The organism is Pseudomonas sp. YNh (assembly GCF_037993085.1).
Classification (GTDB): Bacteria; Pseudomonadota; Gammaproteobacteria; order Pseudomonadales; family Pseudomonadaceae; genus Aquipseudomonas; species Aquipseudomonas putida.
This window is the reverse complement of sequence record NZ_JBBMRJ010000020.1, coordinates 57,672-106,225: the sequence shown is the minus strand read 5'-3', so window position 1 is coordinate 106,225 and position 48,554 is coordinate 57,672. Positions and strand designations below refer to the sequence as shown.

Annotated in this window: 43 protein-coding genes and 1 pseudogene; 31 read left to right on the top strand and 13 right to left on the bottom strand. The window is 59.1% G+C overall.

The features are described from left to right. Positions 1–379 precede the first annotated feature (379 nt). Positions 380–982 (bottom strand): tyrosine-type recombinase/integrase, encoded by a 603-nt coding sequence (locus tag WF331_RS20005; RefSeq protein ID WP_256207027.1) that lies wholly within the window; start codon positions 980–982, stop codon positions 380–382. Here WF331_RS20005 and WF331_RS20000 point away from each other — a divergent pair. From WF331_RS20000 to WF331_RS19990, 3 genes are all read left to right on the top strand, one after another. Then, a complete protein-coding gene (locus tag WF331_RS20000) occupies positions 938–1,234 on the top strand; it encodes a hypothetical protein (RefSeq protein WP_177342411.1) in 297 nt (98 codons plus the stop codon). The genes WF331_RS20005 and WF331_RS20000 overlap by 45 nt on opposite strands. A gap of 69 nt (positions 1,235–1,303) precedes the next feature. Further along, a complete protein-coding gene (locus WF331_RS19995; protein ID WP_009683504.1) occupies positions 1,304–1,534 on the top strand; it encodes a helix-turn-helix transcriptional regulator in 231 nt (76 codons plus the stop codon). Positions 1,535–1,871: 337 nt separating this feature from the next. Further along, positions 1,872–2,039: a hypothetical protein gene (locus tag WF331_RS19990; RefSeq protein ID WP_340623233.1), complete on the top strand. Its 168-nt coding sequence runs from the start codon at positions 1,872–1,874 to the stop codon at positions 2,037–2,039. Between the two features lie 81 nt (positions 2,040–2,120). Here the strand turns inward: WF331_RS19990 and cadR are convergent, their stop codons facing one another. After that, positions 2,121–2,528 carry a Cd(II)/Pb(II)-responsive transcriptional regulator gene (gene cadR / locus WF331_RS19985; protein WP_009403731.1) on the bottom strand — a complete coding sequence of 136 codons (408 nt, stop codon included), beginning with the start codon at positions 2,526–2,528 and terminating at the stop codon, positions 2,121–2,123. Between the two features lie 95 nt (positions 2,529–2,623). On the opposite strand from cadR, the gene WF331_RS19980 reads away from it, so the two are divergent. The 13 genes from WF331_RS19980 (at position 2,624) to WF331_RS19920 (ending at position 19,555) form a co-directional block, all read left to right on the top strand. Next, on the top strand, positions 2,624–3,520 hold the full coding sequence (locus WF331_RS19980; RefSeq protein ID WP_004364974.1) for a cation transporter: 897 nt from the start codon (positions 2,624–2,626) through the stop codon (positions 3,518–3,520). 3 nt (positions 3,521–3,523) lie between these two features. Further along, a complete protein-coding gene (lspA, locus tag WF331_RS19975; RefSeq protein ID WP_003821921.1) occupies positions 3,524–4,036 on the top strand; it encodes a signal peptidase II in 513 nt (170 codons plus the stop codon). Positions 4,037–4,057: 21 nt separating this feature from the next. Beyond that, complete coding sequence (locus WF331_RS19970) at positions 4,058–5,347, top strand: ISL3-like element ISPpu12 family transposase (protein ID WP_004574636.1); 1,290 nt, start codon at positions 4,058–4,060, stop codon at positions 5,345–5,347. Positions 5,348–5,431: 84 nt separating this feature from the next. Continuing rightward, positions 5,432–6,259: a YagK/YfjJ domain-containing protein gene (locus WF331_RS19965; RefSeq protein WP_340623232.1), complete on the top strand. Its 828-nt coding sequence runs from the start codon at positions 5,432–5,434 to the stop codon at positions 6,257–6,259. Between the two features lie 67 nt (positions 6,260–6,326). Continuing rightward, positions 6,327–7,166 (top strand): DUF2950 family protein, encoded by an 840-nt coding sequence (locus WF331_RS19960; RefSeq protein ID WP_079279884.1) that lies wholly within the window; start codon positions 6,327–6,329, stop codon positions 7,164–7,166. Positions 7,167–7,307: 141 nt separating this feature from the next. Further along, complete coding sequence (codB, locus tag WF331_RS19955) at positions 7,308–8,573, top strand: cytosine permease (protein ID WP_023101490.1); 1,266 nt, start codon at positions 7,308–7,310, stop codon at positions 8,571–8,573. Further along, positions 8,570–9,787: a PucR family transcriptional regulator gene (locus WF331_RS19950; RefSeq protein ID WP_023101489.1), complete on the top strand. Its 1,218-nt coding sequence runs from the start codon at positions 8,570–8,572 to the stop codon at positions 9,785–9,787. Before codB ends, WF331_RS19950 begins: the two co-directional genes overlap by 4 nt. Before the next feature lie 4 nt (positions 9,788–9,791). Next, on the top strand, positions 9,792–11,033 hold the full coding sequence (gene codA / locus WF331_RS19945; RefSeq protein ID WP_023101488.1) for a cytosine deaminase: 1,242 nt from the start codon (positions 9,792–9,794) through the stop codon (positions 11,031–11,033). A 210-nt stretch (positions 11,034–11,243) separates the two neighbouring features. Next, the gene (locus WF331_RS19940; protein WP_009683511.1) at positions 11,244–12,500 is read left to right on the top strand and encodes a beta-ketoacyl synthase N-terminal-like domain-containing protein; all 1,257 of its coding nucleotides are present in this window, start codon (positions 11,244–11,246) and stop codon (positions 12,498–12,500) included. Positions 12,501–12,620: 120 nt separating this feature from the next. Further along, a complete protein-coding gene (locus WF331_RS19935; protein ID WP_009683512.1) occupies positions 12,621–13,946 on the top strand; it encodes an MFS transporter in 1,326 nt (441 codons plus the stop codon). A 116-nt stretch (positions 13,947–14,062) separates the two neighbouring features. Next, positions 14,063–16,153, top strand: a complete 2,091-nt coding sequence (locus WF331_RS19930; protein WP_023101487.1) for a hydantoinase/oxoprolinase family protein — start codon at positions 14,063–14,065, stop codon at positions 16,151–16,153. Positions 16,154–16,170: 17 nt separating this feature from the next. Next, entirely contained in the window at positions 16,171–17,931 is a 1,761-nt protein-coding gene (locus tag WF331_RS19925; protein ID WP_009683515.1) for a hydantoinase B/oxoprolinase family protein, read from the top strand. Positions 17,932–18,073: 142 nt separating this feature from the next. Then, positions 18,074–19,555 (top strand): NCS1 family transporter, encoded by a 1,482-nt coding sequence (locus WF331_RS19920; RefSeq protein ID WP_023101486.1) that lies wholly within the window; start codon positions 18,074–18,076, stop codon positions 19,553–19,555. Here WF331_RS19920 and WF331_RS19915 read toward each other — a convergent pair. Continuing rightward, the gene (locus WF331_RS19915) at positions 19,546–20,457 is read right to left on the bottom strand and encodes a LysR family transcriptional regulator (RefSeq protein ID WP_009683517.1); all 912 of its coding nucleotides are present in this window, start codon (positions 20,455–20,457) and stop codon (positions 19,546–19,548) included. The genes WF331_RS19920 and WF331_RS19915 overlap by 10 nt on opposite strands. 124 nt (positions 20,458–20,581) lie before the next feature. Between WF331_RS19915 and WF331_RS19910 the strand changes: the two genes are divergently transcribed. Both WF331_RS19910 and WF331_RS29365 read left to right on the top strand, forming a co-directional pair. Then, entirely contained in the window at positions 20,582–21,271 is a 690-nt protein-coding gene (locus tag WF331_RS19910) for an isochorismatase family protein (RefSeq protein WP_009683518.1), read from the top strand. 151 nt (positions 21,272–21,422) lie between these two features. Further along, positions 21,423–21,607 (top strand): annotated as a pseudogene (locus WF331_RS29365) (helix-turn-helix domain-containing protein); the annotation flags it as partial. Between the two features lie 329 nt (positions 21,608–21,936). On the opposite strand, the gene WF331_RS19905 reads toward WF331_RS29365, so the two are convergent. The 5 genes from WF331_RS19905 to WF331_RS19885 form a co-directional block, all read right to left on the bottom strand. Then, positions 21,937–22,125: a hypothetical protein gene (locus WF331_RS19905; RefSeq protein ID WP_009683519.1), complete on the bottom strand. Its 189-nt coding sequence runs from the start codon at positions 22,123–22,125 to the stop codon at positions 21,937–21,939. Between the two features lie 56 nt (positions 22,126–22,181). Beyond that, the gene (locus tag WF331_RS19900; protein WP_009683520.1) at positions 22,182–23,075 is read right to left on the bottom strand and encodes a recombination directionality factor; all 894 of its coding nucleotides are present in this window, start codon (positions 23,073–23,075) and stop codon (positions 22,182–22,184) included. 87 nt (positions 23,076–23,162) lie between these two features. Next, entirely contained in the window at positions 23,163–24,167 is a 1,005-nt protein-coding gene (locus WF331_RS19895) for a YqaJ viral recombinase family nuclease (RefSeq protein WP_034023887.1), read from the bottom strand. A 75-nt stretch (positions 24,168–24,242) separates the two neighbouring features. After that, complete coding sequence (locus WF331_RS19890) at positions 24,243–25,211, bottom strand: DUF932 domain-containing protein (RefSeq protein WP_279935439.1); 969 nt, start codon at positions 25,209–25,211, stop codon at positions 24,243–24,245. 94 nt (positions 25,212–25,305) lie between these two features. Continuing rightward, positions 25,306–25,635 (bottom strand): hypothetical protein, encoded by a 330-nt coding sequence (locus WF331_RS19885; protein ID WP_009681987.1) that lies wholly within the window; start codon positions 25,633–25,635, stop codon positions 25,306–25,308. Positions 25,636–25,890: 255 nt separating this feature from the next. On the opposite strand from WF331_RS19885, the gene WF331_RS19880 reads away from it, so the two are divergent. The 11 genes from WF331_RS19880 to WF331_RS19830 all read left to right on the top strand — a co-directional run bounded on the left by WF331_RS19880 (position 25,891) and on the right by WF331_RS19830 (position 36,695). After that, positions 25,891–27,041, top strand: a protein-coding gene (locus WF331_RS19880; protein WP_274119151.1) for an IS3 family transposase whose coding sequence is annotated in 2 segments (ribosomal slippage) — positions 25,891–26,125 and positions 26,125–27,041 — 1,152 coding nt in all. Because the reading frame shifts where the segments join, the coding sequence is not laid out codon by codon here. A gap of 73 nt (positions 27,042–27,114) precedes the next feature. Beyond that, positions 27,115–28,257: a hypothetical protein gene (locus tag WF331_RS19875; RefSeq protein WP_061552265.1), complete on the top strand. Its 1,143-nt coding sequence runs from the start codon at positions 27,115–27,117 to the stop codon at positions 28,255–28,257. A gap of 151 nt (positions 28,258–28,408) precedes the next feature. Beyond that, positions 28,409–29,326, top strand: coding sequence for a LysR substrate-binding domain-containing protein (locus WF331_RS19870; RefSeq protein WP_009681612.1), 918 nt, complete (start codon positions 28,409–28,411; stop codon positions 29,324–29,326). A 245-nt stretch (positions 29,327–29,571) separates the two neighbouring features. Further along, positions 29,572–30,603, top strand: coding sequence for an ABC transporter substrate-binding protein (locus WF331_RS19865; protein ID WP_009681611.1), 1,032 nt, complete (start codon positions 29,572–29,574; stop codon positions 30,601–30,603). Positions 30,604–30,643: 40 nt separating this feature from the next. Next, the gene (locus tag WF331_RS19860) at positions 30,644–31,714 is read left to right on the top strand and encodes an ABC transporter ATP-binding protein (protein ID WP_009681610.1); all 1,071 of its coding nucleotides are present in this window, start codon (positions 30,644–30,646) and stop codon (positions 31,712–31,714) included. Next, entirely contained in the window at positions 31,707–32,576 is an 870-nt protein-coding gene (locus tag WF331_RS19855; RefSeq protein ID WP_009681609.1) for an ABC transporter permease, read from the top strand. The genes WF331_RS19860 and WF331_RS19855 overlap by 8 nt, the downstream gene beginning before the upstream one ends. An 11-nt stretch (positions 32,577–32,587) precedes the next feature. Then, entirely contained in the window at positions 32,588–33,382 is a 795-nt protein-coding gene (locus tag WF331_RS19850; RefSeq protein WP_197844851.1) for an ABC transporter permease, read from the top strand. A 92-nt stretch (positions 33,383–33,474) separates the two neighbouring features. Then, positions 33,475–34,611: an NAD(P)/FAD-dependent oxidoreductase gene (locus tag WF331_RS19845; RefSeq protein ID WP_340623231.1), complete on the top strand. Its 1,137-nt coding sequence runs from the start codon at positions 33,475–33,477 to the stop codon at positions 34,609–34,611. Beyond that, the gene (locus tag WF331_RS19840) at positions 34,601–34,936 is read left to right on the top strand and encodes a (2Fe-2S)-binding protein (RefSeq protein ID WP_009681606.1); all 336 of its coding nucleotides are present in this window, start codon (positions 34,601–34,603) and stop codon (positions 34,934–34,936) included. The genes WF331_RS19845 and WF331_RS19840 overlap by 11 nt, the downstream gene beginning before the upstream one ends. Further along, on the top strand, positions 34,929–36,299 hold the full coding sequence (locus WF331_RS19835; RefSeq protein ID WP_009681605.1) for an FAD-dependent oxidoreductase: 1,371 nt from the start codon (positions 34,929–34,931) through the stop codon (positions 36,297–36,299). Before WF331_RS19840 ends, WF331_RS19835 begins: the two co-directional genes overlap by 8 nt. Positions 36,300–36,335: 36 nt before the next feature. Further along, positions 36,336–36,695 (top strand): RidA family protein, encoded by a 360-nt coding sequence (locus WF331_RS19830; protein WP_009681604.1) that lies wholly within the window; start codon positions 36,336–36,338, stop codon positions 36,693–36,695. Positions 36,696–37,499: 804 nt separating this feature from the next. Here the strand turns inward: WF331_RS19830 and WF331_RS19825 are convergent. Beyond that, positions 37,500–38,483 carry a hypothetical protein gene (locus WF331_RS19825; RefSeq protein ID WP_054904418.1) on the bottom strand — a complete coding sequence of 328 codons (984 nt, stop codon included), beginning with the start codon at positions 38,481–38,483 and terminating at the stop codon, positions 37,500–37,502. A 227-nt stretch (positions 38,484–38,710) separates the two neighbouring features. Between WF331_RS19825 and WF331_RS19820 the strand changes: the two genes are divergently transcribed. Together WF331_RS19820 and WF331_RS19815 are read left to right on the top strand one after the other, a co-directional pair. Next, a complete protein-coding gene (locus WF331_RS19820; protein ID WP_274119153.1) occupies positions 38,711–39,286 on the top strand; it encodes a recombinase family protein in 576 nt (191 codons plus the stop codon). 128 nt (positions 39,287–39,414) lie between these two features. Beyond that, positions 39,415–40,248: a hypothetical protein gene (locus WF331_RS19815; protein WP_340623230.1), complete on the top strand. Its 834-nt coding sequence runs from the start codon at positions 39,415–39,417 to the stop codon at positions 40,246–40,248. 144 nt (positions 40,249–40,392) lie between these two features. Here the strand turns inward: WF331_RS19815 and WF331_RS19810 are convergent, their stop codons facing one another. The 4 genes from WF331_RS19810 to WF331_RS19795 form a co-directional block, all read right to left on the bottom strand. Beyond that, a complete protein-coding gene (locus WF331_RS19810; protein ID WP_274119154.1) occupies positions 40,393–41,448 on the bottom strand; it encodes an AAA family ATPase in 1,056 nt (351 codons plus the stop codon). Beyond that, positions 41,448–41,657 (bottom strand): helix-turn-helix transcriptional regulator, encoded by a 210-nt coding sequence (locus tag WF331_RS19805; protein ID WP_256207019.1) that lies wholly within the window; start codon positions 41,655–41,657, stop codon positions 41,448–41,450. Before WF331_RS19805 ends, WF331_RS19810 begins: the two co-directional genes overlap by 1 nt. Before the next feature lie 487 nt (positions 41,658–42,144). Further along, entirely contained in the window at positions 42,145–47,046 is a 4,902-nt protein-coding gene (locus WF331_RS19800) for a DEAD/DEAH box helicase (protein ID WP_340623229.1), read from the bottom strand. Between the two features lie 140 nt (positions 47,047–47,186). Then, a complete protein-coding gene (locus WF331_RS19795) occupies positions 47,187–48,392 on the bottom strand; it encodes a tyrosine-type recombinase/integrase (RefSeq protein WP_340623228.1) in 1,206 nt (401 codons plus the stop codon). Between the last annotated feature and the right edge of the window lie 162 nt (positions 48,393–48,554).

Genomic DNA, 48,554 nt, shown 5'->3' with positions numbered 1-48,554 from the left:
AACCTCTTTCGCCCGCAGGGCGCCTTCGGCTGGTTCAGTTACACCACTTCCCGGGACACGATCGGCGGCAGCTGTGCTCATGACAGCTGAAGCTGTGTCTTTGGCGTGGGGGAGAGGAAAGACCCAGCTGGTACGGGATAGAGGCCCGTACGTTTTTTAAGCAGCCTTGATGCTGACGAGCAGGCGAAAAAGGCCTTGCGAGATGCTGGCGATACCCCGATGAGGTAGCCAGAAAGTCCATTTGCTAACAACAGATGGACTTCGGATTCTTAACGCCGTAACCGGGGCAGCGTGACGATCCCATTGCGTCCTATGAACGCCCTAGAGATGCATGATTTTTACCAACCGGGAGTCTGTATTGCAAGCCCAAGCAGTGAGCTCAAGCCTTGATTGCATCTAGGTAATCTGACCAGCGCTGCATCATATCGCGGCGCTCAGGCAGAAATGATGTTCGGTCGTATGCGCGCCCCAGTGGATTTTTTACCGTGTGTGCAAGCTGATGCTCCAAGAGATCGGGGCGAAACCCCAACACCTCAGCACCTATGGTTCTCGCGGTCGCACGAAAGCCGTGCCCAGTCATTTCGTCGCCGCTGATGTCCATGCGGCGTAACGCGCTGAGTACGGCATTGTTGGACATCGGTCGGTCGCCTCCTCGTGCCGAGGGGAAGGCGTACCGATGTCTGCCGGTGAGTGGTTTCAGCTCGCGTAGAACCGCGATTGCTTGCTGGCTTAGGGGAACCAAGTGATCCGGGCGATCCTGTTTGGTGGCAGTGAGCCCTTTCATCTTGTGGCCGGGAATCAGCCATTCGCCAGCATCCAGATTGACCTCCGACCACTCCATGTGGCGCAGGTCTCCGGGTCGGCAGAACAGCAACGGAGCCAGTTTTAACGCACAACAAAGCCGGGGCAGGACGAGGCTGGCTACTACTGGCCTGGAGTGCTCGATCACTTTTTTGAGGTGGCGTTTGAGTGGGCCGAGCATTTGAAGCAGAAGTTCAATGGCAAGGCATGGTCGGGGTACCAACCCCAGGTGATTAGGCTGATACCTGTGCCAAAGCCAGAAGGGCGCGATGATGCCTTGGAGGTCGTTTCTCTGATCGTCTATCCGGCTCCCGAGAATCAGAACTGCTGCATTGTGTACAAGGATGTCCGGGGCGGGTTTCTTCGTGAGTTCGACAGCGAGGCTGACCTGGATGTGTGGAACCGCTATGAGTTTGGCTTGCTAACCGAGTAGGTGACGGGGCTTCAGGTTATTTCTTACTGCTCCTGCAGATCCTCTGAACGAATATGAGGAGCCCCGTTCATGAGGATCATTCGCCTGAAAGAAGTCATCGATTCGACTGGTCTTGCCCGATCGACCATCTACAAACACATCTCGGAAGGTACCTTCCCGAAGCCGGTCTCGTTGGGCGACCGCTGTGTCGGCTGGGTCGATAGCGAGGTGCATGACTGGATCCTGGCAAGGATCGAGGAGCGGGACCTGGCAGAGGGGGCTGCGGTGCGCCCCACCGGCCACCTGAGTATGGCTAGCTAGAACTATCACCTACGCCATGACCGGCTAAGGCTGGTCATGGCGTTTATGCCGCTTGGAAAGTCCAGCGCTCTCAGCTAACTCTCCCAGGATGCGATTGGGTGAATCTCTCGGCAGGCTCGGTAATGTTGCTCCCCATTGCCAGGCCAACCTGGGGTGATCGCTGAGTCTTGGAGCGGGATCTAGTTATATAGTTCTAGTCTATCACCGTGTCAATACTCGATAGGCTGAGTTTTTAGTAACCACACCGGCACTATCACCCTGCCTCCGGGTTAGGTCATCGGTTAATAAATACACATCCCGTACCTGGTATGCGAAACCACTCACCAGGTACAGAGCCATGACCAAACAAAACGCCAACACCCTCCAATCCCAGTCCGATATCGCAATTCGAATTGAGCGCCTCATCAACGCCATCCAGCGTACAGATAGCCAGGCCTGCCGAATCTCATATTCAAAGCATGGAGATGAACAGGTCAGAGAAACCATGCTTTCAAAATACGGGTAAGCGGATTAAATGGTTGATCTTACCTTTGCATGAGAGTGAGACAGACCGGCATCTCATCGGATTATCTGGTTGATGCTTCACCTACTGCTGGTGCATGTTTCCTTCGCTAATTCCAGCAAGAACCCCACACGCCTCAACTTCCCGGTCATCGTTGCAACTCGCTCTCAGTGAAACGAGTTGTTTCTCAAGCGCTTGCAGAGCGGTTATCTGCGACCGCACATGAGAGATGTGATCATCGAGCAAGGCGTTGACGGCGGTACAAGGCTGATGAGGGTCGTCCTCATAGCTCTGTAGTTCGTGAATCTCAGCCAGTGACAGGCCCAGGATTCTGCAGCGACGGATGAAGGCCAGCCCCTCACCATGCTTCTCGGTATAGACACGGTAACCGTTGTCCTGCCGATCAGGCGGCGGCAACAAGCCCTGCTGTTCATAGAAGCGGATCGTCTGTGTTTCGACCCCTACCAACTGCGCCAACTGACCAATGCGCATCAGCCTCCTCCCCAACGGATTCTTTACTCTATTGACCTTATAGTAGCTTTATAGTTTTAAATGGTACCACAACATTGTTCAAGTGGAGTCGTATCATGAGCAAATCCTGTGGTGGCGCCTGTGGCGGTGATGCAACGTCCGCAGCGGATACCGATATACAGGCCTCCTCCGAGGCGCCAGGGAGATGGGTCAGTGTTTATGCCGTGCCGAAGATGGACTGTCCATCAGAAGAACGAATGATTCGCCTAGCCCTGAACGGCTTTGAGGAGATTCGGGCGCTGTCCTTCGACTTGTCGAACCGCCGGCTGAAGGTCGTGCATGACGGCGAGGTCGAGCCCGTCACCTCGAAACTGAAGACCTTGGGGCTAGGCGCCTCGCTTCAGGAAACCGTCGCTGCAAATCCGGAGACCATCAAGGCCGCCGAGTTTTCGGCAGCTTCTGCTAAGCAAGAATCCGGGACCCTGCGCTGGTTGCTCGGCATCAATGCACTTCTGTTCGTGGTGGAAATGACTGCCGGTCTGATCGCCCGGTCCACCGGCCTGATTGGAGAATCCCTGGACAATTTTGCCGATGCGGCGGTGTACGGGCTTGCCCTTTATGCGGTTGGACATAGCGTGAAAATGCAGGTACGTGCCGCGCATCTTGCTGGTGTACTGCAACTGATCTTGGCTGTGGGCGTGCTCGTAGAGGTGGTGAGACGCTTTGTATTCGGTAGTGAGCCTGAATCGCTGGTGATGATGGCTATCGCATTCGTCGCATTGATTGCCAATACCAGTTGTCTGCTGCTCATATCCAAACATCGGGAAGGCGGGGCGCACATGAAGGCAAGCTGGATATTCTCGGCCAACGACGTGGTGATCAACCTGGGGGTCATCACCGCCGGCGCCCTGGTCGCGTGGACCGGTTCCAATTATCCGGATCTGATTATCGGCACCATCGCGGGGGGCATTGTACTTAACGGTGCCAGACGCATTTTGGCGTTGAAGGGTTAAATAATGCTCATTATTGGCAAAAAGCTCTCGCCGTATGCCCTATTGTCCATATCGGGCCTGCTGGCAGCGTCTGATCAGGCTGTAAAGTGGCTGGTGCAGCAATCAATGGCCTATGGCGAGTATGTTTCGGTGACCCCGTTCTTTAACTGGGTGCACCTATGGAACACCGGTGCCGCATTCAGTCTTTTTGCGAATGGTGGAGGCTGGCAGCGCTACTTTTTTATCGGAATCGCGGTAGTGGTCTCGATTTTTCTGATCAAGCTGATCCTTGAAAATCGTCATAAAGGAGAAGCCATCGCTTACAGTCTTATCCTCGGTGGCGCCATGGGCAACCTGATTGACCGGGTCTTTCGCGGCTATGTTGTGGATTCCTTTGATTTCTATTGGCGAGACTGGCATTGGCCGGCCTTCAACCTGGCTGATATTGCAATTGTCCTCGGTGCCTTACTTTTCGTTTCCAGCAGCTTGTTGGGTAAAAAAGCAAACACCAATGCCGAGTCGGATGGATCTGACTGACACCTACGCCTATACAACACCATGACCGAACTTCCCGACAACATCCTTCACCTGCCGCAATACCAAGTACTGGGCTGCAAATCAACCGACGACGAAATGCACTTCCAGGTGGACGTGCCCGATCCCATCGCCTGCGAGGAATGCGGCGTGCAGGGTGAGTTCGTACGGTTCGGCAAGCGTGACGTTCCCTATCGTGATCTGCCCATCCACGGCAAGCGGGTCACTCTCTGGGTGGTCCGCCGCCGATACACCTGCCGGGCCTGCAAGACAACATTCAGGCCCCAGCTACCGGAGATGGTGGACGGATTCCGTATGACACTGCGGCTGCATGAGTACGTGGAGAAGGAATCCTTCAACCACCCCTACACCTTTGTGGCGGCACAGACCGGCCTGGACGAGAAGACGGTGCGCGACATCTTCAACGCCCGCGCCGAGTTCCTGGGGCGCTGGCACCGCTTCGAGACGCCCCGCATCCTGGGCATTGACGAGCTATACCTGAACAAGCGCTACCGCTGCATTCTGACCAACATTGAGGAGCGAACCCTGCTCGACCTGCTGGCCACCCGCCGCCAGGACGTGGTGACCAACTACCTGATGAAGCTGAAAGACCGGCAGAAGGTCGAGATCGTCAGCATGGACATGTGGAACCCCTACCGGGCAGCGGTCAAGGCTGTGCTGCCCCAGGCCCGTATCGTGGTCGATAAGTTCCATGTGGTGCGCATGGCCAACGATGCCCTAGAGAGAGTGCGCAAGGGCCTCAGAAAGGAGCTGAAACCGTCCCAGAGCCGGACTCTCAAGGGAGACCGGAAAATCCTGCTGAAACGCGCTCACGAAGTCTCAGACCGGGAGCGCCTCATCATGGAGACCTGGACAGGCGCGTTCCCGCAACTGCTGGCCGCCTACGAGCACAAGGAGCGCTTCTACGGCATCTGGGACGCCACCACACGGCTCCAGGCAGAAGCCGCCCTGGACGAGTGGATAGCCACCATCCCGAAGGGCCAAAAGGAAGTCTGGAGCGATCTGGTCAGGGCAGTGGGAAACTGGCGCGAAGAGACCATGACCTACTTCGAGACGGACATGCCCGTCACCAACGCTTACACGGAGTCCATCAACCGACTGGCCAAGGACAAGAACCGTGAAGGGCGCGGTTACTCCTTCGAGGTGATGCGGGCACGAATGCTCTACACCACGAAGCACAAGAAGAAGGCACCGACTGCGAAGGTCTCTCCTTTCTACAAGAAAACCATCGGTTACGGACTGCCGGACTTCGCAGAGGAACTCAACTACGGAGTCGATCTATCAACCATCTGAGGGTGGTATCAGATTGATGGGGTGAAGGTGCCCCATCAACCATTAAATCCGTATACCCCAAAATACTTCGATGGGATCGTGCAGATGGTCGCGCTGCTCGACGGAGATGTGGCGTATCAGTACAGCTGGCACTTGAGCCTTCTTCAGGAAGCCTGCCAGGCCATTGGGATTGAGCGCAGCCCCTTTGGCATCACCTGCTTGAACGAGGGTGAAACGCGCTATCTGAGCACCAGTGAGACGCTGAACGAGCTGACCAAGTGCATCCGTACACTCCTTGCCCAAAAGAGATTCAAGCGTAGGGAGCACGATCAGCGCTACCAGGCGATTCAGCAAGAGGTCGAAGTCGATCGCTACGTTGATGCCATGTTTGATCGCTACGCCCGGATCTGCGTGATCAGGGTTGATCTGTATTACCGTGCAGAGGTCCAGGCGAGGTTGCGTGTGGAGCGCGTATTCGACGATCTGAATCGGCTGATAGCTGAGCGTGAACGCAACCTAATTTTCGACCATGAAATTGGCTACATTTGCAGCGTCGAGCAAGGCGAGGACCGGGGCTATCACATCCATGCAGCGTTCTTCTTTAACGGTGCTGAAGTGAGTGCCGATATCTACAGGGCTCAGCGGATCGGTGAGCTATGGGAGCGTATTACCCGTGGTCAGGGCTACTTCCACAACTGCAACCTCGAAAAAGATAAATACCAAGACAGGCTGGGGCTTGGCCTGATCCACAGGCGGGACCTGAATGGGCGGGCTAACGTGCTTTGCGCCATGCGTTACCTGGTCAAGAATGATCAACATCTGCGGCTCAAACCGGTAGGAGCTCGTTGCTTGCGCAAGGGGCAGGCAAGGAAGGTTTCCGGGATTCCTAATCGATCCATTCCCCTGCGAGGTGCCGAACAAACATGTCGATGAGCCCAGCCTGCCGGCCGATCACCCGTTCAGCGAAACCAACCTGAACCCTGGCCTAAATGGTCGCGACATGCGCAAGGTGTCCGACACAGATGCTGGGACAGTGGCTGCACTCGCTTTGAAACGGTCATTGGAGACGATTCGCGCTGAGGCAAGTACTGTCGGCCGCATTCGGCCGCTACTGGATGCTACGGTCGGGAAGCTAGCTGAGCGTGCATCTGATGCAGAACTGGTTCGGCTGACCAAGGCTACCAACGGCTGGCGCTTCGACCGCAAGGCCGGCAGCGCCGAAATCCACGCCCGGCGCATCGGCCGTAACGAGCTGGCTGCATTGCAGTCGGTCCTAGCCTATCACGACGCGCAGATGGACTACGCCTCGAAGGACCGCAACAGCAACGGCGCGCTGGAATATGCCCAGCAGATCTTCAGCACGCCCGGCAAGCATGACGGCCTGTTCTGGGAGGACGAAGAGGGCGGCGAGATCAGCCCGCTGGGGCCGCTGTTCGGCAAGGATGTGGTGGGCGATGCCTGGTACGGCTACCACTTCCGCATCCTTGATGGCCAAGGCTCGTCGGCCCCGGGCGGCGCCTACAGCTACCTGATCGGCAACCAGATGAGCCGCGGCTTCGCCCTGGTCGCCTGGCCGGCGAAATACAACGATAGCGGTGTCATGAGCTTCATGATCAGCCACGACGACCAGGTGTTCGAGAAGGATCTGGGGCCACAGGGCGACAAGATTGCCAAGGCCATGAAACGCTTCGATCCGGATGACAGCTGGAAGAGGTGGATGTCAGCGCCAGCGAATGACGGCCGGCGCGCACCGCCGACGGCAGGCTGCGTGGAAACTATCCAGTGCTGTTCCGCGTTGGTGCGCGCCCGCATCAAAACAGGTCTTAACGCACAGGTTTAATTCATCAATTCGGCAAAATAGTGTGCAAGGTGAACAGGTAAAGTTGTGCCGATTGCCCGCAAATTTCCTGTTTTTCGCGCTTGGCAAAAGCGGCCCGCATATTGCTCCCCTAGTCGCAACGACAACCCGGAGCACCGTGCCATGAGCTCACCTACCGAATTCCCGCTTTGCGAAGCCCCGCCATCCTCGCGCAAAGGGCTGCTGCCCATTGCCATGGTGTTGTTCAGCTTTACCTTCTTCACCGGCACCATGTTCGCCGGTGGCAAGCTGGGCATGGCCTTCAACTTCGTCGACATGCTGTGGGTCGCCGCCATCGGCAACACGCTGCTGGCGTTGTACGCGGCGGCCTTGGCCTTCATCGCCTCGCGCAGCGGCTTGAACAGCGTGCTGATGGGGCGCTTCTGTTTCGGCGAGGCGGGCAGCCGGCTTTCCGACTTCATCCTGGGCTTCGCCGAACTTGGCTGGTACGCCTGGGGCACCGCGACCGTGGCGATCGTGCTGGTCAAGTTGCTGGGCCTGGCGGGTGGTTTCACCGTGCCGCTGATGGTGCTGTTCGGCCTGGGTTTCAGCATTACCGCGATCATCGGCTTCAAGGGCCTGGACCTGCTGTCGCGGGTGTCGGTGCCGCTGATGTTCGCGCTGCTGCTGGTTTCGATGTATATCGCCACCGCCGATGCCGGGGGCTTTGCCGGCCTGGCGGCGGTGGTGCCGCATGAAACCATGACCTTCTCGGCAGCGGTGACCATGGTCTTCGGCACCTTCGCCAGCGGTGCCACCCAGGCCACCAACTGGACCCGGTTGTCGAGCAGCGGGCGGGTGGCGGTGGTGGCCAGCATCGTCGCCTTCCTGCTCGGCAACGGCCTGATGGTGGTGGCCGGGGCCTGGTGCGCGATGGTCTACCAGCAGGCCGACATCGTCGAAGTGATGATGCTGCAAGGCCTGTCGTTCGCGGCGGTGGTGATGCTCTGCCTGAACCTCTGGACCATCCAGGGACCGACCATCTACAACGTCTCGGCAGCGGCCTGCCACTTGCTGCGCAGCGAGCGTCGACGCATCGCCACGCTGGTCGCGGCAGCGGTGGGCATCGTGCTGGCGATTGGCGGGATGTATGAAATGCTGATCCCGTTCCTGGTGCTGCTGGGCTCGATCATTCCGCCAGTGGGTGGGGTGATCATGGCCGACTTCTGGTACCGCCACCGCGGCAAGTACCCGGCGCTGGCCTCGGTGCAGCTGCCGCGCTACAACTTCTTGGGCCTCGGGTCCTATGCGCTGGGTGCGGTGCTGGCCTACGCCTCGCCGTGGGTCGCGCCGCTGGTGGGCATTGGCGCCTCGGCCCTGTGCTACATCGTCATGCTTGAACTGAGCGGCCGGCGCCGGGCGCTGGGCCAGGCGGGTGTCGAACCGTGAGCCTGGCGCTGGACGAAATCCTGCACCTGCCCGGCCTGCAGGACATGACCGTCCGGGCCGGCGCGCGCAACCTGCAGCGGCGGGTGCGCTGGCCGTATGTGGCCGAGAACGAAGGCATTGCCGAGTGGGTGATGGGCGGCGAGCTGGTGTTCGTCACCGGCATCAACCACCCACGCGGCGAGGCCAACCTGCTGAGCCTGGTGGAAGATGGCGACGCCGTGGGCATTGCCGGCATGGTGATCCTCACCGGCGGCACGTTCATCCACGGCATTCCGCCTGTAGTGATCGAGCGCGCCGAGCAACTGGGGCTGCCGCTGATCGAGCAGCCGTATGCGCTGAAAATGGTGGTCGTCACTCACCTGATCGGTACGGCCCTGGTGCAGATGACCCAGGTGCGGCGCTCGCGCAATGACATCCTCGGCCAGTTGCTGACCGGCGACTACCCGAGCCTGGCCATCGCTCGGCAGCGGGCCGCGCACCTTGAGCTGGCGCTGGACGAGCCACGGCGCCTGGTGACACTGCGGCTGTCTGGCGTCGATGGATTGTTCGAGCGCCATGGGCTGGCCCAGGGCGAGCGCGTGTGGCAGGGCATTCGCCAGGCGCTGGAAGATCAGCTTGAGGCCTGGTGTCGTGGCAGGCCGGGGACTGTGACCGCGCAATTGCCGGGTGACCTGTTCGTGTTGTTACTGGCCGATGCCCACGGCCTGCACGCCACCCTGGCCGCGCTGCACCGGCAGTTGGCGGGCGTGGTCGGTGAACTGGGCCTGTTCATGGGCCTGTCGCGCCTGGCCGAGGATTGCGCCCACTACCGCCAGGCGCTCAATGAAGCGCGCCAGGCCTTGGAAGTGGCGCAGAACCTGCGCCCGGCCACCGGTTTCTGCGACTTCAGCGAGTTGGGCGTGCTGCGCCTGCTGCAAGGCATCGTCGATCGCTCGCTGATCGACGACTTCGTCGCCGAAACCCTTGGCCCACTGATCGCGCCCGGCCGCAAGCACCCCCATGTGCTGGTGCATACCCTCGACGCCCTGCTCAAGGAAAACGGCAATGGCCTGAAGGCCGCCCAGCGTCTGGGCCTGCACCGCAACACCATCAACCAACGTATTCAACGTATCGAACAACTGAGTGGGCAGTCACTCGACGACCCGCTATTTCGTATGAACGCTTCGGTCGCCATGCTGGTATGGCGCATGAGCGAAGCCCAATGCAAGGAGTAACAGCATGAACATCATCAACGCCCGTCTGCGTGGCAAGTCGGGCCTGTTTCGTATCGAACTGAACGGCGACCGTATCGCCGCCATCGAGCCCCAGGCCGATGTGGCGGTGCTGGCCAACCCCGACGACCTGGACGCCCAACAGAACCTGGTGGTGGCGCCCTTCGTCGAGCCGCACATTCACCTGGACGCCACCCTCACCGCCGGCGAGCCGAAGTGGAACATGAGCGGCACCTTGTTCGAAGGCATCGAACGCTGGGCCGAGCGCAAGGAAATCACCACCCACGACGACATCAAGCAGCGCTCGAAGAAGACCATCGACATGCTGGTGGACCATGGCATTCAGCACGTGCGAACCCATGTGGATGTGACCGACCCCAAGCTCACCGCGCTCAAGGCCATGGTCGAGGTGCGCGAGGAAGTACGCCACCTGGTTGACCTGCAAATCGTCGCCTTCCCCCAGGAGGGCATCGAGTCGTTCGCCAATGGCCGGGCCCTGATGACCGAAGCGGTGGCCATGGGCGCCGATGTGGTCGGTGGCATTCCGCATTTCGAGAACACTCGCGATCAGGGTGTGTCGTCGGTGAAGTTCCTGATGGAGCTGGCTGAGCGCACCGGTTGCCTGGTGGACGTGCACTGTGACGAAACCGACGACCCACAGTCGCGCTTCCTCGAGGTGCTGGCCGAAGAGGCCCGGGTACGTGGCATGGGCGCTCGGGTCACGGCGAGCCACACCACGGCCATGGGCTCTTATGACAACGCTTACTGCTACAAGCTGTTCCGCCTGCTGAAAATGTCGGGCATCAACTTCATCTCGTGCCCGACCGAGAGCATTCACCTGCAAGGGCGCTTCGACACTTACCCCAAGCGCCGCGGGCTGACCCGCGTGGCCGAGATCGACCGCGCCGGGATGAACGTGTGCTTCGGCCAGGACTCCATCGTCGACCCGTGGTACCCGCTGGGCAACGGCAACATCCTGCGCATTCTCGAAGCCGGGCTGCACATCTGCCACATGCTCGGCTACGAAGACCTGCAACGCAGCCTGGATCTGATCACCGACAACAGTGCCCGCACCCTCAACCTTGGGGAGCGTTATGGCATCGAGGTCGGGCGGCCGGCCAACTTGCTGCTGCTGTCGGCGCCGGATGATTACGAGATGGTCCGCAGCCAGGGCCACGCACTGGTTTCGGTGCGCAACGGCAAGGTGTTGATGCGCCGCACGTCGGCGCAGGTCGAACGCTTTGCCTGACGCCACCCTCTAGCAACGGCATTCATCATGCCCCGCCGGCTTTGGCCGGGCGGGGTGCTTTGCCATGGGCGCAGGATAATTACTGATGCCAAATTCGGTATCAATGGCTAACGAAATACGAATTATCAGAATCAAAGCCGCCCCTTAGACTCGAGTCCATGGCAACCCAGCCAGGTTGCCCGGACAGTTCTGAACCTGTGGAGTCAGTGCATGTTATCGAAGCAGACAATCGGGCTACGCCGCGTGGTCGTGACCGGCATGGGCATCGTCTCATGTCTGGGCAACAGCCCTGCGCAGGTCCTCCAGGCATTGCGCCAGGGGCGCTCGGGAATCGCCTTCAACCTGGCCTATGCGCAAGCGGGGCTGCGCAGCCATGTCAGCGGCCGGCTGGAGGTAGACTTTCAGCGCATCGACCGGCGCCACCGGCGCTTCATGGGCGATGCCGCAGCCTATGGCTACCTGGCCATGGCCGATGCCATCGCCGATGCACGGCTGACGCCCGAGCAGGTGGCCGACACCCGCACCGGCTGCGTGATGGGCTCGGGTGGCGGCTCCAGCGAAGACATCGTCGAGGCCAACCAGCTGCTGCACAGCCAGGGCGTACGCAAGGTGGGGCCGTACCGTGTACCCCGTACCATGACCAGTACGGTCTCAGCGTGCCTGGCCAGTTTCTTCGGCATCAAGGGCCTCAACTATTCCATCGCCTCGGCCTGCGCCACCAGCGCCCATTGCATCGGCCACGCCTTCGAGCAGATCCAGTTCGGCAAACAGGATGTGGTGTTTGCTGGCGGTGCCGAAGCCGAGCACTTCAGCCAGAGCTGCATGTTCGACGCCATGGGCGCGTTTTCCACCGGCTACAACGACCGGCCGGCCACTGCCAGCCGCCCTTATGACGTGGCCCGTGATGGCTTCGTTATCAGCGGCGGGGCAGGGGTGCTGGTGCTGGAGGCGCTGGAGCATGCCCAGGCGCGCGGGGCGACCATCCTCGCCGAAGTGATCGGCTATGGCACTGCCTCCGATGGCCAGGACATGGTTTCCCCCAGCGGCGACGGCGCACTGCGCGCCATGCAGATGGCCCTGGCCAGTTGCGCCGAACCGGTGGATTACCTCAATACCCATGGCACCAGCACCCAGGCCGGCGACCTGGTGGAACTGCAGGCGGCACTGGCTGCCTTCGACGGTGAACTGCCGCCGTTCAGCTCGACCAAGTCGCTGAGCGGGCACGCGCTGGGGGCGGCCGGGGTGCACGAGGCGATCTATGCGTTGCTGATGATGCGCCACGGTTTCATGGCGGCTTCGCACAACATCGAACAGCTCGACCCGCAGGTCGAGGGGCTGCCCTTGGTACGCAGCGTGCGCGAAGGGCAGCAGGTGAATTGCGTGATGTCCAACAGCTTCGGTTTCGGCGGGGCCAATGCCTCGCTGGTGTTCAGCCGTCGGGGGCTGGAGGCGCAGGGCGCACATTGACGGTGACGGCCCACCAGAGGCCCGCCCGGACTGAGCTTGAGGGCTGCGCCTGCAGCCCACTCGCTGCGTGAAGGTTTCGAACTGCCAATCGCTTGTTCTCCAACAGACAGTGAGGTGGATATGTCGGGTACGTCGCAGCAGCCGGTCGCGCCGGAGCAATTGAAACGCGTGGTCTGGGCCGCGTCCATCGGCAACTTCGTCGAGTGGTTCGACTTTGCCCTGTATGGTTTTCTGGCGACCACCATCGCCCAGTTGTTCTTCCCCTCGGGTGACAGCACCACGGCGCTGCTCAAGACCTTTGCCGTGTTCGCCGTTGCCTTTGCTTTCCGCCCGCTCGGCGGGCTGGTGTTCGGCATGCTGGGGGACCATTTCGGGCGGCGCCGGGTGTTGTCGATCACGATCCTGCTGATGGCCGCAGCCACCACCCTGATCGGGCTGCTGCCGACCTATGCCAGCATCGGCCTGGCCGCCCCGTTGCTGTTGACGCTGATCCGCTGTGTGCAGGGTTTTTCCGCCGGTGGCGAATACGCCGGTGCCTGCATTTACCTCATCGAGCACGCCCCGGCCGGGCAGCGCGCCCGCTATGGCAGTGCCGCGCTGGTGTCGACCTTCGCCTCGTTCGCGGCCGCCGCCATCGTCACCTATGCCCTGAACCGCTGGCTGACAGCCGAGCAGATGGCAACCTTCGGTTGGCGCCTGCCCTTTCTGATCGCCGCGCCCCTCGGGCTGGTGGGCCTGTACCTGCGCTGGCGCCTGGACGAGACGCCGGCGTTCAAGGCGCTGGCTAGCGCCGAGCGTGCCGTGCATGCACCGCTGGGCCAGACATTGCGCGAGCAGGGCGGGGCGATGTGCTGCCTGGCGGCGTTCATCTCGCTGACCGCGCTGTCGTTCTACATGTGCACCACCTACTTCGTGACCTACCTGCAACTGCAAGGCGGCCAGCCGCAGCCCACAGCGCTGTTGATCTCTTTGCTGACCTTGCTGTTCGCCGCAGCCTGCTGCCCCTTTGCCGGACGCTTTTCCGACCGCGTTGGCCGGCGCCCGACCATGGTCACGGCTGCCGCCTGGCTGGTGCTGACCATTTACCCGGCGTTTCTGCTGGCGCGCTCCGGGTTGTTCTACCCAGCATTGGCGGGGGCGTTCCTGTTGGCCATCGGCGCGGTGCTGTGCGGTGTGGTCACGGCCGTGCTGTTGTCGGAAGTGTTCCCCACCCGCAGTCGCTACACCGCCTCGGCCATCACCTACAACATGGCCTACACGCTGTTCGGCGGTACCGCGCCGCTGATCGCCACCTGGCTGATCGAGCGCAGCGGTGACCCGCTGTCGCCGGCCTATTACCTGGCCGGTATCGCCCTGTTCGCCCTGGCGGGCGGGCTGTCGTTGCCGGAGACGGCGGGGCGCCCCTTGAGCCACGCCGCCGATCAACCCGCCAACCCCTTGGCATAAAAAAACAGGCCCCGCTTGGGGCCCCCGCACCTCAACAACAACCATAAGACCCACGTGCGAATCGGCTCGGCGGCGCAGTTGCCGAGTGCATTCGCGATCACCAGGAGTGACGCAGAATGGCCCGTATAGGCGTAGATGTCGGCGGTACCAACACAGACCTGATCCTGGAAACCACGGAGCGCGACTCCATCGGCCGGCGGATCTTTTCCCACAAGGTCCCCACCACCCTCGAAGACCAGTCCATCGCTGTGATGCGCGGGATTCTCGAGCTGTGTGCCAAGGCCGGAATCGGCGCCGAAGAAGTGGACCTGATCGTCCATGGCACTACGGTGGCGACCAACATTTCCATCGAACACAATGGCGCCGAGGTGGGCATGCTCACCACCAGGGGCTTCCGCGACATTCTGCACATTGGCCGGCACAAACGGCCCTACAACTTCTCGCTGCAGTTCGATGTGCCATGGCAGAGCACACCGCTGGTGCGTCGGCGTAACCGCATCGCCATCAACGAGCGCATCCTACCGCCCCATGGCCAGGTCGAGACGCCGCTGGACGAGCAGGAAGTCCGCGAGGCCGCGCAGTTGCTCAAGGCCCGTGGCGTGCAGGCCGTAATCATCGGCTTCATGTACGCCTTCCTCGACCGCTCCCATGAGCTGCGCGCCAAGGCCATCGTGCAGAAGGTGATGCCCGAGGCGTTCGTCTGCTGCTCCACCGATGTGGTGGACGTGATGCGCGAGTACGAGCGCTTTTCCACCACGGCCATGAACGCCTACGTCGGACCGCGCACCGCCCACTACCTGACCCACCTGGCCAGCCAGCTGCGTGAAAACGGCATCCAGGCCGACCTGCGCATCATGCAGTCCAACGGCGGTGTGGCCACCGTTGAAAGCTGCTGCGAGCGGCCGGTGAACATCCTCATGTCCGGCCCCGCCGGTGGCGTGATGGGCGGGCATTACTTCGCTGGGCTCGACGGTGAGCGCAACATCATCACCGTCGACATTGGTGGTACCTCGGCGGACATCTCGACCTTGGTCGATGGCCAGATCAAGGTGATGAACCCGCGCGACTCCTACGTGTCCGGGCACCCGGTGCTGGTGCCGATGATCGACCTGATCACCATCGGTGCCGGTGGCGGATCGGTGGCCTTCATCGACCCGGCCGGTGGCTTCCAGGTCGGCCCACGCTCGGCCGGTTCCAACCCCGGCCCGGCCTGTTACGGCCGCGGTGGCGAGGAGCCCACCGTGACCGACGCCAACATCGTGTTGGGCCGTCTGGACCCGGACCAGATGCTGGGCGGCGACCTGAAGATCGACCCGGCGCTGTCGTTCCAGGCCATCGAGGCGAAGATCGCCAAGCCGTTGGGCCTTAGCGTGCACCGGGCGGCCCTGGGCATCCTGCGGGTGGTCAACAACAACATGGCCCTGGCCATTCGTTCCAACTCGGTGGCCCGTGGTATCGACCCCCGCGATTTCGTGCTGATGCCGTTCGGCGGGGCAGGGCCGGTGCATGGTCCGGCGCTGGCCGATGAGGTCAATGCCAAGTCGGTGCTCATCCCGCCAGCGCCGGGCATCACCGCCGCCGCAGGCCTGCTGACCACCGACCTGCAGTACGAGGCCCTGCGCTCGTTGCTGTGCACCCTGAATACCATCGACGACACGCAATTGAATCGGCTCGAAAGCGCCTTGCAGGAACTGGAAGCCAATGTTCGGCAACAACTGCGCAACGATGGCGTGGACGATGCCTGCATGCAGCTGACCCGCATCGCCGAATGCCGCTACGACGGTCAGGGCTTCGAGTTGCGTGCCCTGATCCCTGGCGGCAGGGTGGACCACCAGGCCATTGCCCAGGTCATGGCGCATTTCCACCAAGTGCATGAGCAGGACTACGGCTATTGCTACGCCGATGCCCCGGTGGAAGTCGTCAGCCTGCGTGTCATCGGCCATTCCCAGTCCGAGAAGCTGGCCTGGCAGCCGCTGCCGGCGGCGGTCGACAGCGACACCGGCCAGGCCTTCCTTTACGAGCGCGACACCTGGTTCGACGATGGCCAGTGCCTGCCCACGCCACGCTATGACCGCAGCAAGCTGCACGCCGGCCAGTACATCGAAGGCCCGGCCATGCTCATGCAGCACGACTCCACCTCGCTGGTGCCGCCGGGTTGGGTGGCCAGGGTGAGCGCCCACGGCAACCTGATCATCTCCCGCCAGTAACGCCAGAGGACACAGCCATGAATACGCAACCGGTCGATCCGATCACCCTGCAAGTCATCAGCGGCGCCTTGAAGACCATCGCCGAAGAGATGGGCCACGTGCTGTACCGCATGTCGTTCTCATCGATCATCCGCGAGTCCCAGGACATGGGCGCCGGGCTGTTCGACACCCGCTACCAGACCATCTGCGAGTCCGAATCCACGCCGATGCACATCGGCTCGATCCCGGCCTACCTGCGCGGCATCGAGGCCACCCTGCAAGGTGGCGCCTGGCACGAGGGCGATGTGGTGGTGCACAACCATCCCTATCACGGCTCCAGCCACAGCCCGGACCTGGCGGTGATCGTGCCGATTTTCCATGAAGGCGAGCTGGTGGGCTTTTCCGGCAACACCGCGCACCACATCGACATCGGCGCAGCTACGCCGGGGTTGATCATCGACGTAGGCGACGTGTACGCCGAAGGCATGCTGATGGCCGGGCTCAAGCTCTATGAGCGCGGTGTGCGCAACGAAGCGCTGGTGCAGATGTTCCGTTACAACAGCCGTGCATCCGACCAGCTGATTCGCGACATCGAAGCCCAGGTGGCCTCGGCGCAGCTGGGCGCCCGGCGCTTCAAGGAACTACTGACCCGCTACGGCAAGGACTTCAGCTTTACCGCGATCAACCAGTTGATCGACTACGCCGAAACCATCATGCGCCAGCAGATCGCGCAGATTCCCGATGGCGACTACCGCGCCGAAGGCTTCCTCGACGACGACGGCCGCAACCGCGAGCGGCGCCTGCCGGTGGTGGTCACGGTAAAAGTGAGCGGTGATGCCCTGGAGGTGGACCTGACCGGTTCGGCGTTGCAAACCGAAACCGCCTATAACGTGCCGTTCGAAGGTTCGTGCAAGGTGGCCGCCTACGCCGCCTTCCGCAAGCTGCTGCTCGACGCTGCCACGCTGCCCAGCCCGGTGCCGTCCAACGAGGGGTCGTTCCGCCCGATCAGCGTCGTGGCGCCGCTGGGCACGATTTTCAACCCAGTGTTCCCAGCCGCTGCCGAGGCGCGCTTCACCCAGTGCAACCGGATGATCGATCTCATCATCAAGGCCCTGGCCCCGGTGCTGCCGGAGCGGGTGATCGCCGGCAGCTCGGCGTCGATCTCCTTCGCTGCCTATTCCGGGGTGAAGGCCGATGGCGACTATTGGGTATTCCTCGAAGTCAACGAAGGGGCATACGGCGGGCGGCCGAAATCCGACGGGCCCGATGCCATCGACAACCTGATGGCCAACACCCGCAACAACCCCATCGAAGACCTGGGGATGCACCTGCCGATGATCTGCGACCGCTACGAGCTGCGTGACGATGTGCAGCCAGGCGCTGGCAAGTACCGCGGTGGCATCGGTGTGGTAAAGGCCCAGCGGGTGCTCACGGCGGGCTTCATCACCCACGAAAGCGAACGGCATTTCGATGTGCCCTGGGGGGTGTTCGGTGGCTGCGACGGGGTGGTAGGCAAGACCGAGATCTACAATGTCGCCAGCCCCGGGCAGGTGGTGTCGATGCCGTCGAAGTTCTCCGGGTACGCGTCCAAGGCGGGGGATGTGATGGCCTACTACTCGCCCTGTGGCGGTGGCTATGGCAACCCGCTAGAACGCAGTGCCGAGCAGGTGCGCGAAGACGTGCTGGATGACTTCTGCAGCCTCGAACAGGCCTTTGAGGTGTACGGAGTGGTGCTCGACGAGCAGGTGCGCCTGGACATCGAGGCCACCCGCGCCCGGCGCCAGCAACTGCAGGGCTGACCACAGGTCTGCCCGCCGCAGCCTTTGCTGGGTTGCTATTCGCCAGCAAAGGCCGTTGCCCACGTTCGTTCCTTTCCCCAAGAGCCTGCGGCCATCGCCATGGCAGGTAGGTTGCGCCTTCCATTCATGCACAGGTGCTTCGATGAACAGCCCCGAATTGACTTCTGTCTCACCGACTCCGGCCGTCTCCCGTCACAACCTGTTGGAACCGTCGATTCTTCCGGTACAACGACGACATCGCTCGATCGGTACCCTGGGTTTCACCTGGATCTGGATCGGTATCGCGTTCATGATCGCCACCTTCCAGCTGGGTGCTACGGGTGTTGCCGGCCTGCCGCTGCCACAGGTCGTAGCGATCATTCTGCTGGCCAACATCGTCCTGGCGCTACTGATGACCCTGACCGCGGACATCGGTACCGAACATGGTTTGTCTTTCGCGGTGTATTTGCGAGCGCCGTTCGGCGTGCATGGCACACACATTCCGTCATTGTTTCGCGGCCTGGTCGCGGCGATCTGGTTCGGTATCCAGACCTACCTCGGCGCCCTGGCCCTGAGCGGTATCGTCGAGTACTTGACCGGGTTCGACAACTGGGCCTTGTGGTATGTGATCTTCGCAGTGGTGCAAATCATCAATACCGCGCTGGGTATCAAGGCGGTAGAGTTTCTCTCGTCCATCGCAGCGCCGGCGATCATTGCCATCTCGGTTTGGATGTACCTGACCCTCGATGTGCTGGCAGTCACCAAAGGGGTCAATATCTGGACGTTCGTCGGCGACAAGCAGCTGACCATCATTACCCTGTTCCTGGCTAACGTGGCTTTCTGGTCGACCTTGGCCATCGACATTCCCAATATCACCCGTTACGTGCGGACACCAGTCAATGCTCGGGGGTTCCTGTCTCGTAACCGGCATATCTTTCTTGCTCAACTGGTCGCATTACCGCTGACTCAGACCTGGATCGCGGTCATTGGCGCGGCATCTTTCGTCGCCGCCGGAGACTGGAATCCAATCAATGTCATCCAGGCCCAGAGCACCGGGCTGAGCCTGGTCGTGCTGATGGTCCTGGTGGTGCTGGCACAGTGGTCGACCAATACTGCAGCCAACCTGATCCCGGCGGCGCTGACCTTCGTCAATGCTGGAGCACCACGAGTCAGATACCCGACTGCAGTGATGATCGCGGGAGTCATCGGTACACTTTCGATGCCGTGGGCCATCCTCGATAACCTGTTCGCCTTCCTGTTTTCGTATGGATCGTTCCTCTCGGCAATTGGCGGGATCATGGTGGCTGACTATTACCTGATTCGGCGACGCCGGTTGAACGTGCCGCAGTTGTATGAGCTGCAAGGGCAATTCCACTATTGGCGCGGTTTCAACCCTGCCGGCTTGTTAGCGTGGGCTGCGGCCAGCGTGTTGGCGTACTGTTCCGGTGACTGGGCATTTGTAGTCGGTTTCGTCAGCGGTTTGGTGATCCATGCCATGCTGATGAAGTTCTGGATCGTTCGGCGCTATCCCCAGCAAGAGCTCACCGGCAATGGCGCGCAGTGGCTGGCCAGCAGTGTCGGCCACGACTGGCGCTACGATGCCAGTACCGATCGCTTCGGCCTTACGCCATCAGATCAGGCGTGAAGCTCCGCAGCTCGGTGCCCTAGTAGGGCTTTGAAACGCGCGGCGGTAGGGCTCTGGTATTCCTCGTTCCACGCGGCGATGGTCTGCACCTGGGCATGCTCGTCCTGCAGCGGCACGATGACCACGCCTTCGCGCTGGATCCGGTAGGCGCATTCCGAATACAGCGACACCCCCATGTTGGCCGCCACCAGCCCGAGGATACCGATGCTGGTGGTGGCCTCCTGGTGAATGTTCGGGCTGAAACCGGCGCGCTGGCACAGCTGAAACGCCTGGTCGCGGAACAGGCTCCAGCCACTGGGCGCACCGAAGATGAAGCGCTCGTCGCGCAACTGTTCGATGCGCAAAGTGGCCTGTCCGGCCAGCGGGTGCCGTGACGGCAGAATTGCCACCATGCGTTCCTGGTTCACCGGCAATGAGGCGATGTCCGGCTCGGTCATTGGCCCCAGCAGGAACCCCACGTCGATCAGGCAATCGCGGATCGCCTTGTACTGCTCGTGAGAGGGCATGTACAGCAACTCCACGGTCACATCCGGGTGCAGGTCCTTGAAGCGCTCGAGAATGCCCGGCAGCGCGCCGTTGATGGCGAAGTCGTTGTAGGCCACGGTCAGGTGGCCGATGTCCCCCGCCGCGGCGCTACGCGCCAGGTCGATACCGCGTTCGATATGGCGGAACACCTGCTGGCATTCCTGCAAGAACAGCCGACCGGCCTCGGTCAGCGCCACATGGCGCGTGGTGCGCATGAACAACTCCGCCCCCAGCTCGCTTTCCAGCGCCTTGATCAGGCGGCTCAAAGCCGGCTGGGTGATGAACAGGGCATCGGCGGCGCGCTTGAAATGCAGCAGTTGCGCGACGCGGACGAAGGCTTTTATCTGCTTGAGATCAAAGCGGATATTAATGCTCATTTTGGTATCAATGCTCGCCAACAATGAATTGGATGTCATCAGTGGCCGAGATTATCGTGAGTTCCAGGTCAAGGCAAACCTTCCTTGCCGAACCGCTCACAACGACCCACTGGGGAGATTCACTATGTCGCAAGACCTGATGACCATGCTCGAACGCGCCTTCGAAGAATCGACCAAGCTCTACAAGGAGCGTGGCTTCCAGCGCCGTATCGGCTTCGGCAAGCGCCCGGCGCTGATCAACGTCGACCTGGCCAACGCCTGGACCCGCCCAGGCAACCCGTTCACCTGCGAAAAGATCGACGACGAAATCATCCCCGGCGTGCAGCGCCTGATGAAGGTGTTCCGTGCCAACCACTTCCCGATCGTCCACGTCACCACCTGCTACCAGAACACCGACCGCCATGACCCCAACACCGACATGGGCCAGTGGCACAACAAGATCCCGGTGGACGTGGTCAACCAGGCCGATGAGAACCTCTGGGCGATCGACTCGCGCATCGCGCCAGTCGATGGCGAGTTCGTGCTGGTGAAGAAGCGCGCCAGTTCGTTCAGCGGCACCTCGCTGGCCGGGTACCTGCGCTCGGCAGGGGTCGACACCATCCTGGTGACCGGCGTGACGGCCTCGGCTTGCGTGCGTACCACCCTGTGCGACGGCCTGGCCGAAGGCTTCCGCACCATCGCCGTGAAAGAGTGCATCGGCGACCGGGTACCGGGCGCGGTGGCCTGGAACCTGTTTGACATTGATGCCAAGTTCGCCGACGTGGAAACCGTCGACAGCTGCCTGGATTACCTGGCTAGCATTGGCAAACGTTGACCGCCCGGGTGTGACCCGCGCCATGCTGAAGCCGGGCTTCAGCATGGCGCGTTGCGTTTGTCCAGCCGCATGGCTGAAACACACCTGTACGCCAGGCTCATTGATTGCAAGCTAAGCGATTGTTAAGGTCGGTCCTCCCAAGAATCATCATGAGCGTCTGGTCGAGCTGGCAACTATCTTCAACTGCGAAACAGCCGACCTGCTGACCGAGGGAGCTCCCGCCCGGAGGACCAGGCCCGCAGGCTCCATGACCTTCTTTCCCGGCTGACAGCGGCAGACCGTGAGCTTGTCATGGACATGGTGGAGCGCCTGGTTGCCCGGCTCGGCCAGAACTGAGCGCTGAATCATGGCGACTACATGGCGGGCTCGGACGCCTCCTCTGTACCCGGCTCATCGAACAGCGATCCACAGCGCAGGCACAAATACCTGAACCCTCCGAAGTGATATTTGGCGACCCCAGGGTTGGGGTATCTGTGTCCGCCTCCTGAGCCCCCTGCAATGCACTGTCGGCCAGGCTGACCAGCAGGGCGATGCCCTTGGCAACGTCCCGCGTCAGAATGGCCTTGGACTCGCAGATTAAGCATCTGATCATGGTTCCTCGTGGTAATAACGGCCGAATGCACAGCCGCTGGTGATGACTGGTTGGCGGTTGTCGCTGGGGGTTTTCAGCAGGGATTGCCCGGGCGTGGGCAGAGCAATCTGAGCAGGCGATTCAGCATCCAGCAGGCCAGGACCACGGCGAGCAGCAGCGGCGGGAAGCGCAGCATGAGCAAGATGCTCAGCACCACCGTAGCAGCGGCCGCGAGCGCGCCGATGAAGATGAGCAGGTGGAGTAGAAATCGAAGTAGAAGCATAGTGAGTCTCCAAGAAAACCTGCCTGGCCGATGACGGCAGCGCAGGCAGGTGGGATTCAGTGGGGCTGTGAGGCGAGGGCTTCCAGTTTGTCTGCGAGGAATTTGGGCGCCGCCTGTGAATCAACGGGGGCGGTCGAGCTGGCTGGCTCTGGGGCGGTGAAGAACTCCTCGATCACGGCGTGACTGTCTTCTTCGCTGTCCTCAAAGGCGCCATTGCCGAAGCCCCGGCGGGCTGCCTCATCCAGCGCCCCTTGATCGAAGCCGGCGGTTTGCCGTTGCGCCGCGAGCTCGCCCGCCTGCTGCAGAGCTTCAGCCATGCCCATGCCGTTGCGTACCGTGAGGTCGACGTAGAAGATCGGGGTGCCGTGGCTCTGGCGCGTCGACTTGCCGCGTAGGCGCAGCTCCAGCGGCAGGCAGGCCAAGCGATTGCCGGAAATGGCCTGGAAGTAATGTAGCCGGGCTGCCAGGGTGCGGATGCTGTTGAAGCCGGTGGTGCGGAACACGAAGGTGCCCAGCGGATCCTCCTCGCCAATGACCACGTTCAGCCGGCCATAGGGCCTGCAGGCATTACCCTTGGCCAGCGGGCAGGCATCCGGCGAAGGGCAGGGCAGCGATTGCATACCGTCCTGAGTGACGCGCTTGCAGGTTTCGCCATTACCGACGCACAGTGGCCGTCCCGACTGCCGGTCGAACAGGGTGTAGTCGGCGCGAAAGTTCAATTCCGGTTCGTTGAACAGCAGACGTACCGGGATGCTACGCAGCTTGTCGTCCTTGCCCTGACGCAGTTCATCGTTGAGCGGGTGCAACAGCCAGCCATCCCGGCCCTGCACTTGGGACGTGATGGTGAACTGGTCATCCTTCTCCGGAAGACGCTTACCGTTTTTCTCGACGACCTTGCCAATGGAGATGCGACCGAGTGCGGGAGGGATGAGTGCGAGACCTTTCAACATGGTGGTGCTCCTGGAAATGAAAAAGGCCAGCCACGCAGCGCGAACTGCATGGACTGGCCAAGGGGGAAGGGGTGATGGAGGAGGAAATCAGCCGACCAGGAAGCGCCGCGCACCGGGCTTCAGCAACGGATACTTGGCCTGCAGGTACGGCTTGTCCTTGAGCAGTTGCGCGACATCGAAACCGATGTTGTCCTTGGCCTTGCGCCAACTGACGTAGCCGCTGGAGAACTCCGCGCGACTGGCGTCGCCCATGGCCTGCTGCAGCATCTGCTTGAGCTCGGCCTCGCGCTTTTCCTTGTCGGCCATCGACTGCCGCAGGGCCTTCAGTTCGATATAGGCGGCAGTCAGCCCAGCATGGCTGCTGAAGTTGACTACCTGACCGTTGTCCTCCGGATACAGGCAGCGTAGCGCTGCCTCCGCGGATGCCGTCCCGTCGGCTGGCGGTGGTGTGTCGGTCTCCACGTAGCGCCAGAACTTGCACTCCAGCTCGATCAGGCGAGCAATCATCTGCTCGTCCCGCTCAATGCGGTGGATCTCCAGCGTCTGGCCACCAAGCAGCACGGCTACATCCGCAGCCTGCTTGCCAGTGACGGCGAGCTGGTGCATCACCTGAAGCTCGACATACTCGGGGATGCCTTCCTTCCAGAGACGTGCCCCGTTTATGCCGGCGGTCTTGCATTCGAGGATCTGCACATCGTCGGCACCGATTACCTCACGGTCGATGTTGGCCAGCATCCAGGGCAGCTCCGGATCCGGATGCTGTAGCACGGCGTTAATGCGGCGGACCTTGTTCTTGGTGCGCTTGCTGTAGTGCCAGGCCACGATGGGTTCCAGGACGTTGCCCCAATACATCGGGCTTTCCTCATCCTGGGTATCGCCCTTAGGCAGCGCAGTGTCGCGGCCGGTCTTCTCCAGCCACAGTTCGAGCTGCGATTTGTAGGGATTCAGTCCCACGGCAGCCGCGGCATCCGAACTGCCGATGCCTTGTTTACGGATCTGCAGCCAGTCCTCGCGCGGAAGCTCCTTGGTGCTGACCAGGCGCAGGGCCGGGCGGGCTTTGCGGGAGCTGCCGTTCAATGACGTTGCTTTCATGGTATTCACCTGCAGACATGAAAACGCCCGACCAGCACAAGGCTGACCGGGCGCGAGGGTTGAAGTAAGTGAGGGCTAAGCGGCGAGCTGTAGCGCGCCATCCAGAGCGCGTTGCTTGATCTGTGCCCCCTGGCCGAACCAGGCCGAGTCCATGCGGTACTCGTTGCTGCGGGCACGACGTTCGTGGTCGACGTACTCGGTCACGGCGTTGAGTAGGCCCCAAGCTGTGCCACGTGCAGAGTCCAGCTGGCTACCGCGACCACGGCCTTCGTACAGCTCCTGGGCTTTGCGTAGCGCACGCTCGTTGGGCAGTACCTCCGGTAGGGCGCCGGTCGGGCTGGTCTCGCACAGCACGCCCATAAAGAATCCCAAAGCCTCATGCCACTGCACCTTGCGTTCGGCCAGCGCGCGCATGCGGTACATGAAGTCGTCCCACTGGGATACGGCAATACCGAGCTGTTTCTTCACTGCTTGCGGATCGAAGCGGGTGTTGTGCGGCACCTTGATCGCGCGGCTGGTGCCGTCCAGGGCGATGGTCAGGGTGTTGTTGCACACCACGCGCACAGTGGTGGGTGTGGCAGTGGTGGCCAGGGTGCCGTCGCAGGATGTCGCGAGCAGCAGATAGCCGTTGACCTGATCATTACCCTTGATCGCAGCGCCTTGCCCGGTACGCGCCAGCGCCCAGAACTTGCGACCGCCCTTGAGCACGCCAGCGGTTTCCAGCTCGTAGCCGGATACCTCGGTGAGGTCCCGGTAAAACTCGAGCACTTCCCGAGGCTGCACGGTGTGGTAGCGCTGCGAGACCACCGACAGCGGGGTTTTGGTGTCCGAACGGAACAGCACCTTCTGTTCGGGGAAGGAGTGAATTGCGCCCAGATGGCCCGTGACCTCTGATTTGAAATGCACGGGACTTTCGAGGATCTGCCAGTCCATCCCGGCTTCACGCTGCCAGACTTCGATGGGTTGTTTCTGAGTGAGCTGATTGCCCAGGCCATGCCACGGAGTAGCGCCAGCGTAGGCCATGGTTTCGACGAGATGTGCCATGTGAGCGATTCCTTTGGGTGCAGGCCGGCATAAAGCGCCGCGCCAGGCGCAGCACCGACCGGACGATTGAAATGAGAGGAGAGAAAGGGCCGGATCAGACTGGCAGGTTGAAGCGATGACCGCAGAGCAGACAGAGATTGTGGGCCAGGACGTGGCGGTCGAGCGACTCGCCAAGCTGGGCGCCTAGCGCACACCCGCCTACGCCGCCGGCCAGGCCGGCGAGAATGGCACCAGACACGGAACCTAGGGTGATACCGACAGGTCCGGCGAACGCGCCGATAGCTGCGCCAGCTTGGCCACCTCCCAGGGCTGCGCTGACGCTACGTGCAATACCGCCAAGGGTGCCGACGGCGGCGCCGACTCTCATGGCGTGATGGAAGGAAGCGATTTTTGGGGAGTGACAGCGAGGGCACTGCAATGACATGGGGCTAACCTCCTTGGTGCTTATGTCATCGCGATAATGTGTGGTTGAGATTTTTTCGAGTCGAATGGTCGCATTTCAGAAGCGAAACCAATGACGTAACGAGCCACAATCGGCAGAGACAGGCCGGGATTAGTGCTGATAGCTACTGCTCGCGTAGCGTCGCTCAAACTCCATCGTGCAGAGATAGCCCTTTGAATCGCCCCTGGTTTCGTAGACACCTCCAAGCCTCATAATGAGGCCCAAATAGGAGGTGCCATGAGTCGTCAGCGTTACCCCGAAGAGTTCAAGATCGAAGCGGTCAAGCAAGTGACCGAGAAAGGCAAACCCGTCGCCGATGTCGCCCAGCGCCTGGGCATGTCCGTACATAGCCTTTACGCCTGGATCAAGGTCTACACCAAGCCCCAAGAGCAGCGTCAGCAAGACGACGATCAGCAGGCCGAATTGCGCAAGCTACGCGCTGAACTCAAGCGCGTGACTGAAGAGCGAGACATCTTAAAAAAGGCCGCCGCGTACTTTGCCAAGGAGTGCGGCTGAAGTACGCCTTCATCAAGAAGCACTCGACTGATTACCCGGTGCGGCGCCTTTGCCAAACCCTCAAGGTGCACCCCAGCGGCTATTACGCCTGGCTGGCCGAGCCTCAATCTGCCCGAGCAAAAGAAGATCAACGTCTGCTTGGCTTGATCAAGCACGCTTGGCTAGAAAGCGGAGGTGTATACGGCTACCGCAAAATTCACGATGACCTACGTGAGCTGGGAGAGGAATGCGGACGAAATCGAGTCGGGCGCTTGATGCAGGCGGAGGGGCTGCGTTCGCAAACGGGCTATCGGCGGCGTCCAGGGTTTTACGGTGGAAAACCAACAGTGGCCTCGCCCAACCACCTCGCGCGGCAGTTCAAGGTCAGTGAGCCGAACAAGGTCTGGGTGACAGATATCACTTACATCCGCACCTATGAAGGATGGCTCTATCTAGCGGTAGTGCTGGATCTGTTCTCACGCCAAGTAATTGGTTGGTCAATGAAGCCAAGGATGTGCAGCGACCTGGCTATCGACGCAATGTTGATGGCTGTGTGGCGACGCAAGCCACAGCAGCAAGTGATGATTCACTCAGATCAAGGTAGTCAGTTCAGTAGCTCAGATTGGCAAAGCTGCTTGAAGGCTAACAATGTAACCAGCAGCATGAGTCGGCGGGGAAACTGCCACGACAATGCCGTAGCCGAGAGCTTTTTCCAACTTTTGAAGCGGGAGCGCATCCGACGAAAGATCTACACAACCCGTGAAGAAGCCCGAAGTGATATTTTCGATTACATCGAAATGTTCTATAACCCTAAACGCCGACACAGCAGTGCTATGCAGCTGTTTCCAATAGAGTATGAGAAACGCTATTTCCTGAGCTTGGAGAGTGTCTAGGAAACCAGGGGCGATTCAGTAATCTCCATCAGGGACCATTTGAACAGATATTCCAGGGAGGGTCGAGCCACTCATGTCCGCAGATAAATCTCTTGTCGCTGCCCTTCAAGCGCTGTGGGACATCCCGCCACCTGGCTCGCAGAATCTCTGGAGCAGCCGCGAGTTCGTCGCACTGAAGGAGTTGCTCACCAAACGCTACTACAGCGGAAAATCCACCTTCGGGCTGGAGGTCTCCATCGGCAATGCGCTTAGGTCGCTGGGGCTGCCATGCAGCACCCCTCATCTGTCTAACCAGTCCATGCCAGACATGGCTAAGGTGGCTGGCCTGTTGGCTCATGAGTTTCAACGTACCACCACTAAGCGGCGTTACCTCTGCCCGCTCGATATGGCCGATGAGCTCCCGTCCTTCCAGTTTGGCAATGCCCGGATGGGTCGATTCGCCGATACCGAACTTGAGGTTTTGTTCAATGCGCCCCGCTTAGAGCGCTGCTATCCAGACATGCAGCTGGACGCTCAGCGCCTGTCCCAGTTTCATTGGATGGTCGTAGAGGAGGACGTATCTGTTCGCAGCGAATCGGGCAATCGCCAGTTCTCCTGGCTGGATTTCCCCATCGGAAAGGATCTGGGCGAGATTGTTCCCCACAGCGGGCGCTTCCCCGCTGCGGTAGAACGTGCACTGTTTTTCCTGCTACTGGCGCCATGGGAAGACTGGGCCGAGATGACCGAAGTGGACTGGCGGGGTTTCCGGCTGCCTTGGGTCTATACCCTCGACGATGACCTGTGCGCTTTCCCGCACCCGCCGCCCCACCCTGAGCGGCTGACGTGGGAGCCGTGCTCCTTCCAAGTGGACCACGACGAGTGGGAGGAAGCCGAACGCCCTATGTGGCTGCGAACTTGGGCAACCGCCGAGGATGTGCGGCAGGCACTGGAAGCCAGGTGGGAGCTGCTGCGTGTAGCTAGCCCCCAAGCGTCGGAGCTTTTCTCAACTCCTGTCGAACACTTCCTGGTCCGTGCGTTTCTTTCTGACGGCATCGATGAAGTGATGGCGCACCTCATCATGATTGAGGCCGCGTTTGGCGCCGAGGAAGACCACAGGCGTAAGCTGCGACTAACAGGTGATAATTACGACGAATCGCCGACGCGCAGGGTTGCTGCAAGACTGAGCGCCGCCATCGTCGAGCCTGGCGCAGCGAAGGAGCATCCCGTCGCCGTGTGATGATGGACCTGGGGTACATTAAGCGTTTAACGCAGCGCTGCGCGAGTCCTGCATTGGGGGTGATTGCTTTGAGAGAGGCTGAAACACTGATTCGGCATACCGGCAAGCTGAATATTGGCGCTGTGGAGAAAGCGATATTGGAGACTTTTCCATGATGAGGTTCTCTGAAATTGAGGCGTTCAGGGCCGTCATGTTGTCGGGCTCAACCACTGCGGCCGCGCAGACGCTGCACACCTCACAACCTAATGTGAGCAGAGCGATTGCGCTGCTTGAACAAAAAACCGGCTTGAAACTTTTCGAGCGATTGCCAGGGCGACTGGTGCCCACCAGTGACGCCCGGTCCTTCTTCAAGGAGGTACAACGAAGCTTTGCGGGGCTGCACCATCTGGACGAAGCCGCCAAGCGGATCAAGCGGTTCAGCGGTGGCGCGCTGACGGTCGCCGCAGTACAGATGCTTGCGCTGGGCCTGGTGCCCAGGGTGATGCAGCAGTTTTGTCAAAATCTGCCCGAAGTCAGCGTGTCCATCCATACCGGCCACGCAACGACAGTGGCACGCTGGGTTGAAGATCAAACCTGTGATGTCGGCTTGGTCTCCCAGGTCAATAACAACTATGGCCTGGCCTATGAGCACCTGTATGAGGTAGACGCCGTCTGCGTGATGCCTGCAGACCATCGGCTCGCACGCAAGGACGTGATAACCCCCCAGGACCTGGCGAATGAGCCTTTCATCTCGCTGCCCCGCACCGAACATGGCTACTCACTGGTCGACACCCATTTTGAAAACGCCGGTATTGACCGGCACATTCGCCTAGAGACCTCTTACAGTTCAATCACCTGTTCGCTGGTCATGCAGGGGCTAGGCCTATCGATCGTGAACCCGCTCGCCTCATTGGATTACCGCCATTCGGGCATGGTGACGCGGCCTTTTCTGCCCACCGTAAAACATCAGGGGTACATCATCTACCCCAAAGAGCGCGCGAACGATCGGTTGATTTCAGACTTCGTGACGACCGTCAAAGACGTGCTGGCCCGCGAACTCGAGAGCCTCGGGTGTAAAGCGCCGGCGTAGGGATTGCTCCCGGGAGGGGGGGTATATCACCAGTGCATAGGCCAAGGCGATATTCTATTTGCTTGTCCACCGCTGCTCCCCTTAACGTTGTGTTCAGCCGGAACTGGGGCGCTAAGCGTCTCCTGGAAGACAACAATTATAGTCCGTGCATTGAAGCTGGGCTTCTGCCGACTGATGTTACCCAATTGAGTCAAAACAGAGGCGGACCACTGCCTCGTTAACTCGCGTGAGGAGGGGAAGCTGACATGAAAAAAATCAACACCTTTGCATTGGCCAGCGCCATTACGCTTAGCAGCGGCGCGTATGCGCAAGACACGCTCTATTTCGCAGGGTATTCCGGCGACTTTCAAAAGACCTTTGAAACGGTCATCCTTCCCGAGTTCGAAGCCAAGCATGATGTCAACGTCGTTTATGTGCCGGGCAGCTCGAGTGAAAACCTTGCCAAATTGCAAGCGCAGCGAGCCAGTCAGCAAATCAACGTTGCCTTGTTTGACGACGGCCCCATGCATTACGCCGTGCAATTTGGCCTGTGCGATAACTTGGCGCAGTCGCCGGTGTATCAGGACATCTACGATATCGCCGCAGCCTCGAACTTCAAGGGTAAGGCGGTCGGTATCGGGCTGGTGGCGACGGGCATTGCCTACAATAAAGCAGTCTTCGCCAAGAATGGTTGGGCGGCGCCCACATCGTGGTCCGACATCGCGGACCCCAAATATGCCAAGCGCGTCGCCTCCAACCCTATCTCCGGTACGTTCGGCCTAAATACCTTGATCATGTTCTCCCGCATCAACGGTGGCGGTGAGCATGATATGGACCCAGGCTTCAAAGCCGTTCGTGAAAATGTCGCGCCCAATGTATTGGCGTGGACCTCTTCGAATGCCCAATTAGCGCAGATGTTCCAGAGCAACGATATCGATATTGCTGTCTGGGGTAGCAACCGTGCCGTGGCGTTGAAAAAAACAGGCTTTCCTATCGAGTTTGTTTATCCAAAAGAAGGCACACCCGCCATTATTGCTTCGGCCTGTGTAGTTTCCGGGAATAAGCTCGCAGAAAAATCTCAAGCGCTGATTCAATACCTGGCGTCTCCCAGTGTGCAGGCCAAGTTCGCCACCGAGGGCTTCGGCCCCGTCAACCGGCAAGCCAAGCTCGAAGAGGGTTTGGCCGAAGAGGTCCCTTATGGCGAAGAGAAGCTTGCGCAGCTGGTGCCGATAGACTGGGACACCGTTAACCGTAAACGTGCTGAATGGACAAAACAGTGGAGCCGTACCGTTGAGTGAGCGCTTTTCTCGACGATGATAATAATAGTGAGTATTGGCCATGAGTAATTTGATTATCCGAGGGCTCTCGAAAACCTATTCGGGCGGCTTTACCGCTGTGCGCAACTTGGACCTAGAGGTTAAGAGCGGTGAGTTCATCTCGCTGCTGGGTGGCTCGGGATGCGGAAAAACGACGACACTTCAGATGGTCGCGGGATTTATTTCCCCTACCACGGGTTCTGTCCATCTCGGTGGCAACGACATCACCAGCATGCTGCCTGAAAAACGTGACATGGGCATCGTATTCCAAAGCTATGCACTGTTCCCGCATATGACCGTTGCCGAAAACGTCGGCTTCGGGTTGCAGATGCGCAAAGTGCCTAAACAAGAGCTGGCGACGCGTGTCGAAGAAGCGCTCGCGATGGTCCGTCTGTCGGGGCTCGGGGCGCGTTATCCACGGGAGTTGTCCGGTGGCCAACGGCAGCGTGTCGCTATCGCACGGGTTTTGACGATCCGTCCGAGTGTCTTGCTGCTCGATGAGCCTATGTCGAACCTCGACGCTAAGCTCAGGGGTGAAATGCATGTTGAGCTCCGGGCGCTCCAGCGCCGGCTCGGCATTACTACTATCTTGGTCACCCATGACCAAGTCGAAGCCATGACAATGAGCGACCGAATCGCTGTGATGGCCGACGGTTGCATCGCAGAGCTGGGTAAGCCTCAAGATGTCTACGACCAGCCCACCTCCAGCTTCGCCATGCGCTTCCTGGGTCAGACCAATATTCTCATGGGCAAGGTGAAGTCCATCTCCCAGGGACAGGCATTGGTCCACCTGGACGGCATCGTCGTGCCCGCGAACCGGCAGCAGCTCAAGGTGGGCGACGACGCCATGCTGTTCATCCGGCCTGAGCGCATCCGCTTCACCCCGCCCGGCGTTGGGAAAGCCGAGGGGCGTATTGCATCACGTTTGTTCCTCGGTGGCCTGTGGTATTACGAAATCGAAAGCGCCTTGGGCGCGTTGAAGATGACAGCACCGAACAATGGCGAGCGCCAGCCTCAAGAAGGCGAAACGGTCGGCATCGGTTGGGGCGACGGCGACCTGCAGGTCGTATCCGCGGAGGCCGCCCATGGCTGACACTACCTACCGCGCCAATGGTGCTCAGTGGGTACTCTCGCTGCCCGCGCTCCTGTTGTTTCTAGGGTTGCTCGTCGTACCCATCGCATTGACTGGCATGCTTTCATTCAATGTGTTCGACGCCATGAGTGGCACTCAAAACAGTTATACCTTGGCCAGTTACCTGGAGGTACTCAGCGACAGTTTCTATTACGAGCTGTTTGCCCGTACCGCTTTGATGTCACTGGGCGTCACCGCCGTCTGCATTGCCATTGGCGTTCCTGAAACGCTGATCCTTTCGCGCATGCGGCCCGCATGGCAAGGTGGCTTTTTCGTCGTGATACTCGGCCCGTTACTCATTTCCGTGGTGGTACGGACGTTGGGATGGTCGCTGTTGTTGGGACGTGAAGGTTTTATCAACTCAGCGCTGATGGCACTCGGTCTGATCGACCAGCCACTACAGCTCATGTTTACCCTGACCGGGGTAGTGATTGCCCTGACCCATGTGATGATGCCTTTCATGGTGATCTCGGTATGGAGCACGCTGCAAAAAGTCGATGGCCAGATTGCCCATGCGGCCCGCTCCCTCGGGGCCGGCCCGGTGACCACCTTCAGGCGCGTTGTGCTGCCGCAGCTGATGCCGGGTATTTTGTCTGGCGGGATCATCGTCTTTACCTTGTCTGCCTCGGCCTTCGCCACGCCGGCGATGATCGGCGGTCGCGGCGTCAAAGTCGTCACCACGGCGATCTACGATGAATTTCTCTCCACGATGAACTGGCCATTGGGCGCTTCCATTGCGGTGCTCTTGCTTATTGCCATTGTCTTCGTGGTGATCGGCAGCAATCGATTGATCGAGCGAAAATTCAAGCAGGTGTTCGTATGAGTGATCGCAGCCTGGAAAGTAACGGACCCTTTGCAATACTCTTCCACACACTGTTCGTCAGTTTCATTGTGGCGCCGCTGTTGATCATTGTATTGGTCTCTTTCTCAGACAAGGGCTATATATCGATGCCTTTCGACGGCGCCTCGTGGCGGTGGTACAAAGCCATTTGGGACGCCCCGGAGTTGATCAATGCGTTTTGGCTCTCGGTGTGGCTGGGGCTTGGCGCGGCGACGATTGCGTCCATTGTCGCGGTACCCGCCGCGATAGCTATTGCCAAATACCGTTTCGCCGGACGCGAAGCACTTACATCATTGATTCTCTCCCCCTTGATGATTCCTCATGTCGTGCTTGGTGTAGCGTTTCTCAGGTTCTTTTCAGTGGCGGGGATTTCGGGTTCGTTCATCGGGCTGTTATTGGTGCATGCATTGATCGTCACGCCTTACTCACTGCGGCTTACCCTGGCGGCTGTCATCGGGATTGATCGCGATGCGGAACTGGCGGCACGCTCACTCGGCGCCTCTAAATATGTGTCCTTTTGGAAAGTGTTGTTTCCCTTGATTCTCCCAGGCGTGGCCGGCGGTTGGTTATTGGCCTTCATTCAAAGTTTCGATGAAGTCACCATGACGATATTCGTCTCCACCCCGGGTACTACGACACTTCCGGTTGCCCTGTATGAACGGATCGCATTGATGACCGACCCGGTGACGACTTCGGTTTCCACGGTAATGATTGTGGGAACGATGATCCTCATGTTTTTGCTAGACCGTATTGTCGGTTTGGACAAAGTATTAATCGGTAAAAAATAGGCCCAGGTGCACTTTTCGCTTCCAAAGACTTTGGCAGCGAGGAGCCGCTCGCCCTTTTTTCAAGAGCTGCCGCACAGTTGCGGAGGTGAAGTATGAGCAAAGAACACATGATCGTAGTGGGCGGTGGACTCGTCGGCGCGGCAATTGGCTACGGTGCCGCGCGCAGGGACCTTAAGGTCACCGTCCTCGACCAAGGGGATGCCGCATTACGCGCCTCTCGGGGAAATTTTGGCCTGGTCTGGTTATCGAGCAAAGGTGGTGGGATGCCCCGCTATGCGCAATGGACGCGCGATGCCGTAAGACAGTGGCCGGAACTGCACCGGGAGTTGCTCAGCCTGACGGGTGTCGATACGGGGCTTGAGCAAACGGGCGGCTTCTGGCTTGGGTTCAGCGAAAAAGAGGTACAAGCGCGGGCGGACTTGCTTGAGAAAATCAACAAAGCAGTGGGTGATATCCCCTATCAAATGATGGGCCCTGCAGAGCTGAGGCAGCATTTGCCTGGGCTAGGCCCCAAGGTCGTCGGCGGAAGCTTCGGTACTCATGATGGCCACGCCAACCCCTTGATGCTGCTCAGGGCACTGCATGCGGGTCTGAAAATGAAGGGGGCAGATATCATTTCTGGCGTTGACGTTGTTGCGGTCTCGCAGGACCCCGGTACCGGTAAATTCACGGCGCGTTCCCGGGATGGCCAATCCTGGAACAGCGACAGGCTCGTACTCGCCGCCGGTATCGGGATCTCCGAGTTGGCATCGCAAGTGGGGTTGCATGCCCCAACCCGCCCGACGCGCGGGCAAGTGCTGATCACCGAGCGGCTCAAGCCGTTTATCCCCTACCCGACGAACAAGGCGCGGCAGACCAAGGAAGGGTCGGTGCAGATCGGCTCGACTTCAGAAGATGTCGGTCTGGATGATCGCACGACACCTGACAAGATCAGCTGGCTCGCCGAACGGGCTGTAGATACGTTTCCCGCCCTCAAGGATGTGAGGCTCGTTCGAGCATGGGGCGCCATTCGGCCTTTAACCCCCGACGGCTACCCGGTGTACCAGAGTTCGACGACGTGCCCAGGGGCCTATGCCGTTATTTGTCATAGCGGCGTGACACTGGCGGCAATCCACGCCTACGTCATCGGGCCCTGGGTCGGGGGCATAACACCCTCACCCCCGAACTTCGAAGGGTTCCACAGCGACAGATTCCTAGACCCCAACGCGAGTTTTACCCATGACCACTAAGCCGCTTTTTTCTGTTTCGAACGCGCCTGCTGGGCGGACGGTAAAAATCACATTCGAGGGGCAAGAATTGCGCGTCGCCGAGGGCATCAGTGTGGCTGCCGCGTTGCTGACCCAAGGCGCCCGTGATTTCCGCTCCAGTATCGTCGGTAATGTTTCCCGCGCTCCGTACTGCATGATGGGTGTTTGCTTTGAATGCCTCGTTGAAATCGACGGCGTACCCGCACGGCAAAGTTGCATGGTCCCGGTGCGCGACGGCATGCATATCAAGCGTCAACTCGGCGCTGTGGCACTGGACCTCGGCGAAATGGGAGGGTGCCATGAATAATGTCCCGGTAGACCTGGTGGTCGTCGGTGCCGGCCCAGCTGGAATGGCCGCAGCCTGCCAGGCACGCGCCCAGGGGTTGACGGTGGTCGTGCTGGACGAGCAACCAGCGCTCGGCGGCCAGATCTATCGGCGGATCGAGTCCGCTCCTGAAGCCATACAACACATCCTCGGCGCGGATTACGTCGCAGGCCGAGCCCTTGCTCGTGAATTCAAAGCCAGCGGTGCTATCCACATCACCGGTGCGGTGGTCTGGAACGTGGCCGCTTCGGGGGAAATCAATTACATCGCCAATGGCCATAATGAAGACATCGTCGGCAAGTATGTCGTACTGGCCAGCGGCGCCATGGAGCGACCATTCCCCATCAAAGGCTGGACGTTACCTGGTGTAATGGGCGCGGGTGCCGGTCAGATCATGCTCAAAGGGGCTGGTGCACTGCCTACCGAGCCCGTTGTCCTCGCCGGTTGCGGTCCGCTGCTCTACCTCTTGGCTTGGCAATACCTCAGGGCAGGCGTGGCGATCAAGGCGTTGGTGGACACCACACCACAGTCGGCTTATGTCCGGGCGTTGCGCGAAGCGGCTGGTGCGCTCAAAGGCTGGCGTGATCTTGCCAAGGGCATGAAGCTGCTCGCGTCGATCAAGCGTCACGGGGTCAAGGTTTACTCGGGCGCTACCGACCTGGCAATCGTGGGGGACCATGCGGCCCAAGGCATTCAATTCAAACATCGCGGGCAGCGCACGTCCGTCGCGTCTTCTCTGGTGTTACTGCATCAAGGGGTGGTCCCGAATGCGCAACTCAGCCTCTCGACGGGCGCCGCGCACTATTGGAGCCCCGAGCAACTTTGCTGGTTGCCGCATACCGATGAGCATGGACGCCTGGGCGACACCGTGATCTACGTCGCCGGTGATAGCCGAGGCATCGTCGGCGCCAAGGCATCTGCTGTACAGGGACGCTTGGCGGCCTTGGCAATTGGGGCGCAGCTTGGAAGTTTGCAGGGCTTGGGACATCAACTGGCCGGACTGGCTCAGCAGTTGGAAAACGCTACGAGCATCAGAAAGTTCCTGGATGTTCTTTATCGCCCCCAGGAGGAAAATAGAATTCCCGCAGACGATAACGTGCTGGTGTGCCGCTGCGAGGAAGTGACTGCTGGGCAGATTCGCAGCTATGTAGCGTTGGGCTGCCATGGGCCGAATCAAACCAAGGCATTTGGCCGCTGCGGCATGGGGCCATGCCAAGGACGTTTCTGCGGTTTAACCGTCACCGAAATTATCGCGAAAACGCGCAACGTCGATCCTAACGAGGTCGGCCACTACCGCGTTCGCGCCCCTATCAAACCTATTTTACTGGGCGAACTTACACATTAGTTCGCCCGTTCTTCATACTAAAATCCAGGAGCCTATATGAGTGATATCGTTCGCATCGAAACTGACCCGCGCCGTAGCCGGGTCGTTATTTATAATGGTGTGATTTATGTCGGCGGGATGACCGCCGATGACCGCACTCAAGATATCGCCGGCCAAACACGCGATACATTGGCGAAAATTGAAGCTTATCTTGAGAAGGCGGGCTCAGACAAAAGCCGGGTGCTGACAGCGCAAATCTGGATCAAAGACCTGGCCCGTGACTTCGACAGCATGAATGAGGTCTGGAACGCCTGGACCGCACCGGGTTGCGCCCCCACGCGCGCCACCGCCCAGTGCGACATGGGCGCGCCGGATGTGCTGGTCGAGATCATCGTGACCGCCGCGGTTGCTGAGTAAGCCGCCTCGCAGTACTACAGCTAAACCGGTCTGTACGGTGTTCACGGCACCGCGCAATGTGATGAGGCGTTTCAACTACAGCTTCTGACTGGCGTGAGCGCGCGCACCGGCGCAAGGTGCGCCGCTGCGCCCACGGCTTACCAATCAGCCGGGGGGATACTGGGGCCAGGCAGAAAATCTGTACCTGGGTTTCCTGCCCAAGAGGTACAGCGTAAACCCGACCGTTTGGTGCAATAGGCGGGAAGTATTGCCCGTTACCGAGGTGACGAAATTCCATGCTTGTGCTCCGGATAGATGAGGTCGCTAGACACTCTCCGGTAACTTCCTGAAAACCCAAGGTCAGCTGTTGTCAGCGAGTCGGCGCACGAGTTTATCTTGTTGGGCAAGCTAGCTCGCCACATGGCGTGCGTGCATGTAGCTGATCTAAACGCTTCGGCGTTTTGCTCACTTTCGCTAGGGTGCCGAAACTGGCAGCCCTTCCGAAGTCATCCCATGACCTCACAGGCTTGGGAAAATACTGCGTATCGCAGCGGTAGGGTGCCCTGCCGTTGGATTTGGATCAGCGCCCGCTGCCAAAAGAGGCAGCGGGCAGTTTGCTGCAGGTAGCTGGCCGTACCGCTGAAGACTCAGTCGTCGCCACGCTTTTTGTCCAGACGCGCTGCGACCATGTAGCCAATAGCGCCTGCGATGGTCAGCGCACTGACGACGGCAAGCACGGCATATACAAGCAGCTCAAAACGATCCATGCCCTTACTCCTTTGATTTGAGGTCTAAAGGTTAAGGGCTTTTGATCGAATCCCAAATCTACTGTGTGACGGCTTTGCGCCCGGTGCCTGCAGGCTCTTTCCGCATGTAGGCCCTGGCACCGACGTACGCATCAGTTTCCCAAATATGCAAATGCCCTAACTCGTAGGCGACGTCATTCCGAGCCTCCAGATCCTCATCGTCGGGTGCTTTTCCTCCAAGAATCGGGGCGTGGTGACCAGACGACCGCTGGTAGAGCTCGCAGGCATATGCTGCGCGACAGTCATCAATGTTTAGTCCGTGAGAAAGTAAAAGCTCTTGCGCTGCAGGTAGGTTCTTTGATTTCCATGTACGCCAAGCTGCAGGCTTCGGGCGCCTGCTGCCATGTCGTTTTTGAAATGCTGCGGCCTTATCCAGAATGACAATTTGCTCAGGATCAGAAATATTAATGATCCGATGCTCACGCTTATCTTTGCTGAACGCATAAAAGATGTTTTCCGCCTCGGCTTCTTTATGAGCATCTTCTGCGTCGAAGAAAAAAGCGTCTAGCATTGACATGCCGAGGTATCGAACCAATCTGATCAATGTTGCTAGCTGCTCTGAGTGGAGAGTCTGAATATCTACCATCGCGGCTTCAAACCTAGTTCGGTCAAGACCGCGAGGTACCGTAATCCGTGCATGGCTTGGAAAGCCAAGCCGGCTACCAGCATCAGCCGCTGAGCCCTTCCAGCGTCCATCACTTGCGAAGCTCATTACTGAATGTACAGTCTCAAGCAGAGCGATTACGTTTTGCTGCGGAAGGTTCCCTTGGTATGCCTGGATGTACAGCTCTTCCCCGTACTCCCTCACAAGTTTTTTATTGACGAATTCCAGGATATCCACCTCATGAGAGTCCCTGGCATAAACACAGAACTGCGCCCATTGCTGGTCGTGGATCATGGCCTCGTGTTGCCCAAGTAGCCCGCGTCGGACTGCCTCCCCGAGTACCGCCGAGCCGGCCTTGGTCAAGTCCCGATCAAAATGTGAGTGGAAACTCTGCTTCATGGGTCATTTCTCCATTCAGCTCAGGTGCTGAGCTGCTAAAGGAAATGTTGAGCGAGAAAAAATATCCTGGGCTTCGTTTTCGGTTGCATTTAGCGCCTGAAATTGACGAGCGCATCCATCCCGTAAACGGTCGTTTATGGCACACCTATTCCAAATGATCTTTTGAACTTGGGATTTACCGCTTTCCTGTCACTTTTCCTGTACCGAAATCAGTGTGAGAAAAACGTATGGGAAAGCGGATTGGGTATGCCCGAGTGTCGACTGATGATCAGAACCTCGACCTGCAGCGAGATGCACTTGCTCTGGCTGGGTGCTCAACAGTCTACGAGGAGACCATGAGCGGCAAGTCGGCGGACAGGCCGGAGCTTGGGCATTGCCTAACAGCTCTGCGTAGTGGTGACACTCTGGTTGTCTGGCGACTGGACCGTCTCGGTCGTTCTCTGCCTGACTTGGTTGGGATTGTCAGTAGCTTGGAGCGGGAAGGGGTGGCCTTCGAATCCATGACCGAACGAATCGAAACCACCAGCGCTGCCGGTAAGCTGATCTTTCACGTGTTCGCTGCCCTGGCGGAGTTCGAGCGCAACCTCATTCGAGAGCGAACTCGCGCAGGGCTGGCTGCGGCTCGTGCCCGTGGGAGAAACGGTGGACGCAAGCCTGCGCTGGATGATCGTCAGGTACGTGAGATACGAGCTCTTCTCAGAGATCCTGAGATACAGGTGACCGATGTTGCCCGACGGTATGGCGTTTCTCGAACAACGCTTTACCGCTACGTCGGTTCGCAGAAATCATCTGCGGTCGTTTAAGTGGTGGTGGTATTTTCCGCTGAAGTTGCCCAGATAATTTTGGGCGCTATGACTTGGCAGGCAAGTGACGGATGTTTCCGGCGCACTACGTGTGCCGGACTACCACTGAATAAAAATAGGGAGTTTTCATGTCGGTGTATTTTTCTGTGAAGGGATGCGTTGGTACCTTGCTGTTGGTTGCGCTAGTTGGGTGCTCCAGTACCCCGAGGGTCACGTTGCCAGAACCTAAAAATGTTCCTCGCGAGAAATGGTCCGATGCCATGCTGGTTCTGGAAGCCATGCGCATCGATGGTCAGCGCGATATTCCAAGGGAAATGGTCGGGAACGAGGTAAATAACTTGAGCGCGCTGGGGACTTCGGGAGGCTCTGGAGGTCTGGCGACGGCAGGTTTGGGATACGTGTCACCTCCAACTGGTTTTAGCAGCGCAGGAGCAGCCTCTCTTGGCGTCGGGTTGTTCTTGCTGGGTGGTGGCAGCGCTGGCCCTGTCTATCATTACCAGGTTGCTGCGTGGGTGCCTGAGGAACTCGCGTCTAACCCAAAGGAGGCATCTGCGTTGGTCAGGTTGGCCTGGCTGGATGCGAGAGAAAAATACTTCGGTGGGAAAATCTCAAAGTTGCGTCATGAGCCGGCTAAGTACGCTGACGGATCAGGCAAGAAATACGACAGGCTTGCAGATTTGGCTGCTGGGAACCCTGCACCGTTCGACGCTCCGGCGAGCGCTGCGCCAGCATTCATTTCGGCCGAGAAAGCCTACGGCCCGATTTTCCTGACCGATCCCTCAGGCGAACTATTTGCTGACGCTAGCAGAGCTGATAAGGACGGCATGGATGCGCTGGCGGGTATTGCTCGTCACCTGCCCGAATGGATCTATGCATACTACCCTGGACGGAATTGGCCTAAGGACTTCCGACCTGCCGCTATTTACAACAAGAACGGCAATCTCTATTTCATTGGGAAGTAGTTCGTGGTCGACCTGTGCGCCTGGCGTGCTGGGGTTTTATCTGCGGAATCAGTCATACAGACTCTCTCGCGAGTCGAAGGCGTTCAATAAAAACGAAGATGCTCAACACGAGTATTGAGCACCTTCGACGTGCGTTGAGCGCCTTCAGGGAGCGGTGGGAAGCTCCCATGCCCATCCGCCCTGCATACCTGTTTTGTGTGAACGTATACCTAGCTGTTTCTGGGCTCTGCGAAGTGACGCCGAAGAAATGCAACGTTCTTCAGCTAAAGCCATCAACGCATTGATTGCAACAGGCCCAGCTTGCAACGTCTCCTCAAGAAAGCTACGCGCTTCTTGAGTAGCTGATGCGGGTCTGGCGTCACCCGCTTGCTCGATCGCAGCGAGAATGGCTTCAGCGCTACCATCGATGGCCTCTCCCCATCGGATGCAGGTTGTCTCCAACTGCTCGTCTATAACGATGGGCTCAACGAAATACTCGATTCCTCCGTTATCAATCGAAACGTTGGACTTGGCTCGGACAAGCACCCTGGCTTCTGAATTTTGATCCTTCTCTGCCACCAGTACAGTGCGAGCGAGCGCGGAGAATGCCTGGCTGCCGATTACACGATTAGCGGCGGAGGACTGGGCCGTACCTTTGCTCAGGTGAGATATGCCGAGGACAGCGCAACAATGCCGCTCTGCAAAATCCACTACCATTTGTAGCCCTTGCCGAACCTCGTTTGCTCGGTGCATATCTCCACGAATAAGATTGATCAGTGGATCGAAAATCAGCAATGAAACGCCGTCAATACGTGCGGCTGCCTCATTCAAAAGGGCAAAGTTGGCTGCAGGATCAAACTGTCGCCTGTTCCCGCGCTGATCACTTAGCCCTTCGATTATGTGCACGCGGGTTAGGTCTGCATCTGCAGCCGTAAGGCGGGGAATGATCGTGTCAGCGATACCATCCTCGCCGCTCCAGATTACGATGTTGCCTGCTGCCTCACATTTGCTGCCGTCTGGCCAGTCACCACCTCTGCTGAGCGTGGCGGCCAGCGAGATTGCCAGCGTGGTTTTGCCGCATCCACCTGCACCGGCAAGAATGGATAACTTTGCCTTTGGCAGCCAGCCTGGCCAAATCCACTGGGTTTTTTCCGCTGGGATATCGACCGCTGCTGTGAGTTCTATCATCCAGCCCGGTTGTTGAGGTGTTCGGCGCTGCATTACAGCGCCTCCCTTTGCCGAATCCAAGCTTGGACTTCGCTATTACGCCAACCGACGCTGGAGCCGCACAAAAGGCGCTGTCGCGGGAAAAGGCCTTCCGAAATTTTCCGATAGATCGTTGAACGTTTTAGGCCGACGATTGCCTCGACATCGCGCAAACGAAGAATTTTGTCATCGTCGCTGACATCGTCAGGGTTGCTAACGTGCATTGACATAGGTTTGAGTCCTAGGTTCTGAAGCGTGGGGCAGCGTCCTCCGGCACTACTGCTAAAAAGGGTAAAAGACGGATATCGGCTGGCTACATAGCGAGCAGGGGCATTTGCCACACGCATAGGTATATGCGCGTTTCCGAGATTGATGTTCGGTAGCGTCGGAGGTCGTTGTGGGCTACAGAAGTTCTAGGGCCCTAAGGCTTCTAGTGGCAGAACGGACTGAGAATGTCCTCGCCAGATACGCAAATCAACCAATGGCAGTTGATGCGGCCCGTTCAGCGGATGCGAACGAGGCGAAAGTTTTTAACATCGTTACCAGGGCGACGTGGCGGACCGTTGCGGATCGATATGGATCGCTTGGGACGAACACTATTTAACATGAGAGTGCCGGGCTGGCAATCAGCAGGTGCTCTGCCTTGGTTGGGAAAGGGTGGCCCAACCAAGGCAATAGTTGACTGAGTGCTCAGCGTTTTATCGGACTCAACTAGTCATCTGTACCGATATCGAGTTTGGGCAATCCCTTGACGATTTTCTGGGTTTCCAAGCTCACGGTGACCACGCGCTGGAACAGCTCCAGAGGGTATTTGGGGTTGCCCATGGTTTCGGTTGCCCAGTCGTTGGCGTCGTTGACGATGCCGCTGGCTTTGTCGGTGCGCACGGCTTGGCGTTCCATTACCCAATCCAGCGCAGCTTTGCCGTTGACCACGTAATCCCAAGCCACCTCGGGGATGCCCTTGAGGGTGATACGGGGGTTATAGATGACTGTGGTTTTGTCGCCCTTCTTGGCGAACTTCATCTTCTCCACTCGGTAGTCGGCATCGGCCAGCGTGCCCTTGGCCTCGATGGTCAACGGGTACGGCTCGACAGTTTCGTAGTTCAGGTGGAGGTCAGCCAGGGCGCGGCCTGCTTTGCTGAAAGCCCAGAAGTCGGCGGCCTTCTTCACAGCCGGGATGCGCGGCAGCTCTTTGCTCAGGTTGTCGGCAAAGCGCTCGCGGTAGTCTGGGGAGTGCAGGATGCCGTAGACGTAGTAGAACAGGTCTTCTTTGCTGATCTGCTCGCCGGGGTAGGTGGTATTGAAGTGTGCAAGGCCGGCATCGGTGATGGCATCGCGCCGGCGCAGCCCGGCTTCAGTGGGCTCGGAAAAGAGATCTTTTTTCGAGGCCTGTGCGGTTTCGTCGTAGAGGTACAGGGGGAAGCACTGCGAACCCTCAATATCCACGAAGTGAAGGCTTGGTACATGGCGAGAAATCAAGGCGCTAAATGCAACCTTTTCACCTGTGGCAGAAACGCCGATCACCAAATTCTCAGCCACGGCATCGGGAAAAATGCGCGGCATCTGGTAAACCATCTCGTTGAATCGACGGTTGAAGTACAACCATTGCTTGGTGAAAGGGCGATAAAGTGCAGTCACCAAGCAGTCGACCTCGAAGGCATAGCTGCGATCTTTGCCAAGATCCTGCTTCAGTGCGCGAGTCCAACTGATGCGTGTCGGATCGGTGTCAATAAATCCATCCACCTGAGCCTGACGGCCCTTGGTATCCAGCCCCGGATGCGCCGCATTGAAGCGCTTTACTTCAGCGTTGTAGAAACCAATCATGCCTTCCATATTGGTCGCTAATTTGGCTTTGCAGGAATTGAAGGCCCAAGCATCACGCTGAGTTTTCACGCCATTGGAGTAGTTGTCGAACAGTGTAAGTGCGCTTTTGTCGTCCTTTTCGCCCAATACAATGAACTGGTTAAAGCTGTCGTCACGCTGCTTAACCCAGTCCCCGTGCTCATCCGGGGTGATCGGCTGCCACTGCTCGATGCCGGCCACGCTGCTAAAGCCGGCGATCTTCTTCAGCTTTTCCTCACGGCTGAGGTAGTCGCCTATGTCGTTGAAATTAATCTGGCCATAAGCCTCTGCGTTAGGATTCTTGACCAATAGGGAGATGGCAATAGGCGCTCGACTACCCATGCCAAACACGTTGTCCTTTTCCTTCCGGCGTGTTTCACCTGATGTGCGGGCGTTCCCGCGCAGATGGAACACATACAGGCTGGAAAACTCATCAGTTAGGCACTTCCGCAGTCCGTCAGTAGTGCTGGCATCGACAAAGCCGGCGTTGGTAACAAAGCCGATGATCCCGGCATCACCGATACGATCGCTGGCCCATCGGATGGCGCGAATGTAGCTGTCATACAGCGAGTTCTTGTTGGTTGCTTCAGAACGCGCTCCGTATGTATCACGAATGCGTGCGTCCAATGATGGATAGGGCACATTGGCATTGTTGGCATTGGCATCTCCTTGACCAACCGAATACGGCGGATTACCCACAATCACCCGTATATCCAAATCCTTCTGGCGCTGACGCCGGGCGCTGTTGTCCTCCAGCAGCGCGCTTACCAAATCGTCCTTTTCGTACATCTGGAAGGTGTCGGTCAGGCAGATACCTTCAAACGGGGTGTATTCGTCAATCACTTCGCCGTGGTATGCCGCTTCGATATTGATGGCCGCGATGTAGTAGGCCAGCAGTACCAGCTCGTTGGCGTGAATCTCGTGTCTGTATTTGTGCGGCAGCTCGTCCGGCTTGATCAGGCCTGACTGGATCAGGCGGGTGATAAAGGTACCGGTGCCGGTGAACGGGTCAATGATGTGGACGCCCTTGCTGCCCAAGGTCTGGCTGAACTCCTGCTGCAGCAGGTGATTGACGCTGTGCAGAATAAAGTCCACGACCTCAACCGGGGTGTAAACGATCCCTAGGCGCTCAGTCATCTTGGGGAAGGCATTGCGGAAAAACTTGTCGTACAGCTCGACGATGATCTTCTGCTTGCCTTGGGCATTGTTGATGCCGGCAGCGCGTTGCCGCACGCTGGCGTAGAACTTATCTAGGGTATCGGCTTCCTTGGCCAGGTGATGTTCATGAAGCGCGTCCAGTACGCCTTGCATGGCCTTGGACATGGGGTTGTGGCTGGCGAAGCTGTACTCATCGAACAGCGCGTCGAACACTGGCTTGGTTACCAGGTGCTGGGCGAGCATTTCGACAATCTCGCCATCGCTGATGCTGTCGTTGAGGTCGTCGCGCAGCTCGGTGGCGAAGGCATTGAATGCGGTCTTTTCCTGGATGTTGGCAGGGTTCTCCAGGATGCCCTGAATGCGGTCGATATGGGTGCGGGCGATCTTGGCGATGTCGTTGGCCCAGTCTTCCCAGTGGTGGCGGTTACCGCACTTGTCAACGATCTTGGCGTAGATGGCCTTCTCGATTTCCCCCACCTCATAGGCCAGCTCGGCCTGCTGGGTCATCTGACCCTCGACATCGTACTTAGCGCGTTTCTCACCAATGCCGTATTGGCCTTTGCCAGCCTGGCCGTTGCTCGTTCCGCTGTTTTTCTTGGTCTTTTTGTCGGCCTTGTCGGTGATGGCGATGACTTCCATCTTGCGCGGGTCAGAGCCGATCAGGTCGAGCTTGTTGACCATGGCGTCGAAGCTGTCGTCGTGCGAGCGCAGGGCCTGAAGCACCTGCCAGACAACTTTGTAGGTCTGGTTGTCATTGAGCGCTTCGTGGGGCTCCATGCCGGCCGGAATGACCACGGGCAGCACCACATAGCCACGCTTCTTACCCGGTGCGTTGCGCATTACCCGGCCAACGGATTGCACCACGTCCACCTGGGAATTACGCGGGGTGAGGAAGAGAACGGCGTCCAGCGCTGGTACGTCCACACCTTCAGACAGGCAACGTACGTTGCTGAGGATGCGGCAGGTATTGGCTGGCGGTTCTTCTTTGAGCCAGTTGAGCTTGGCTTCTTTGGCACTAGCATTCATGCCGCCATCGACGTGTGCGGCTTCGCAGATGATGCGTGAGTCCTCATCGATATTTTCGGAGTCTTGATAAGCTTCCACCACCGACTGGAACATGCTGGCGATGTTGATCGAGCTGACCTTGTGCTTGGTGCCCTTGTAATTGGGCGAGATGACCTGGCAGAAAGCTACAGCGCGCCTCATGGGCTGATCATCACCCACCAAGTTTTCGGCCAATCCCTGCTTGGCCAGCGCCTTCCAGCAACCGACTATCTTGGCGGCATCGTCTACCTTGAGCTGGTTGTTCTCGTCCTTCAGCATCTCCTGAAGGCGGCGGCTGATTGTGCTTTCCTCGACGGTGAGTACTAGCACCTTGTAATCGGTGAGCAGGCCGCGCTGGACGGCCTCGGAGAAGTTGATGACGAACAGCTCTTTGCCGTAGAGCGCTTCGTCATCCATTGAGCACAGGGTGACTTCGCCGGACTCGGCCTTGAGCTTGGCGTTGTCACCGTAGATGCGCGGCGTGGCGGTCATGTACAGACGTTTGGTGGCGCGGATGTAGTCGGCATCATGAACGCGCACAAAGTTGCTTTCGTCATCGTCACCAAAGGTGGCACCCGTGGTGCGGTGCGCTTCGTCGCAGATCACCAGATCGAAAGCGGCCAGGCCATGATCAGCCTGGGCACGGCTGATCACATCGATGGAGTGATAGGTGGAGAACACCACGCTCATGTGTTCGGCATCGTGACGCTTGAGCATTTCTGCCGCGAGGCGATCTGCCTTGGTAGTGGCCGGGTATCGCAGTTCATGGGTGAACACCTGAACCGCGTCATCCTCTGCTTTTCGCTTCTTGCCTACGTCACTGTCGGAGCAGACGGCAAAGCTGTGGAGCGGGGTGGCGCTTTCCTGCGTCCATTCGGTTAGGGTCTGCGATAGCAGCGACAGGCTAGGCACCAGGAACAGTACACGCTTACCCTTGCCGGCCTGCTGTTCGGCAATTTTCAAGCTGGTGAAGGTCTTGCCGGTGCCGCAGGCCATGATTAGCTTGCCGCGTTCGGCGTCCTTGAGGCCAGCGGCCACGGCATTCAACGCGGTTTGCTGGTGCTCGCGCAGCTGCTTTTTGGCCTTGAGAGCGACTGCCTGATTGGGCTGGTACTTGGCCCAGTCTATCTGGCTGTCTTCCAGGGCTTGCAGGTCGATTTTACTGACCGGAGGCTGCTGACCCTGCAACGCGTCCTCGGCGTGCTCGCTCCAGTTGTTGGTGGTGGCGACGATGACGCGGTGCGAGAACGGCGCCTTGCCCGAGGCGGTGAAGAAACTGTCTATGTCCTTCTTCTGGACTTTGTAGTCCTCGGCGTACAGCTTGCACTGGATAGCGTGGTACTCGCCGGTGCCCTGGGTGCGAGCCACTAAATCAACGCCCGCATCCTTGCCACTGAGGCTTTGTTCCTTCGCCCACTCCGCATACGTCCATACTTTGTCGTAAAGGTCGCGGTAGGTGGCTTCGTTGCGGAGGTAAGTGCAAATCAGCTCTTCGAAGTAAGTACCTTTTTCGCGTTCGGTGACAGAAGCGCTGCGGTAGGTATTCAGCAAAGCTGATAAGGCTGACATCGGTAGGAATTCCTTTTGGATTGCGTCTGGCGCATTACAGGCGCCAAATCGGCGCAGTTTAGCAATTCAGCCAGTACTGGAGCGATAAGATAGTGCTCGTATTAGCTTGAGGGCTCGCTGACTGATGGGGGCGCTTGCATTCAGCGTTTTATCGAGTCCAAAAAGTCGGCCCAGATCTGCATCATTTCACGCCGCTCTGGCAAGAAGCTGGTTCGATCGTACGCGCGTCCCAGCGGATTTTTTACTGTGTGAGCAAGCTGATGCTCCAAGAGATCTGGGCGAAATCCCAGCACCTCCGCACCTATGGTTCTCGCTGTCGCACGAAAGCCGTGCCCAGTCATTTCGTCGCCGCTGATGTCCATGCGGCGTAATGCGCTGAGTACGGCATTGTTGGACATCGGCCGGTCGCCTCCTCGTGCCGAGGGGAAGGCGTATCGATGTCTGCCGGTGAGTGGTTTCAGCTCGCGCAGAACAGCGATTGCTTGCTGGCTCAGGGGAACCAAATGATCCGGACGATCCTGTTTGGTGGCAGTGAGCCCTTTCATCTTGTGGCCGGGAATCAACCACTCGCCCGCATCCAGATTGACCTCCGACCACTCCATGTGGCGCAGGTCACCGGGCCGGCAGAACAGCAATGGGGCCAGCTTGAGTGCACAACAAACAGGCATTGTCCCCGTGTAGCTATCCAGTGCTTTGAGCAGTGCCCCGAGTTTTTCAGGATCGGTCACGGCAGCAAAGTGTTTCACCCGCTTGGCTGGGAGCGTACGTGAGAGATTGCCAATCTGGTTGGGCGGGGTGATACCGGCAGCTTCGGCGAACTCGAAAATCTGTTTGTAGATCTGGGCAACACGACGCGCCGTCTCGCGAGCGCCGCGCTTGATGATGCGCTGCAGGTTTTCGACCAGCATGGGCGTGCTGATGCTGCTGATCGGGAGTTTTCCCAGCCAGGGGTAGGCATTGAGCTCAAGGCGCTGCCGCACCGTGCGGGTATATTCCGGATCCCAGGTTGACTCGCGAATAGTGAGCCATTGCTTTGCGACCGACTCAAAGGTGTGTTGGTGATCGAGCTGGCTGACCACCTTGGCCATGCGTCTTTGCAGCGAAGGGTCTTGGCCGCCGGCAAGCTGAACGCGAGCATCATCACGCTTGCGCCGGGCCTCCTGCAGGCCGACCTCAGGATAAACACCAAGCGCTAAGCGCTTTTCCTTTCCCAGAAAGCGGTACTTCAAGCGCCAGTAACGACCTCCGTTGGGCTGCACTTCCAGGTACAAGCCCTGTTCGTCATACAGGCGGTACGGCTTGTCCTGGGGCTTGGCGTTGCGGCAGTTGGTGTCTTTCAAGGGCATTGGGGGCACATCCTCTCCGAACGAGCAGATGAGCGTTTTATGCCCCCATATGTGCCCCCGTCAATCGTGGGATGCCCTGGGATAAGGTGGGAAAACGCGGGCAATAAAAAAGCCGTAAAGCTTTGATTTCTCTAGGCTTTACGGCTTTTCTGGGTCTTCCTG

Excerpts from the sequence above, each read along its gene's own strand:
- WF331_RS19800 (WP_340623229.1), bottom strand. The coding sequence starts at position 47,046 with ATGTCAGCCTTATCAGCTTTGCTGAATACCTACCGCAGCGCTTCTGTC.
- WF331_RS19910 (WP_009683518.1), top strand. The coding sequence starts at position 20,582 with ATGTCGCAAGACCTGATGACCATGCTCGAACGCGCCTTCGAAGAATCG.
- WF331_RS19885 (WP_009681987.1), bottom strand. The coding sequence starts at position 25,635 with ATGTCATTGCAGTGCCCTCGCTGTCACTCCCCAAAAATCGCTTCCTTC.
- WF331_RS19905 (WP_009683519.1), bottom strand. The coding sequence starts at position 22,125 with ATGCTTCTACTTCGATTTCTACTCCACCTGCTCATCTTCATCGGCGCG.
- WF331_RS19875 (WP_061552265.1), top strand. The coding sequence starts at position 27,115 with ATGTCCGCAGATAAATCTCTTGTCGCTGCCCTTCAAGCGCTGTGGGAC.
- WF331_RS19995 (WP_009683504.1), top strand. The coding sequence starts at position 1,304 with ATGAGGATCATTCGCCTGAAAGAAGTCATCGATTCGACTGGTCTTGCC.
- WF331_RS19870 (WP_009681612.1), top strand. The coding sequence starts at position 28,409 with ATGATGAGGTTCTCTGAAATTGAGGCGTTCAGGGCCGTCATGTTGTCG.
- WF331_RS19795 (WP_340623228.1), bottom strand. The coding sequence starts at position 48,392 with ATGCCCTTGAAAGACACCAACTGCCGCAACGCCAAGCCCCAGGACAAG.
- WF331_RS19930 (WP_023101487.1), top strand. The coding sequence starts at position 14,063 with ATGGCCCGTATAGGCGTAGATGTCGGCGGTACCAACACAGACCTGATC.
- WF331_RS19900 (WP_009683520.1), bottom strand. The coding sequence starts at position 23,075 with ATGTTGAAAGGTCTCGCACTCATCCCTCCCGCACTCGGTCGCATCTCC.
- WF331_RS19890 (WP_279935439.1), bottom strand. The coding sequence starts at position 25,211 with ATGGCACATCTCGTCGAAACCATGGCCTACGCTGGCGCTACTCCGTGG.
- cadR (WP_009403731.1), bottom strand. The coding sequence starts at position 2,528 with ATGCGCATTGGTCAGTTGGCGCAGTTGGTAGGGGTCGAAACACAGACG.
- WF331_RS19935 (WP_009683512.1), top strand. The coding sequence starts at position 12,621 with ATGTCGGGTACGTCGCAGCAGCCGGTCGCGCCGGAGCAATTGAAACGC.
- WF331_RS20005 (WP_256207027.1), bottom strand. The coding sequence starts at position 982 with ATGCTCGGCCCACTCAAACGCCACCTCAAAAAAGTGATCGAGCACTCC.
- WF331_RS19810 (WP_274119154.1), bottom strand. The coding sequence starts at position 41,448 with ATGCAGCGCCGAACACCTCAACAACCGGGCTGGATGATAGAACTCACA.
- WF331_RS19840 (WP_009681606.1), top strand. The coding sequence starts at position 34,601 with ATGACCACTAAGCCGCTTTTTTCTGTTTCGAACGCGCCTGCTGGGCGG.
- WF331_RS19920 (WP_023101486.1), top strand. The coding sequence starts at position 18,074 with ATGAACAGCCCCGAATTGACTTCTGTCTCACCGACTCCGGCCGTCTCC.
- WF331_RS19825 (WP_054904418.1), bottom strand. The coding sequence starts at position 38,483 with ATGAAGCAGAGTTTCCACTCACATTTTGATCGGGACTTGACCAAGGCC.
- codA (WP_023101488.1), top strand. The coding sequence starts at position 9,792 with ATGAACATCATCAACGCCCGTCTGCGTGGCAAGTCGGGCCTGTTTCGT.
- WF331_RS19830 (WP_009681604.1), top strand. The coding sequence starts at position 36,336 with ATGAGTGATATCGTTCGCATCGAAACTGACCCGCGCCGTAGCCGGGTC.
- WF331_RS19925 (WP_009683515.1), top strand. The coding sequence starts at position 16,171 with ATGAATACGCAACCGGTCGATCCGATCACCCTGCAAGTCATCAGCGGC.
- WF331_RS19855 (WP_009681609.1), top strand. The coding sequence starts at position 31,707 with ATGGCTGACACTACCTACCGCGCCAATGGTGCTCAGTGGGTACTCTCG.
- codB (WP_023101490.1), top strand. The coding sequence starts at position 7,308 with ATGAGCTCACCTACCGAATTCCCGCTTTGCGAAGCCCCGCCATCCTCG.
- WF331_RS19970 (WP_004574636.1), top strand. The coding sequence starts at position 4,058 with ATGACCGAACTTCCCGACAACATCCTTCACCTGCCGCAATACCAAGTA.
- WF331_RS19940 (WP_009683511.1), top strand. The coding sequence starts at position 11,244 with ATGTTATCGAAGCAGACAATCGGGCTACGCCGCGTGGTCGTGACCGGC.
- WF331_RS19820 (WP_274119153.1), top strand. The coding sequence starts at position 38,711 with ATGGGAAAGCGGATTGGGTATGCCCGAGTGTCGACTGATGATCAGAAC.
- WF331_RS19915 (WP_009683517.1), bottom strand. The coding sequence starts at position 20,457 with ATGAGCATTAATATCCGCTTTGATCTCAAGCAGATAAAAGCCTTCGTC.
- WF331_RS19990 (WP_340623233.1), top strand. The coding sequence starts at position 1,872 with ATGACCAAACAAAACGCCAACACCCTCCAATCCCAGTCCGATATCGCA.
- WF331_RS19865 (WP_009681611.1), top strand. The coding sequence starts at position 29,572 with ATGAAAAAAATCAACACCTTTGCATTGGCCAGCGCCATTACGCTTAGC.
- WF331_RS19965 (WP_340623232.1), top strand. The coding sequence starts at position 5,432 with ATGGTCGCGCTGCTCGACGGAGATGTGGCGTATCAGTACAGCTGGCAC.
- WF331_RS19895 (WP_034023887.1), bottom strand. The coding sequence starts at position 24,167 with ATGAAAGCAACGTCATTGAACGGCAGCTCCCGCAAAGCCCGCCCGGCC.
- lspA (WP_003821921.1), top strand. The coding sequence starts at position 3,524 with ATGCTCATTATTGGCAAAAAGCTCTCGCCGTATGCCCTATTGTCCATA.
- WF331_RS19805 (WP_256207019.1), bottom strand. The coding sequence starts at position 41,657 with ATGCACGTTAGCAACCCTGACGATGTCAGCGACGATGACAAAATTCTT.
- WF331_RS19980 (WP_004364974.1), top strand. The coding sequence starts at position 2,624 with ATGAGCAAATCCTGTGGTGGCGCCTGTGGCGGTGATGCAACGTCCGCA.
- WF331_RS19835 (WP_009681605.1), top strand. The coding sequence starts at position 34,929 with ATGAATAATGTCCCGGTAGACCTGGTGGTCGTCGGTGCCGGCCCAGCT.
- WF331_RS19860 (WP_009681610.1), top strand. The coding sequence starts at position 30,644 with ATGAGTAATTTGATTATCCGAGGGCTCTCGAAAACCTATTCGGGCGGC.
- WF331_RS19815 (WP_340623230.1), top strand. The coding sequence starts at position 39,415 with ATGTCGGTGTATTTTTCTGTGAAGGGATGCGTTGGTACCTTGCTGTTG.
- WF331_RS19960 (WP_079279884.1), top strand. The coding sequence starts at position 6,327 with ATGCGCAAGGTGTCCGACACAGATGCTGGGACAGTGGCTGCACTCGCT.
- WF331_RS19845 (WP_340623231.1), top strand. The coding sequence starts at position 33,475 with ATGAGCAAAGAACACATGATCGTAGTGGGCGGTGGACTCGTCGGCGCG.